A 40,450-nucleotide genomic window follows, 5' to 3' on the forward strand; every position below is an offset into this window, starting at 1 on the left:
GTAAACGGTATGTTTAAAGTACGACTGAGAAGGGGTTTTTGATCGCTTTTGAAGTTCAAAAAGGTAATCTTTGATGTCTTCCGGGTCTAATTCGGTAGGGACTTTACCGAAATGAAGCGCTAAGGCTGCAACGTGACGGGAATAATTGTCGAAGGTACGCTTGCTTCTGCCCAGGATGGAAATATTTCTTTCGAAGCGTTGCAGAAGTTCGGCAAAACCGTTAACTTCGCTCGAGGCACGATTAAGGAATTTGTTTGTTCTTAAATCCTCAGTAGATTTTTTTTTGTAGCCATTTTATATGTTTTTTAAGGGCTAATAAAAACAAAATTACTAAAACGGCGAATGGGAAAAGCTACCGGAGGTTTAGTTCAAAATCGGTTTTGCAAAAGCGGGGTATTAAAGGCTCTTGCGTTGAAGATTTTCGCATTTCTAGTCGCAAAACTTTTCCATTTTTAATTTTTTTTTGTAATTTTAAAAAATGGAAAAAGTTTTTGCTCAGGTTCGTGATTATAGAAAATTTTGAACTTCTTAGCCCAGCCTTCACAAAGCCGTTTTCCGTTACCTGCAAGAAAACCGTCATCAAAAGAAAATTACGAAATAGAACAAACTGAAATTTCTTTTCCGTCTGCGTAAGTTTTTCCCCAATCGCAAAGATTTTCTAAAATAGGAACTAAATCTAATCCTTTGTTGGTTAAAATATATTCTATTCCGAAAGGAATTGTTTCGGGAATTTCTTTCTTGACAATTATTGCGTGAGTTTCCAATTCTTTGAGTTGACGACCTAAAACTTGTTCAGAAATATTAGGCAATTCCTTTTTTAACAAATGAAAACGATTATTTCCCTGCGAAATCGAATAAACAATTTGTGATTTCCAACGTCCGCTAATCATTGCTATTGCTGAATTTAACTCGCAAACCTGAAATAAAAATTGCTCATTTATTGAATTGGTTGAATTTTCTTTTCTCATAACACATAGAATTAGGACTAACAATTTTGTTCGTTGTTGCAGACTTGAAAACGTTTGCAGAACTTTGCCACAAAATTACAAAAATGAAACAACTGATAATCATAGTACTCACATTTATGATGAGCGTATCAATCAAAGCACAGGAAAAATGGATTTTAAAATCGGAACATTTAGCTAAACCCGACACCGTTCTAATTTTCAAACCGAAAACATATAATGCAACTGAAAAATATCCTTTGGTTTATTTGCTTCACGGATATAGCGAAAATTACAAACAATGGTCGCAAACAGCGGACTTACAAAAATTGTCCAACCAATACGGTTTCATCATTGTTACACCAGACGGATTTACTTCATATTATATCAACAGTCCGATAAACAAAGTTTCACGATACGAAGATTTTTTCTTTAACGAATTGGTTCCTAAAGTTCATCAATCTTTCAATATTGACAATAAAAATATTTTCATCAGCGGTTTGAGTATGGGAGGTTATGGAGCTTTAAGGTATTTTATTTTACATTCTGACTATTTCAATACCGCAGGTTCTACAAGCGGAGCTTTGGAAATTGATTATCCGAATTTTCAGAAAGTAAGTCAACAATTTTGGCAGACAAACAGAATGACAAATGACTTGACAAAACATCTTGGAAATCCAAAAACTGAAAATTGGAACAATTACAGCATATCAATACTTTTGGAACAAAATTCTGACTTTAAAAAACAGTTCATTTTTGATTGCGGAACAGAAGACGTTTTATATCCAAACTCTGAAAACTTAAAAAAACTAACTGACAAATTAAAAATTCCAACAACTTTTATAAGTCAGCCAGGCGACCATAACACTGAATATTGGAACAAGTCCATTGAACATCATTTCGTATATTTTCAACAACATTTGACAAAATAGAAATCGAAACACAGCCTGTAGGTAACAAGCAGTTTGGCAAAAGAGCGGGTATCGTCTAAGTTGAACATTTGTGCATTTAATCCGCTCCTTCGCCAAGCTGCCGGCACGTTGTGCGTCACTTTAGAAAGTGCATCGTACCAAAATAGGTTAACAAAAATATAAATATAAATGAGCATTTCAAAATCAGACAGACCAGCACTAATTTTAATCGATATTCAAAAAGGGTTTGACAATGTAGAATATTGGGGTGGACAAAGAAACAATCTTGACGCAGAAAATAACGCAGGAGAACTTTTGAACCTTTGGAGAAAAAATCAACTTCCAATTTTTCACATTCAACATTGTTCTTCAAAGCCGACTTCTTTACTAAACGAGACCAACGAAGGGAACGAATTTAAGGACATTGTAAAACCTGTTGGCGAAGAACCAATTATCAAAAAAAATGTGAATAGTGCATTTATAGGGACAGACCTAAAAGAGCGACTTGACAAAGAGAAAATAACGACACTTGTAATTGTTGGCTTAACAACAGACCATTGTGTTTCAACGACAACAAGAATGGCAGGAAATTTTGGGTTTGACACCTTTTTAGTTTCTGATGCGACTGCGACATTTAACAAAAAAGGACTTGACGGACAAAATTTTTCAGCGGAAATAATTCACGAAACTGCTTTGGCAAGTTTGAATGGTGAGTTTGCAACTGTAGTAACCACAGAGTTTTTAAAACAAAATATTTAGGAAACCATTGAGAAGAAAAGCGAACGCACAATAACTAAGCTTTCGTTTTGTCTGCAAGACAAGAAATGAAAGCCCGTTGAACGGAAGCTTTGGAAGTTTTTCGCGCATTTCTGGTTTCTAGTAAAAAGTTTTTAACGAGATTGAAGAGACTTCGAGAAAGGTCTCTTTTTTATGTGCGTGATCCTTTAGCAATTATTTAATTATCATTAATGTGAATCACTTTATCATGAACAAATTCTTATGGCAGAGAACATTAGAAAAAAGGCTGATTTTCGATGATCAACATTAACGTTATTTAACATCTTTTGTGTTTTTAGATTGGTTAGTAAAACCTATTTTGTTAGAAAGAGTTGAAGAACACTCTTAATAACATTAAATTTTTAAATTATGGAAAAGTTTGCAATATTAGCTAGAGTAGAAGCAAAACCGGGTAAAGAAAATGAAGTATTGGAGTTCCTAAAGTCAGCTTTGCCGCTTGCGGAAGGTGAGCCAGGAACCGTAAGATGGTATGCTTTACAAATTGGCCCTTCTACTTTTGGTATATTCGATACGTTCGAAACTACAGATGCAAGAGATGCTCACTTGAATGGTGAGATTGCAAAGGCTTTAATGGCCAATGCTTCTGAATTACTTGCTAAAGAACCTGTACTTGAAATGGTAGATCTACTAGCAGTAAAGTAAGCAATCGAACACTAATTTTTAATACAATTAAATGGAGCCAGGCATTTCCCCCGGCTCCATTTTTTTATATCATTTTGTGAAAGGTTGAACCTTTGCTATGTATAAAAGTTTTATCTTGATTATTCGAATAAAATTTCAATTGAGCACAAAAAAAAGAGACTGAAAACAGTCTCTTTTGTATTCTTAACTATTAGAGTTTTTTAAGTTCTTCTAAAACAGCTTCGCCAACTGCATGAGCAGATTGAGGATTTTGTCCTGTTACCACTCTTTCGTCTACGGTAACGTGAGTTTGCCATAAACCAGATTTTTCAAACTTGGCTCCGCGTTCTATTAATTTAGATTCTAATCTAAATGGAACCACTTCATCTAATTTCACAGCAGCTTCTTCTTCGTTGGTGAAAGCATTGATTTTTTTGCCATCTACCAAATATTTTCCATTGCTGAGTTTAATATTCACCAATCCAGCAGGACCGTGACAAACCGCACTTACGATTCCATTTTTTTCGTAGATTTTTTGTGCGATTACTGCTAATTCTTCATTATCTGCAAAATCCCACATCGTACCGTGACCTCCAGCATAAAGAATCCCCACATATTCATCAGGATTTACTTCTGAAGGCGTCATGGTGTTCTGAATTTTATTTTGATAATATTCATCTGCCAAAAATCTTTCATTAACCTTATCATCTGGAGTATTTCCATAATACGGCGGGTTTCCACCTTTTGGACTCACGAAATCTATTTCGTAACCAGCATCTACTAATACAGCCCAAGGATGCGTAACTTCACCTAAATAATAACCGGTAGATTCACCAGTGTTTCCTAATTCGCCGTGGCTCGTAACCACGAATAATACTTTTTTGCTCATTTTGTTAGATTTTATTGTTTGTGCATTTATCATATTAATCCCTAAAAAAAGAATACAACCCGTTAAGAAAATAATATTGGATAAAAACTTGTTGTGATTCATATTACTGTTGATTTTTTAATGATTTGATAGTGCAAAGGTAAATGCACCTCCCCACAAACAACAGGACCTACCTCACAACTTTTTTGTGACCTACATCCCATTACACCGAAAGCCGACTCAAGGTTTCTCTGGAAACACCTAAATATGAAGCGATTAATGTTTTGGGCAACCGTTGTAAAAGTGTGGGATATTGAGAAATAAATTGTTCGTAGCGTTCTTTGGCATTGCTATTCAGCAGAGACAAAATCCTTCTTTGGAGCGCGATATAACCATTATTAGACTTTTTCCTGCAAAAATGTTCTATTTTATGCATATCTGCACAGAGTTTCTCTCGGTTATAGAGAGACAAAGTAAGTACTTCGGTAGATTCTAATGCATCAATGGTAAAAGTAGCTTCAGTTTGATTAAAATACGCTTGATAATCGGTAATCCACCAATCTTCCATTGAAAATTGCATGATGTGCTCTTTCCCTTCTTTATTCAGGTATGATGCTTTTAACAAACCATTCATCACAAAATAATCATTTTGTACCGCATCTCCTTCTTGAATTAAAATCTGATGCTTTTTAAATTTTTTCAAGGTAAAATGAGACAGAATATACTCGAACTCTTGGTCAGTTAGTGGCGTAATTTTCTCAATTTGACGTCTTAAAATCTCACTCATATTTTTATCATTCTTAATTGCAAACAAAAGAATTGTTGACTCCAAATGTAAACTATTGAAACCAAAAAATCCATCGCTCTTGATGGATTTTTTAAATAGGGTAGATGGAATTCTTATGGATTGGTAGAGAAAATTAGAAGCTATAGAATCATGTCAATACCGGAAAAGAATGAATTACCAATCAACGACTGCATAAAAAAAAATAAAACGATGAGGTAAATTCCATCGAAAGTAAAATTTCATGATATGCAATTTTTCAGTTGACATTAATCAGTAAAGCAAAGGAAATAAATTTCCTACTTTTGCATCATGAATACTTCTCTCATCAATAAATATAATATTCCCGGGCCACGTTATACTTCTTATCCTACTGTTCCTTTTTGGGACGAAGCGGCTTTTACCGCGGATTTGTGGCAGCAATCGGTCAGCAGATCTTTCAACGAAAGCAACGATGCTGAAGGGATTTCTATCTATATTCACTTGCCGTTTTGCGAGCAACTTTGTACGTTTTGCGCTTGTCATAAACGCATTACCAAGCAACATTCTGTGGAAACACCTTATTTGGAAAGCATATTGAAAGAATGGAAATTGTATCTGCAATTATTTGGTAAAAAACCGAAAATCAAAGAACTTCATTTGGGTGGTGGCACGCCAACATTTTTCTCGCCAGAGAATCTCAAAATTTTATTGGAAGGAATATTCGCGCACGCAGAAATTGCTGAAAATCCAGAATTTTCATTTGAAGGACATCCGAACAATACTACAAAAGCGCATTTGCAAACTTTATACGATTTAGGCTTCAGAAGATGCAGTTTCGGGGTACAGGATTATGATCCACAAGTTCAGAAAGCGATCAACCGAATTCAGCCTTTCGAAAATGTAGAAAGAGTGACCAATTGGGCTAGAGAAATCGGTTATAAAAGCGTTTCCCACGATTTGGTTTTCGGACTTCCTTTTCATAATTGGGAAAAAATGGAATATACGATCCGCAAGACTTTGGAACTGAAACCGGACCGATTGGCTTTCTATTCTTATGCACACGTTCCGTGGATTAAAGGGGTTGGACAAAGAGGTTTTGATGAAAACGATTTGCCAAGTGGTGAAGAGAAAAGAAAACTCTACGAAAACGGAAAAAAACTCTTGGAAGAATTGGGCTATATCGAAGTGGGAATGGATCATTTCGCCTTGGAGCATGATGACCTGTATCAATCCATGATTTCCGGAGATATTCACCGAAATTTCATGGGCTATTCATCCAGCAAAACCCAATTGATGGTTGGTTTGGGAATGAGCGCCATCTCGGATTCGTGGTATGCATTTGCACAAAACGAAAAAACCGTGGAAGCTTATCAAAAAAGGGTAGAAGAGGGAGTAATTCCTGTGTTTAGAGGTCATATTTTAAATCAGGAAGATCTTTTGGTGCGTCAACATATTCTCAATTTGATGTGTCGCCTCGAAACTTCTTGGGATGCAACGACCGATTTTCCGGAACTTCAACATGCACTGGAATCTTTAAAGGAAATGGAAGCTGACGGTTTGGTAGTTCTTTCAAAAAATTCAATAAAAATTACCGAACAAGGTCGCGCTTTTACTAGAAATGTAGCGATGACTTTCGACCTGAGAATGATGCGCAACAAGCCGGAAACCAGAATTTTCTCCATGACCATTTAATCGAGGTTGCGAAATTATTTTTTGAAATTCATCCTTGATTTTCGGTTTTCCATGCACGCCGAAAAGTGCAGCGATGAATTATATTTTTCAAAGAATTTAGTAGCGAGTGATACCCATATTTATTTTTCTTGAATTAAATAAAAATGATAAGATATCGCAATTTGACCACGATGTACGCATGTTTTTTGGGTTTTTTCTATTTAAAAAAATCAAAGCAAATTCTTTTGTTAAAAAATTCTTAATTCTTCTTAAAATCATTATATTTGCCGACTATAATTTTAATATTGTAAACTATTAACAATGCAAGGAAAAGGACTTATTACGCTGGTTGCGGTTATTTTAGGACTTATTTGTCTTAACGAATTGCTGCCAACTTGGTATGCTGGTAAAGTTGAAAAGCAAGCGGCAGAACTTGCTGGAGACAACCCGGCAAAGTATCAAAAAGAAATAGCCAGACTCTCTCAAGACACCCTGAATCTCGGTTTTACTAAGCTTTATTATACCAAAGCCAAGGAAAAGGAAATGAAATTGGGTCTCGATTTGAAAGGAGGGATCAACGTTTTGCTTGAAATCAACCAAAGAGATTTAGTAAATGGCTTAACCAATTATTCACCGAATCCGATTCTTCAGGAAGCGCTAAACAGAACAGATGCAGTGCAGAAAAACTCTACCAAGAATTATATCGAGAATTTCTTCGTACAATTCGATTTGGTGAACAAAGAGAAAAATACCAACCTGAAACTTGCAGATCCTGAAATTTTTGGGAATACCAATTTATCTGAAATCAAATACAACTCTTCCGACGATGAGGTTAAAAATATCATCAGAAGAAAAATTGAAGCAGCGGAAGGTTCTGCTTACGAAGTTATTCGTACCCGTATTGATAAAATGGGTGTTACCCAACCGAACGTACAAAGAGTACCGGGAACGGGAAGAATTTCTGTAGAAATGCCTGGAATTAAAGACATTGATCGGGTTAAGAAAATGTTGCAAACTTCTGCTAAACTTCAGTTTTGGGAAGTACAGCAAGCACAAGAAGTATATCCATATTTCCAACAATTAAATACTGTAATCGCAGCAAGCGGAGATTCTATTGGAGTTGCTAAAAATACCAATCTGATCAACATGCTTCAGTTGAATACCCTTAGAGCCAATGGAGTAGCGAACATTAAAGTTTCGGATACCGCGATTGTTAATAAAATTTTAAATTCTGATATAGCAAAAAATCTTCGTCCGGCAAACATTAAATATACCCAATTTATGTGGGGTTATAAGCCAGAAGCGACAGACCCAAATAACTTGGTATTGTATGCGATCCGCGGAAACATTACCCAAAAAGCTCCGGTTGACGGTGCGGTAGAATCTGCAAGAGTGAACTATGATGAACTTGGAAGAGTGGTGGTGGATATGCAAATGGACTCTAAAGGTTCTAAAGACTGGAAAACACTTACCGGGAAAAACGTAAACAAACCGGTTGCAGTAACTTTGGATAACGTGGTTTATACCGCTCCAAACGTAGTAAACGAAATTCCAAACGGAAGAACTCAGATTTCCGGGAACTTCTCTCAGCAGGAAGCTCAGGATTTGGTAGATGTTTTAGGTGCCGGTAAATTGCCCGCAAGTGCGAAAATCGTGCAGGCAGATGTTGTAGGACCTTCATTAGGTCAGGAGTCGATCAACGCGGGAATGCTTTCGTTTGGTATAGCTTTCTTAATCATCATTGCTTATATTATTTTCTATTACGGTGGAGCCGGTGTTTATGCGGTAATTGCAATGGTTATTAACCTTTTCTACATTTTTGGAATCATGGATTCTGTGGATGCTACACTTACACTTCCTGGGATTGCGGGTATTGTATTGTCAATGGCGATGGCGGTGGATACCAACGTAATTATTTATGAAAGAACCAAAGAAGAACTTTTCGCTGGTAAAAGCATTCTGGAAGCTTATAAAGATGGTTTCAAACATGCACTTTCTGCGATTGTCGATGGTCACCTTACCACGATTCTTACTGCGGTGGTGTTGTACATATTCGGAACAGGACCAATCAAAGGTTTTGCGGTAACCTTAATTATCGGTATCTTGATGACCTTCTTTACTTCGGTATTGCTTTCTAGAGTAATGATTTTCTCAAGACTTAACAAAGGAAAAGGACTTTCAGTTTGGACTGCTCCAACCAAAAATCTCTTCAGAAATGTCTGGATCGATTTCATCGGGAAAAGAAAATATGCTTACATCATTTCAGCTGTTCTTACTGTTGCAAGTTTAATTTCAATCTTCACCAACGGATTTAAATACGGAATCGATTTCACAGGAGGTAGAAATTATGTAGTAAGATTCGAAAAACCGGTTGATGGAAATAAAGTAGAAGAAAACTTATTGAAAATCTTCAAAACTGCTGATAACAAAAACTCTTCTGTAGAAGCGAAAACTTTCGGTAACGATAATCAACTGAAAATTTCAACCGATTATTTGATCGATGATGAATCCTTGAAAGCGGATCAAACGATTGAAGAAAAATTATTTGAAGGTTTGAAATCAGAACTTCCGGCGAACATGACTTTGCAGGATTTCAAATCTGCTGACAAAGACCATGCGGGTATTGTGTCTTCAACTAAAGTTGGTCCTACCGTAGCGGATGATATCAAAACAGGAGGAACTTTTGCACTAATTGCTGCTTTGGCTGGTATTTTCCTTTATATCCTATTGAGATTCCGCAAATGGCAGTTCTCTTTAGGAGCGGTTGTTGGTCTGGCTCACGATGCGATTATTATTTTGGGGGTATATTCATTCCTTCATAAATATATGCCGTTCAATATGGAGATCAACCAGGATTTTATCGCTGCGATTCTTACCGTTTTGGGTTATTCGATTAACGATACGGTAATTGTATTCGACAGAATCCGTGAGTATTTAAGAGAGAAAAAATCGCTTACTTTAGCAGGTCTGTTTGATGATTCAATCTCGAGTACTTTAGGTAGAACGTTTAACACCTCGTTTACTACCATTTTGGTAATTCTTGCCATCTTTATTTTCGGTGGAGATAACCTGAGAGGATTTATGTTTGCCTTGCTATTGGGTATAGCATTCGGTACTTACTCTTCGATCTTTATCGCTTCGGCAATTGCCTACGACTTCCTGAAAGGGAAAGGAAAAGAAGAAGCTGTACACGGAAAATCTTCTATCGATAAAGAAGTAGTAGAGAAAGCAAAAAAAGCTTAATCCGTTTTTAAATTCTATATAATGTCCTTCGAAAGAGGGACATTTTTATTTTAAAGTTTTCAGGAAAAAGCTGTTTCAGTTGAATAATAAGCATTTATAGAGATAATCAAAGAAGTCAGGTAACGATTTAGTAACGGTTCTTATTGCTTTGCTTTTCGACACCTTTCCGTTAGCTCATAGCAAATATACAAAATGATATTGTACCATAAATATCGATGCTTAAATTATTGAAAAATACAAATAGAGATTAACGATTTCTTACATCAACCGTTCTTCCAATTGTCCTTTCCAAATCGTAAACCCATTATTGTCATTAGAATAATCGTGGACAATTCTTGAAAAATTTGATGGATTGGTTTCTAAATAGGCTTGTCTTCCTTTTTCTCTGATGATGTTCAATTCTTTATCAATTTGTTTTATGGTGTCAATCAAAACTGATTTGCTTTTTTCTGTATGCCAGATATAGGTTGCTTCTTCGGTGTCTAAAGTTTCTAAAATGATGTGGTAGTTTTGTTCTCCTTCCAACAGAAAGACGAATGAAAACGGCTGTAAAACAAACCGTAATTTCATTACATTTCGTTCGTGTCTTTCAGCCAAAAACTGAATGTGCCGTGAATGTTTATATTGCTTCCCTTTCAGTAAGTCTTCCAAAACATTTTCGGCATTGGTATAGATATTTTGATTTTTCGGCAATTCATTCGTTGTGAGCATATTTTGTTTTGAAGTCGGAATTTGACCGATAAAACTCTTGTTCAGAAACTGAAACTTTACACTTTCAACGATTTCTTTATTGATGCTTTCAATGTTGGATGATGTTGCTAATTGCGATAAAGTCACTCCATTTTCAATTTCGGCATAAATATCAATCATAACGGATTTTGATTTCAAAACCTTGATGAAATAAGGTTTCAACACTTCAAATTCAGGTCTGAACTCTTCGTTTTCGATTTCAAAATCAAACCGTTGATTACTTTCTTTATCAATGTATTCAAAGCCAACATTGCCGTATCTGAAATCCAAATCTTCAATCGCTATTTTGATTTGCTTTTCGATAACTATACTTTGTCTCTCAGGAGTAAATTCGGTTGGTTCATCAAATAGACTTGCTTGTTTGGCTATTTGACGATAATACGTGTTCCGTTTTAAAAACAACTTGTTCAGGTAGTCAATTTTGATATCCCGATAATCATAAATAGTTGGGTTGATTTCCGAACGTTGTACTCGACCAATGTATTGAATTAGTTTACCCTTAAAAGAAAACGGATATACCAAAAACAGAGAACTAATATTTGACAAATCCGAGCCTTCACCAAAGTATTGTCCTGTGGTAATCAGTATCTGAAAATTACCTTGCTGTAAAGTTTGCCATTTGGATTTTCTGTTGCTTTCAGTGTCATCTCCACTTAACGTAATGACTTCGTAAGATTGTTTCAGAAAAAGGTAAAGTGTATCAATATGTTCTTTTCTTTCTGTAATAATGGTAATTCTTTTTCCTTTGGAAAGTTCGTTTTTGATGTCGTTCAGGATGAGCTTGTTTCGTTCTGAATCGTGAACCAAAATCTTTGAAAGCGTTTCAAAATTATCCGTTTTAGAACTGAAAGGAACATCCAAATCTGTATTCCTTACAATGATTTGGGCGTGTTTGAAATTTTCAATTTCGTTGTTAGCAATCTCCGAAATTATATCTCCAATAAAAGCAAAAATCAGTTTGTCGTCATTGTATTTTCGGAAAGGAGTTGCCGTCAATCCATACAGATAAAAGGTTTCTAATTTCTCAATGGTATTGCGAAATGTTTCGGCAGGAATATGATGACATTCGTCTACCAAGATAGTTCCGAATTGATTTTGGATTTGCTCAATTTGCTTCGGCAGACTTTGAATAGTTGCAATTGTAATCTGCTCTCCAATCTTCACTTTTCCCTGTCCGATGATGCCGATTTCGTGTTTTGAAATTCCAAGAAATGCCTGAACACGTTCCTGCCATTGTTCCAACAATTGTTTGCGATGCACAACGATTAGTGCAGGTTGTTTTTTATCAGCAATAACCTTTAAACCAACAATCGTTTTACCTGAACCTGGCGGAGCAACGATAACTCCAAAATCTTTTTTTGAAATCGCTTCAATAACTTTTTCTTGATGACTTCGTAGATTAGCATTGAACGAATATGAGATTTCTTCTTTTAGTTTTCGGTTGTCTTGAAAATCAAAATCCAAGTTTTGTTCTTTGCAAAATCGCAAAAGTTTACCAATAAAGCCTCGTGGAATGATGACTTCATTTTCCGCTTCTTCCACGAGTTTAAAATAACGTTCTGTCCCAAAAGTATTTTTACCCGATTTCTTCTTGATGAAAAATTCCGAATTGGCAAAGTTCAGTTCTTCTTTCAAAAAATTGACGAGTGGTATTATTAATCCATCTCGTTGAATTCGGATGTTTTGTTGAAGTGTAATGGATAGTTTGCCATTATGGTTTTTAGGAATTGGAAGATTTTGCATTGTTAAAACTTCCGGATGCAAATTGTCCAATACACCAATCGAAACCCTTTCAATTTCATTCAAGAATTGCCATTGGTCGGGATAAGGCTCAAAAGTTTCAGAGTTAATAAAGCAACTGTTTCCATTCTCCATTGCAGGTTTGAAAAACGGCAAAGCAATTAGATTGCCCAAACCTTTTCCCGAAAGAAAATCCTGATTAGGAAACAATCTGTCGAAACTTGAGCTTTTGTCAAACATTGAAAATGCTCCTGATTGTTCCAAAATAGAAATGAAAACTTTTCTGCTTCTGACAGACGGATAAGGTTTGTCAAAAAATATCCAAACGTGTCCGCCATTTCCCGAGCGGGAACGCTCCAAATAAGCAGGAATGTCTTTCTCCTTGCAAGCGTTTAAGAAACTTACGGCTTCTTCTTTCCAATTTTGTTTGTCAAAATCAGCCACCAAAAACCAAGAGGTATTGTCTTTAAATAAGGGATAAATACCAATTTGCTGTACACCGTTTAAGTGTTTTTGAATTTCATTATCAATAAGTGGCAGGTACGTTTTGTGTGGATAATTTGCAAACGTTCCGCCATTCCTCTTATGAACCTGATAATGGTATGGATCATATTGACAGGAAGGCATATATCCCGATTTTCCTGATTTCTCCCAACGAACGGCAAACACGTCTTCTCTGCCTTTGAAGAGGGAGCGGAAAATATCTATGTTATTGGAAGTAAACTCATTCATTTAATCTTAATTCTCTTCTTCGTAATAGATTTTGTAATATTTTCTTCCATTTTCATCAACGCCTTGTTCTATCATTTCTCGGTTTCCGTGAATATAGATATGGAAGTTTTTATCAAGTTTAAGTACATTTTTGAAGACACGTGCCTGTTTTTTTACAGCTTGGGCTGATATTTCAAAGCTGTCAGCAAGCTCCACTTCATTTTCTTGTCGATAAGTCTGGTCAAATTTTCTAAATGACTCTATAACATTACTATCTCCAAAAACTTCTTCTTCAAATTCTTGTTTGTCAAATGTTTCATTCTTTTTGAAATAATCAACAGAACGATTTAAAAAATCTATCTTGTCGGCTTTGCTTACGTCAAAATCCTCATCCAATTGTTTTGTGACAAATTGCTTTGTAATCCCTAAGAATTCGTTTGTTTGATGATATTCATTTCTTTGTGGTTTAACACTTAAAAATTTATCTTTCCAATATTGAGCTTCTATGTTTTTGTTCGTATTATCTACAAGAGCAACTAAATACCCTTTCTCTTTTTCTAAGTTAAAAATAAGACAGCCTTTATCTAACTTATGTATGTTTATTCCGCTCACATCGGACAATCCATAACTTGTTTTTTTATCTTCAATTTTTAAGACCGTTTCTTTATTCTCCGATTTGAAAATTCCAATACAATCCGTTACCTCATCATCAATGGAGCTATCATTCATATAGAACACACATAATTCTCCTGATTTAATTTGAGGATGCGTACTTTTATCATAGAGATATCTACCCACATTTTTAGAGTGCTCTATAAAATTTTCATATTCTGTGTCACTAAAAATCGAGCTAACGAAAGAGTATACAGGATTCAAATCCAGATGAGGAAGAAAGTGAAATTGGTATAGTTCATCGAACTTAAAATTACTGACAATTAGCTTATTGATTATTTCTTCAACACTTTCAAAGTTCGTCATTTCATCAGAAAACCTTACCCCATCAGCACTACCTTTATTACCAATGTTATGGATAATTAATTTATTTAATTTACCTAAGTTAATTTTTTGCATAAATTTTAGTTATTGCCGTATATTTCTTTTGGAATAAGCCCTTTGCCATTTATAAATTCATCGACAGTATGGAAGTGCGACAAGTTATTGTTTATCCAATAATCTTTAGAAGCGTGTTCTACCATAAATATTTGAAAATGATTGTTTTTTTCTTTTACAATGAACTCAATAAATGAGTTTAGTAGCGTAAAAGCATCTATTAGTTTTGACCTATCGTCATTTCCTTGCATTTCATCACTCCCTGCGTAATATGGAATACTTGGTTGGTCAATAAATAGGAATTGAGGTACATGTTCTGGATTTACATTTATTAGATGCTCGTGTAAACCCAAATAAACGCATAGGTGCATAAACATATAGTTGGATTTACTGCCAACATTATCTAAAGGAAACAATTGACCTTCGGGATATAGTTGTAAAATCATTTTGTCAGAATTAAAATCAAGCCTGCTATTTGTGTATGCTGGTAAAGATTTTAATTGATTAAAATTGCGTTGAATACTTTTGTTTAGTTCGGTTTTTAGATTGAACTCTATTTGTTTTGTATCAGTAGGTACTTTAGCCAAGTCCTTACTTTCTTCTGTTAATATATTCAACCTTATATTATCAATAGGTTTTCCTAACTCCAATTTTAAAAGTTGCTCTAATGCGAGTTTTATTTCTCCTAATACAATGAATTTTTGAACTTCTGTCTGACTTTCAGCCAAATAATTCTTCTTTATTTCATTCAGTTTAGAAATTTTATTTTCAATTTCTTTAAATTGTCTATTCAATTCTTTTGCATCGCCAGTAACCTTTATCGGTTCGATAATTTTCTTGGATAGATTTTCTTTGATGCTTTTCAAGGAAGATTCTAAGGACTCTACAAATGCTTTTGTTTCGTATGAATCTACTAATTGGTCAGATAGTTTTTCATTTAGAAATTCTATCGGCTGTAAACTGTCAGCGGATTTATTCAAATTCCTTTTGTATGCTTCATATTCTTTTTGATATTGACTTATAGCATCAATCTGACTGCGTATTGCAATTCTTCTTTTGTTTAGCTCGTCTAATTCTCCAAACAGATTTGAATTTTGTGCTACTTTTTGAGTATTTGTTATTACGTCCTGAATGATTGGAATTGCGGTATCAACCGTTTCAAAGGGTTCAGAATATTCTATAAAGTTATACTTCTTACATTTTTCAAACAAAACCTGAATCTCATTCTCAAAATTTTTGACTTTTCCTTGATTGTCCTTTTCTTGATTTTGTATCTTTCTTATTTCTCTTTTAACTTCTTTTAGTCGTTCAGAAGCCTTGATTTTTGCCATATCATTAACACCGATTACCAAGTTGAAAATATGATTGAGTGCTTTATCATATTCTTCTTTTCCGTAAAAAGTTGTATCGAAGTATGTTTCCTGTGCTCCAATGATGTTTTCGGTTAAAGAGTTGAAAATCAAAAAATGGCGATAAGAAAGATTGAGAGAAGTCCCACCTAACTCTTTGCCATAAGGAAATCTTAATGTATCTGTAATGCCAAATTCACTATCTAATATTGATTTAATTTCTGCAATTTCTTTGTTGCTTTCAGGATAATCAGGGAAAGAACCTAAATTAAAAAACACTTCCGAAGATACCGCACCTTTATCAGGTGTTTTTCGCACAATGGATATTTGTTTGTCATTGATAGAAAAACGTATCCCAAACCATAAAACTTTGTCGTTTATTGTATTTGCGATATTTACTTTTCCCGATAAAAGGCAATAATCTATAATATTCCAAAAACTGGTTTTTCCAGTGTTTGAGCCACCTGTAATAACATTGACTTTATCAGGTAAAAACTGGTAATTTTTAAGTTCGGCATCAGCATCTTTGAACCATAGCTTTATTTCGTGAAGTACAAATTTCATAGTTGAATTTTTAAAACTTTATACAGTTTTGACGTTGTGTATTTTTCAAGCATATCTATAAAATCAGGGATAACACTTTCTATTTTAGAAAATCGACCTCCTAAATTCGCATTGTCAAATGTGAATGTTTCGGTTCTTACAATCTCACTTCCGATAATGATTTGATTGCTTTTACTTAAAATCATCAAGGCATTAATGGTTATTGGTAATAATGACACATATCGCTTATTGAAAGAAACAAATAATCGAGGTTGGTCTTTGACGAGTTGTTCTATGCTCAAATTTTGCCCTTGAGTTTTTGCTAAATAATTTACTGTTCGGTCGTCTAATAGAAATGGTAAAATCAGACACGAACGAGCAACATCCAATTTATCAACCTTGTTCAGTACAGATAAAAGAATGCAACTCGCAATAGCTTCATTGTTATATGTGTAATAAATTTCTTTCATTATTCTTTATACTTGTTTTGCCAATCAAAGTGCCAACCAATTTCTAACTTGTTTGACAGTAAATAGTAATGTCCATTTGTAAAATCTACACCCAATGGTAAATAATCTCCAATTGATAAATCAAGCCTGCGGATATATTCAACAAGTCCAATACTTAAATCTTTTATTTCACTTTCCAAACTTTCTATTGTTGTTCCCGAACTTATTTTTCGTTCAATTTGCCGATACTTTCCTTTAAATTCATTATCCCATCTACTTATACTATCTTTCTTAAAATCCTCCGCTTCTGAAAACAGTATAAAATTCTCTTCATCAGACCAATATGTATAATGTCGAAGAAATTTAAGCATCAATGTTGTGTATTTTATCACGTCTTGTGAACCTGCTTGAATCTCGCCAACATCAAGTAATTGTTTTATGAAAATTTGCTCTTCTGGATTTTCGGGAAGAAGAATAGGGAAATTTCGAGTAGGAAGTTTTTGTACTCCCGTAGATACTTTAAAACATTTTCCAAATTTTTTATTGAAATCATCAAAGGTAATTTCAAACTTCTGTCCTGACTTTATTTCCAAATATTTTGACAATTGTAAGTTTGAGTATAGACTATCATATATTGTTTCAACAATATGATTTTCTCTGTAAAGTTCAAGTAGCTTATTTTTAATGCGTTTTATTATTTCATCAACACCTGTTTCAATTGAAATTTTTGAAAGAAAAGATGACAATTTTGTCTTATCAAGAGAAATTAAGTTTTCAATGTATTTTTGTAAAGTTTCATCTTTTGTTTTCGTCTTTATATCGTTTAGTTTTGCCAATATATTATCAATATCTTCGTCAATCTTAAATTGATGAAGGGCGTTAATGAATTGATTGCTATTTTCATTTTTGTTAGTTGCCAGTACAAAAGAGTGTTTATTGAGATAATTCTCTTTGCCTTTTTTGATGAAATTAGTCCAATTACTTAATGTTTTCCAAAGGTCACTATCCAATGTTGTCAAATTTTGGATAGCCCCATTACTACTTGTTAAAACACTATGTTTTGTTTGGAATAAAATGGTTGTTCCATCTGCTTTATCAATATGTACGTCATCTTTCACTTCAAAACCGACTTTCTGTCCGTGTCGGAGTTCAAGAGCTAATAACATAAAATAATAGAATTGATAATCAAATCCTATTGCTTGTGCTCCAGCCGTATGTTGTTCCTGTATGGATTTTGTTTCGTCCATATTAATCTATTTATATCCTTAAACTATTTCAAACTCTTATACCAATAGAAAAATGCTTCCGGATTGGTCTTTTTTAACTTGTTCAATTTGTTGTACGTCTGGTCTTCAATCAGCCAATCCTTAATCTCCAATGGATTTTTAAACCGTTCTATTTCCTGATTTTCTTTATTCAGTAATGAAGTCAGATAGGCAACTTTAGATGAAGCTGTTATGGCTTCTTCGATTGAAAAACGGTCAATAATGAAATTCGTGAAGTTCTTAATACCCAACTGCAAGTGTTTGAACTCATCAGACTTCATATCTCTTTCTGCTAAGGTATAACAAGCATTCCAAGTGTCTTTCAATACCTCGCCAGCATCAATACTTAACTTTCGATAGCCGATTTCCTCCTGTACCACTCTCGAATAACTTTCTTTTACTACGTTAAGGTCTGATATTTGGTCAAACAAAAAACCAATATCATATAACTGTTTAATGATTTCGACAGGACGATTTTTTGAGTATAATATGCCTGTGGTTTTTGGAGCAAATGCAGTAAGCTTATCTCCTAAAATAGCCTCAAACGTTGGCAGTACAACCGTAGTATCTTTGCCCGATGTTGCCAACCAACTGTGATTTATCAGATATTTTTTTGTTTCAGGGTATGGATTGGGAGTGTATAATAAATCTAATAGTATCGGTTCTTCATGACCATCTACCACACTTTTGTAAAACATCTTGAAATGTCCAATGGGTGCGTCAGGCGTATGTTTTCGGTCGTTATCATCTTCCCAACGGATAAACATTTCCAATTGGCTTATCTTCGCTAAAATCTCCTTGATTTTATCCTCTGATTCTTCTGTAATGATGTCAATATCTATCGAAAACCTCTTAGGCGTTTCCGTTGCTAAAAGCAGAGCCGTTCCGCCTTTAAACACAAAATTTAGATTATTCAATTGCAATTGCTCCAAAAGTGTTAAAGCATATATTACTTTTTCAATAAGTTTTGGGTCAATGCGTTTCCCCAACTTATTTCGTAAGTCGGTGATCCATTCAATAATATATGACTTTGTGTCTATCATAATTTATATATCATTGGCATAAATAAATTTATTTTGCCAAACTTATATTTATCAGTTCGTCAATTTCTTCCTCTCTGTTTCTTCGGACAGCGTACCTACGCATCTTTAACTCATTTAAAGTATATTTCTCCATTACACTCCGCATAATAAATTCCTTTTCATTTTGCTGTGCTGAAAAAAGTGATGTGTCAATCAACATATCCACCAATAACTTTTCCAATGCAGGAATAATAATTTTGTCTTTTTCTATCAAAGGAGGTTCTGAAACCATATTCTTCACAATAAGGACTTCATCTTGGTTGTGAATGTAGCGGTCAAATATTTCCTCATCAGGATTAAAGAAAACGCTTTTAATAGTGTCCGTTAAAAACGTGAATACAGATTCGGAAGCATCTTTTTCAACTTCCACGACGGTATAATGCTTAAAAGGTTGATGACGCATAAAATCATTCAACCACACGGTATCCCAAACACAAAAACTGATATAGGGAAATTCCCGCTTGACCTTATTGAATATTCTTTTTAGCGTGGTTGAAATATTGGGCTGAAAAGGCTTTTGTCCATCAACTTCATAAATCCCTCTGGAGGGAGCATTTATAACCCCTTCTTTTTTCAGCTTGGACAGATACATATTAATGGTGTTGTCAGACCAAGTAGGGAAATCCTTTTTTATTGATTCCACAAGCTTCTGCTTGGAAAGTCTTTCACTTTCCTTAAAATAGCGACCGATATGTTTTTCTAACGTTTCTGCCAAAACAGTTTTTTATGGTAAATGTAACACTAATTTATATAAGTTCGGCATAAAAAATATATTTTATCAAAGTTATATTTTAATTAAGTTTTGTTTTTCAAGGTTTTAAGTCTGGATTTTGCTGTAAATTAACGTCTAAAATAAGATGTTATGAAAAAGGGTAAAACGCCAGAACAGAACCTTGAGGATATAAACAAGTTTTATGAACAGATGGAGAAAGAAAAAGAAGACCGTCTGATAGACCTTATTGTGGAGATAATTGTGGATGCAACGCTAAGGGAATATTATGGGCAGATTGATGCCAGAGATAACCCGACATCTGGTAAAGAAAGAGATGAATAATTCTTAAAATTCACTCCAAAAGAAAAACAGAAAAAAAAGAAAGCCATTCTGCCAACGGATATAAGATAACGAAGCACTATAAGTCCCGAAGGGTGGCGAAGCCATTATGCGTGCTTCGTTATCTTTGCTTCCCTTTTTGTTTGTTTTTGACACCTCTATAAATCTTTGTCCATATATTCTTCCAAAGAAGATTTCAGTTGGTCTAAAAATGCGGTTCGGGAACCTGCACGATATTTCATTCGATGGAAAGAATTGTGTAAATCCCCTAAGGTAATCTGAAACAGTTTTTCCAACACCAAACTGATTTTTCGAATTCCTATTTTACCGTAGGAAAGGGAGCCATTCGCATACAGCGCATAAATCAGTTCTATCAGGGCGTTTTTGGTATCCGTCCAACGGATACCATCAGATGAAATATCCCTTGCAGAAAGAGAGCCTGCCATTTCATCATCGTTGATTTTTTGGAGTATGTAGGTGTAGAGTAACTCGTTGGCTATTATCCGAGCCACCTTGTAATCATAGTAGGTTGAAAACAACGGGTCAATTTCAAAGACAAAACTGTTCAGACCATCGTGAAAATTGATGTTACCTAACCTAAAGTAGGTTTCATCACGGTCGGTTCTTCCTGAACGATAATATCTGTGAAAATCTGAATTGTAGATATGCCCCCTGTATTCCTCTTTTAATTCCCGTAATTGTTCTGAAAAATAACTTGCGTGCATTTTCCCTCCGTCAACAGGGCAAGCTGTCTGCATACGAAATATCTTATTGTGGTAAATGAGTTTGGAGAGGATGTATGGCTTAATGTTGCGAAAGAAATTGATTTCCTCCCAATGATTTTTAAAGCCTTGCTTTGTAATATCCTCTTTTATCGACCCCAAGAATTCTTGCAGGTATATTGTCATTTGGTAAGCTTCATCAATTATATTAGGTGCAGACAGCGAAATTGCATTTTCTTTTCGCTGTATCTCCGAGATAATATGATTTAATGAAGATGCCATTCCGATTAGTTTTTTTATTGCTTATTAAACAGAAATATCTAAAGGTCATTCATCGGAATAACCTTTAGATTTCTTTAGTTTATATGATTTGTACAGAATATATTTCTTACTTTCCCTGCTCCACACGTTTTAGTGCTTCGTTGTCTTTGGTTTCAAAATTGAATTGCTGAAAATCTTTGTCTGTCGGTATTTCTAATTCAAAACTTTTCAGTTCGGCAATTTCGATTTTCAAATCTTTTCCCGTAAAATCCAAAACGTGTCCGCCCTGTGTTTTGTCGGTTGAAAGGAAGTGAAAATGAAAGCCTTTGCTATTGATGCCGTTCAGGTATTCTGGAAGATGATAACCGATTAACGTGCCTTGCGTGTTTGAAAACTCAAAGAACTTTTGCGTATCGAAAATTGAAGTGATAAGAGGGAACGGTTCATTCTTTACAGGTGGAAATGCCCTTGTTTTTATATGGTCGAATTGTCCTGTTATTTTAATGGCATACATCGTATTCTTATTATTCAGTGCCTTGCCTATCTGCTCCCAAAGGGCTTTTTCGCCAATTGTGTTTTCAACATTGATAACCGTGTCGGCTTTAAAGAATGTTACGAACGACATTGAGGTTTTAAAATCGGTTTCAGGTTCAACGGTTTCGCCTTTGGCTTTGGTCTGATATACTTTTCCGTCAAGCATCGTCAATTCACCATCTAACATATCGGGTGCTCCCAAACCGAAATCGCCTCTTAGCTTCAAATCTTTAACAGGTAAAGTTCCCTTGTACAGACCGCCCACAAAAGCATCCGCCACACCGTATTGATATAATTTGTTGTATTTCTCTTTATTTACCATTTCCAGTTCTTTTTTATCCGTGATGATTACTTTATTTTTCAGCATTTGGGGCATATATATTTTTTGTGAGGAATGGTCATAATAAATATCTGCAACGCTTTCTTCAGTCAGTAGCATTTCGGGTTGTTGGTTTACCAAATCGTAAATCCAAAGTTTACCATAGCCTTTGGTCGGAAACGTTACCCAATCCGAAATCAGCAAATGATTGTCGTCTAACCATTCCACGCCGTCAAAAAATCCGTTGGCAATGTTGGGGAGCTTCTGAAAATCTCCATTGCCTGTTTTGATATAGACCGCTCCCTCGCCCAGAGTTTCCCCATTGGTACAAACGGCAAGCTGATTGGTGTTCCTATTGAACGAAATGCCGTTTATTGTCGGGATATTTCCGATTATTTCAAACGACTTTGTTCGGGTATTTACTTTGTAGATATTCCCCGAATAAGTATCTGTAACACCTATAAAGCCATTTTCCAAACGGCAAATATCATTCAGTACGGTAGCCTGCGGAATGGCAAGTTCAAAAACGGTTGTTCGGCTGTTTATGTCAAATCCTACGATGCGTTCAAGGTCTGCCACGTACAAAATACTGTTTTCAACAGCCATACCTTTGGGAGCGTGCAAAACACCTTTGGTCGGCGCAAATTTCAGTTCTATCAGTTTGCCGTCTGCGGAAATTTCACTGATAAATCCATCACCATCCCGACTGCTGAAATCCTGCCCTTGATTGGAAACAAAAAAGCGTTTGCCGTCCGATGTAACACTTTCGGGTGTTGCAAAGCCGTTGATGACCTGTTGCGAAAAACTGTTTAAACCAATGCAGATAAGGACTGCGGTTGATATGCTTCTTATTTTCATAGTTCCCGTTGCTTTAAAATTTGATGACTACTTTTCCGAAAGCATTGCCCGATTTCAGCTTTAGAAATGCTTCCTGCGTTTGGTCTATGGTGTAAACGCTGTCTATAATAGGTTTAAGATTGTTCTTTTCAATGGCATTAACCAAATCGCCCAATTCCTGTGCATTGCCTACGGAATAACCCTGCAAGCGGATATAGTTCATAATGAGCGGAAACACGTCAAAAGATAGTCTGCTACCGGACATAAAACCGACCAAACCCACAAAACCGTGTTCTTTTACGGATAGGATGCTTTGCTCAATGGTTTCCTGTCCTGCCACATCCAGCGTTATATCTACGCCTATGCCGTTGTTCAGCCGTTTTGCTTCATTGCTCCATTCGGGAAAGTCTCTATAATTGATAACTTCGTCTGCACCCAAGTCTTTCAGTTTTTGCTCTTTCTCCCTGCTACCTGTGGTTGCAATTACTTTCAGACCCGAAATCTTTGCGATTTGCAGGGCGGACAAAGAAACGCCACCGCTTCCCTGTACCAAAATCGTCTGTCCTGCCTTGATGCCTGCCTGCATAAGCATTGCCCAAGCTGTCAGACCTGCAACCGAAAGTGATGTGGCTTCTTCATCGGTAAGGTTTTGAGGGGAACGGACAAGCGTATTTTCCGGCTGTAGGGTAAACTCCGCCAAAGTTCCCGAAGTTTGCAGACCTGTCCTTAGCGCATTGTGATAAGGCGTTGTCTTTCCTGCTTCCCAACTCCTGATGAACGGTATCAATACACGGTCGCCTTTTTTCCACCGTGTTACGTTTTTTCCTACCTTTTCTATTATACCAACTCCCTCTGAAACAGGAATGAACGGAAGCGGGATATTTAACCCTGCCGTATTTTCTACTGCAATAAGGTCAAGGTATTGCAATGAAACGGCTGTGGTTCTTACCAATACTTGGTTTTCTCCAACTTCGGGCGTTGGCACTTCGGCTAATTTCAGATTTTCTATACCGTAGTTCTCTAATTGTATTGCTTGCATAATCTTTGGAATGGAATTTGAAATTAATAACGTTGTCCTCCGATAGTCAATCCGCCGTCTACCAAAATACTTTCTCCTGTAACAAAGGATGCTGACGGACTACTCAACCAGACCACCAATTCGGCAACTTCTTCAGGGTTTCCAAAACGACCCATTGGAGCGTGCTTTTTTGTTGGTTCTTTTAGTCTATCAGCTTCTTCTTTAGGAAAAGGATAAAAACGGTCAAACATAGGGGTTTGAATATAGCCAGGCTGAATGCTGTTTACCCTTATTCCGGCTTCTGCAGCTTCAACAGCCAAAACACGAACCAATCCGTCCACAGCGGCTTTACTTGCTGAATACACTCCTGAACCTCCAAAAGCCCCTCTTGAAAGCCAAGATGAAGTGTTTACGATTGTACCGCCTGTGCCTTGTTTTTTGAATTGTTCAATTTCGTATTTGCAAGATAGCCAAGTACCTTTCAGATTAATACCAACAACAGTATCAAATTCGTCTTCATTTGTTTCGTCAATCGGTGCAAAATGCCCCTCAATACCAGCATTATTAAAAGCAATATCAAGTCTGCCAAAAATGCGAATAGTTTCTGCGATAAGATGTTTCACTTCCTCGCTTTTGGAAACATCGGTTTTTACAAAATGAATATCAGAACTTATTTTTTGCAATTCTGCAAGAGCTTCTTTGCCAATCTCTGACCTCCTGCCTCCTATGACAACTTTTGTCCCTCTTTGTAAAAATAGCTTTGCAGATGCCAACCCAATCCCAGTAGTACCACCAGTGATTAGAGCAACTTTTCCTTTTAAATTTTCCTGAACCATAATTCTTAATTTTTATTACGGTACAAAGTTCGCTCCGATGCTTTTTAAAAAGTTATGCAAATCAAACAAATGGTTATGAGATAAGTATAGACAATCAGAACTCTTGCACTGTTATAAAGAATTTAAAAAATCCAAATAAGGAGATACACTTTTCTCAATCCATTCCTCTGTGCTGTTCAGCTCAATTCCATAATAGGCAAAGAACGGTTTGTAATCGGCTTTTACATACTCAAAAGTCAGTTCAAAAGGTCGGGTCAGTTCAGCCATAGTATATTTGTATTTCCCCGTTGTGTTATACTCGTGGTCATCTATTCCAACAGACATCGCCAAAGCGATTTTCTTGCCCGAAACCTTATAACCGCTCTTACTTCCATACGCCCACCCATAGGTAAGCACATCATCCAGCCATTTCTTTAAGAATGGCGGGCAATTGAACCAATAAAAAGGAAACTGAAATACAATTTTATCGTATTGCTCTATCAGTTTTTGTTCTGCCAATACATCAATTTGATCATCGGGATAAACCTTGTGCAATTGATGAACATCATATTTATCGGGATGCTTGCTTAATTCTTCAATCCACCTCTTATTAATTACCGAACGCTCTATATCGGGGTGAACAATGATTATCAATGTTTTCATATTGTAATGATTTTCAACTATCTGTTTTTTTAATAAAAGTCGGATGTATCCATATTTGCATACACCACATTTTTATACAATGTACCCAAATCATTATGATTGGGGCGGAAATACTCCTGTGTAAAGACCAATCCAATGATATTTTCTTTGGGATCTGCCCAGTAGTGTGTACTGAAAGCTCCACTCCAAGAAAAAGTACCGATACTTGGGGATTTAGAAAATTTGTTTTCTTCAGTAACCAATTCAAAACCTAATCCGAAACGGAAATCGGGGTCGCCTTTTAAAATTACTTGATTTGAAAGTTGGTTGGTAGTCATCAGTTCAACGGTTTTTGCACCTAAAATCCGTTTTCCATTGTAAGTGCCTTTGTTCAACAGCATCTGTAAGAATTTTGCATAGTCGGCAGTCGTAGAAGACAAACCTGCTCCACCAGACAAGTATATTCCGTCTTCCAGTGGATAATCAGGGCTACTATTTTCATAAATCGTATGATTAACTTTTGCAAAATCTTTATCCGTTTTCTCCGAGACGGAAACCAAACGGTCAGCCTTATCCTGTGGGATTTTAAACTGTGTATCGGTCATCTGTAACGGTTCAAATATGTAAGTTTGGAAAAATTTGTCTAATGGAACTCCGCTGACAACTTCTACCAAATACCCTAAAACGTCTGTATTCAGACCGTAAGTGAAAGCTGTATTAGGGTGGTGTCGCAATGGCTGTTTGGCAAGCAATTCCATTTTTTCTTTCAACGTACCTTTGCTTCCAATACCCGTTACCGCTCCTGCCTTGGCGTATATTGCCTGCATTCTTGTATCATCGGAAATTAGCGGATAATCAATACCCGAAGTATGGCGTAACAAATCTCTAATAGTAACTTCCCTTTGTGCAGGAACAGTTGTATAACTGCTGTCGGCAGGATTAAATTTGTCAAGCACCTGCGGATTTTTGAATTGAGGAATATATTTTGAAATCGGGTCGTCCAACAGGATTTTTCCTTTTTCGTAAAGCATCATAACCGCTATGCTCGTTATCGCTTTGGTCTGAGAAGCAATGCGAAAAATGTTATCGGTTTTTAAAGGTTGTTTTGTGCTAACATCGGCATAGCCAAAGGCTTTGTTATAAATCACTTCGCCGTCTTTGAGCAATAATACATTCACTCCCGAAACTTCTTTTGCGTTTACCAATCGGGCAGATAAATCATCAATACTCTTTTCAAGTTTAGTATTTTGTGCGAGGCTGTTTAACGCTATTACGCAAGCTATAGTTGATAAGATTTGTTTTAACATTTTTTATTTGATTTTAAAATTACACCACAAAATTACATAGGCTACATTCGATTTCGTGCCTTTGCAACCTATTGTATGGTACTAACAAAAATGTAAGTATTGATTTGGATGTTTCCTGGTGTATGTTTTAATTTGTTTATTTCATTTCCTCGTTCAATCGGTAGCTGTCTTCCATAAAATGGTATTTTACGATTTTACCGTTGCGGATTTTAAAAATATTGACAAATTGAGCATTAAATACTTTATTGTATTTTAGAATAACCGATGATAATTGACCGACTGCTACTGCATTTTCGCCATTTATGGCGATATACTCCACATCAAATTTTAAGGATTTGATGTTTTGATATAAAACTTTGAAATAATCCTCAACTTCTTTTTTGGTTTGTCGTTTTCCAGTCCACGGAAACTTTTCTTTATTTCCTGGCAAATCAAAATCTACCATATCGGCAAACAAATCTGCTAAACTTCCCTGTTTTTTACCCGATTGAATTTCGTAAAATTCATCAACAACTTTTTTGGTTTCGGCTTCAATTGTTTTATGCTCTATTTCTATTAAATTTTTGTTTTCACTTTTCAACAAATCCACAACTTCTTTATCCTGTCCTGCGTGGTCTGGGTCAACGTAGCAATACATTCTTTTAATACGGTTTCCCTCAAATTCAAAGACCGTGCAAAATTTTCCAAATGAAATCTCATTGTCGGGAAAAACCGCTCCTGTGTGGATTGCACCTATCTCTACGCCCTCCACTACAATAGTGTTATCGGTTACGATAAAGTTGAATTTGTCCAACTCAAAAGTCAAGTTATTGAACAGATTTCGCACCTGTTGTCCGAATTTCTTAACTCCCAATTTTCCCTCCACAAAACCAAATTTCGGATAGAAAATTTTCACATCTTCCGTAAAAAGGTCAAAATAACTGTCGTCATTAAAATCTCCGCTATTGATTTTCTCGTAATAAGATTTTGCAACCCGAAGTTGCTCGTTTTGCTCTGAATTATTTGTCATAATTTTTTCTTTATTGTTGCTTATTTTTTGTGCAAAGACTTCTCCGCTTGTCATCAAGATCGCAAAAGCTAAAATCGTTCTTGCTTGTTTTCTCATATTGTTTTTGTATTTAATTTATTTTAAACCAATCGTTCCAAAATAGAACAAAAAAAATTTTTACCGTTTTATTTGTTCCGTCAAAAAGTCCACCATTTCCAATACTTCCTGCTTATTTTGGTTCAAAATATAATGGCTCCAATAACTACTGAACGAAGCGAGAATATATCGGGCAATCACTAAGGCAGAAGTTTGGCTTTTAATATCTCCGTCTTTTTTTGCTTGTGTAATCAGGTTTTCCAAAATGGATTGCAAGGCATTTCCGCTTTTTTGGAGGAGGTTTTTCACTTCCTTGTCCGCAGGAGCAACCTCAAAAATGGTGTTCACAATCAGACACGCCTTGTCATCTGCCAAAGTCTGATTAACTACATCTCGGATAACGTATTCCAATGCTTCAATGGCTTTTCCCTTTACTTTTGAGGCTTCCAAATATTGCCTTTCTTTGAAAGAAGCGTAATTGGATAGGCATTTCAGAAACAAATCGTGTTTGTTGCCGTAAGTATCGTAAATACTACTTCTGTTCAAATTCATCGTAGCGACTATATCGTGCATAGAAGTAGCATTGTATCCCTTTTTCCAAAAAAGGTTACGCACAGTTTCTAATTTTTCGTTATAGTCAAACTCTTTATTTCTCGGCATATCGGATGCAAAGATATAATATTAAACCGAATGTTCCAAAATAGATTTATGTTTTCTGCATATTATCTGTATTGAAATTTTACAGTGTTAATCCACATACGCAACTGTCGATTTTGTATCTTTGCAACAAATTGTATAGTACTAACAAAAATGTAAGTATGAGTAAAGTAAAAGAGAGTTCTGTCAACTATGAGAACAGGCAACAGTTAGGTTCAGAATGTTCTCAAATTTATGCTACGAACCTTATTGGCGGACAATGGACATTGGCTATCTGTTGCCTTTTGGCAAAGGGAAAACTACGTTTTGGTGAACTGAAAAAACGTATCCCTAATATAACCGAACGTATGCTAACGTTACAGCTCCGAAAAATGGAAGAAAATAAATTGATAACCCGAACAGTTTATGCGGAAGTTCCGCCACGTGTGGAATACGAACTAACCAAAAGTGCAATTCAACTTATACCGATATTGGAACAGTTGGAAGTATGGGGAGAGAAACATAAGAAGATGATTTAAAGTTTGCTGCATTACAGGAACTTTATCCAAGTTCTTGTAATGCTTCAATCAGTCTTTTTGTGTGGTCTTTTGCCCTGTTCTTTACTTCTTCCTCTGTATAACCTGCAACCAAAGAAGTTCCGTGAAAATAAATCGGGTCGATATAATTCATCTGTGTATGGTAAGCGGTCTGTTCCAAATGTTTGCAAAATTCATATACTCTGAAATGCTGAAAGCCCAATGTTTTATAACTGCTTTCCGATGAACCCACGGTAAAACTCGGTACAAAATTTTTGTCTTTCAACTTGTCGCCTTTCGAGCCGTAAGCAAACTGATGTAAAAACACTTCGTCAAACCAATGTTTCAAAATGGCAGGCATACTATACCAATAAAAGGGATATTGGAAAACGATTGTCTGATGTCGCAATAACGCTTCCTGTTCAGCTTCCACATCGATTTTATAATCGGGATAGAGGTCGTGAATGTTTCGGATTTCCAATTCCAAATCACTTTTTTGTAGTTCTTCAATAATCGTTTTGTTAGCAAAAGACTTATCGAAATTCGGGTGTGCTAAAATAACTAATACCATACTATAATAATTTTAGTTGCAAAACTAATTTTAGTAAATTACATTTGCAATAACTATCGAAATGGATAGACTGAAAAAAAAATAGTAAAATGAAAACAGAATGTATAGGCGATTTCGTGAAATTGAATGGTAAAACTTATCCTTGCACGGTAAGCCTGACAATGGATTTAGTAGGTGGTAAATGGAAAGCTGTAATCCTTTATCATTTAAAAGATGAAGCAAAGAGATATAACGAACTTCGAAAAGAAATACCGTCTGTTACCGAAATGACTTTAAGTTTACAGTTGAAACAATTAGAAAAAGATGGTCTTGTTTTAAGAAAAGTTCACGGCAAAAAACCGCCTGTAAAAGTCATTTACAGTTTAACCGATTTCGGCAAAAGTATTGTTCCTGTTTTGGAAGCAATCACAAAATGGGGTAATAAAGCTGTCATCGAAAAGGGCGAATTTATATCTGCCGGACAGACTGTATAACAAAGTCCATTATTTTAAGCAATGCCAGTTCCGATTTCTTTCCTGAATTGCAGGGGAGTAATATCGGTTTGCTTCCTGAAGAAAATGATAAAGTTGGAAGAATGCTCAAATCCCAAACTATAAGCTATTTCGGCTATATCCCAATTACTGAACTGCAACAATGCTTTCGCTTCTTTAATCATTCTTTCGGCAATCCATTCCGTTGTGGTTTTGCCCGTGCTTTCTTTCAAAGCCCTGTTTAATGTATTGGTATGAACGTTGAGCTGTCCGGCAAACTCGTTTGCTGTTTTAAGTTGCAGCGTTTGGCTTGGGGCATCAATGGGAAATTGTCGCTCCAACAATTCTAAAAACAATGTGGTGATACGCTCCGAAGCATTGACGGGCTGATAAAAAGTTTCGGGCGGTTGCATCTTCATAGCTTCGTGCATAATGATTTGCACATAGCTTCTCAATAAGTCGTACTTATTGGCGTATTCCGAGCGTATTTCACGCATCATATTTTCAAAAACACTTTCCAAAAGTTTTAAACTTTCTTTACCGGGGAAAAATATGTGATTGCCCCCAACTTTGAACAATGCCGATTGCGAAAGATTTTCATTTTTCAGGGTCGGACTTACAAAGTCTTCTGTAAAAAGACAGAAATAACCAGCTTGGTCTTCCGAGTTCGGTTCCCACGAATAAGGGATTAGGGGATTAAGAAAAGTAATGGAAGGTCTGTCAATCTTTATGGCTTTGTCGGCATAACTCAAAACACCTGTTCCTTTTGTAGTCATTGAGATTTTATAAAAATCCCTACGGTTAGGCGGTAATGAGGTGCTGTCACACGCAAATTCCTCTCTACGGTATATATTGAATTGTCCCGTTTTTGGATATTCCTGTCCGTGATTGGTGTAAAACTCTTTTATTGTTTCCTTACGTTTCATATTGCAAAGTTATGAAATTCAAACAACCGTTTTCACAATCTCCTCCCTTTCTGCTTCTTTTTCTTAATCCGATTGGCAAACTGGTCTTCTTCATAATTCTCTCCCTGTGCATCAGGCAACAGGCTGAACAATCCCAAATCGGAACTATGCGAATGTTCCTGTGAGATAAACTCAAAAAGGTCTTTTGGTTGGTTGTCTATTGTATTCGGTTTAGAAACAGGGCTGTGCTGTGTTTTCAGTTCGGGTTTGTTACCGTTGTTCCACCAATCGTTAAATACATTTGCCGACAGGTTTCTATCCAAAGCTGAACCATTCCAAACGCTACGGCTCTCGTGGTCAATAAAGGTCATACCGTAAATTCGTCCTTCAATATTACATCTTATAACCGTATTGATGCCTTGCTCGGTCAATTGCTTTCTAAAATCCGTTTCATTGCTTGTAGTATGTATGGCAAGCTCCACCGCATTTTTGAGAACAGACCTTACAGGCGTGGTTTTCATTTTCTCTTTGGACTGTTCAAAGTGTTTTTGCAGTTGTGCAATTCCTGCATCTTTCCCGAATAGCGATGCTTTGAACGGATTGCTTGCCTTGTTTCCGTTCTTGTCCAATGCCACATACACCAATCCGTTTACGGTCTGACCGTTCCGCTCGCCTTTGACTTCTTCTGCTGTGATGTTGAACAGCGACAATAAAGCATTATAGCTTCCCATAGTCGGAAAGCTGTAATACTTTGGCAAGTGTCGCACTACCGAAGCAATCTGACTTTTGATGTCGCCTTTGTGGTAATCCACAGGTTTGAAAACTTTGTCGGCTTGTTTCTGTTCTTGTTCAGTTGCCTTTTTCATATTATATTTCTGTTCCAAATCCCGACAGATTGCCATTGAGCGTGGATGGTCGTAATCATCGGGTATTTTCTTTCCGTCAATACCTACACAAGTAGAAACAATGTGTATATGCGTTCGGTCAATATCCGTATGCTTGAAAACAATATAGGGCTGATTGCCGTAACCCATACGTTCCATATATAACTGTGCCATTTCGGTAAACTGTTCATCGCTGACTTTATCTGAAGGATCTGGATTCAGCGAAATATGCCGTACCGTCTTTTCCGTTTTGATGTTTGCCGACAGGTACGGCTCAAAACACTTATTAAAATAGGCTACAGAATACCTGCCGTCCACCGTGTCGGGTATCTTGTTCAGTAATAAAACCACTCCGTTTTCCTTGTCCATTTTCTGCTGATTGTACAAAATTGCTCCATACATATTGCTTCCTTTTCCGATTTTTGCAATCATATTTTTATTCTTTTTTCAGATAATTTGCTTCAAATTCCTGTGTCAAACGGATGACTTCCTTAGTGACTTTTACCAATTCTATGGTTTCTTTTTCCAATTTAAAAAGGTACGTTCCTGCTTTTTTCTCTGAAAAATTGCGATACAATATCTTCACAATCTGATTATAATTTGTTCCGATCGATCGAAACTGACTAAAAAATCGGGTCAGTTTTTCGTGATAATCTATTGCATCCATATCAATTTTTACTGTCTTTACCGTCTTCTGAAAGATACAAGCTGTAATAAAATGGGCGATTACTTTCATTTCTGATTGGTCAAAAAGTGCAAGAAACTTTGCATTATCTTCTGCATTTAGGTTAATGGAATACCGATTGACCGCAGGGTCGTTCTTTGGTTTCCTTCCTGTTTTTCTAATCTTTTTTCTGTTTTTCTCTTCCATAATAATCCATTTTTAATTTTTAATAAACGTGCGACTTCGGAGCCGTTTCCAGCCCCCTGCAAGGGCAAGTGCTTTTGAGGTGCCGAAATTCATTTCGAGGACCTCAAGAGATAACTTGCTCTGAACAAGGGTTCAGAAAAATCCGTTTTGCAAACGGATTGTAGTTAGCAGGGAAAACCCATAGCTTCCATTACAAATTTCGGTAAGACTATTTGAATAACAGCTATTTACAACAATGACAATGAACGCCAAATGATGCCACTGAATACCACCTTAAAGCAGATTGGGACTGCTTTTATTTCCTTTGTATATGGCTAGCTAGCTGATTGGTTATATCCTTAATGAAGTAACTAAACAGCATAAATCCCGACAGTAAATCTGCGTGATTGAATGCATACGAATTGCAGATTTTTGAGTTAATGAACTAACCAATTAAGGGTCTGCAGGTGCTTAGGTAGATAGGTAGTTACATAGATTCAACAGTATATACAGCTGATTGCTTAGTTAACCAAACAGCTAATTGGATATAATATTAAAAATGATAGATATGATACACGAAGAAAACAAAAATCAGCAACCCGAAAAAGAGGATTTCTCTATTGAAAATTTCATAACTGATGAAAATAAACAATCTTTCACGGAACAACAGGTAGTAGCACATCGGGAAGATTTTGTCAAACCCAAAGTAGATGAGGAAGCTATTATGCGTGTAATGGCAGGCGAAGAACCTTCGGAAACTGAAACGGAAAATACAAAAACACCTGAGAGTAATACAAGAAGGATGACTTACAAGCCAAAGAAGCTGACCAAAGTGGACTACTGCGGACGGTTCTTCAAAATTCCCACGACAACGGCAAGCAGGGGGAAATCAGTGTATGTACGGCAGGAACACCACGAGACATTTAACAGACTTACAAACATTATGGGCATCGACAAACTGACGATTTATGCGTATCTGGACAACATTATCGAATACCACTTTCAGGAGTTCGGGGAATTGATTAGGGAAATCTATAACGAGAAACACAAACCGTTGTTTTGATAACTATACGTGGTGGGAGGTACGTTTCTACCTCTTAAAATTATTTTCCAAAAGAAAAAAACAAAAAAAAAGAAAGCCATTTTAACAAGGGGGACAGGCGGAAAAACCAAAAGGAAACGGAATAAGTCCCGAAGGGTGGCAGGGCAACAGATTAACCAGGCGAAGCCACCATATTTGCCCTGCCATTATGCCGTAAGCTTTTGGTTGGGTGGTGCGGTGGCTGTCCGCCTTATCTTTGCTACCTTTTTTATTCTTTTTTTAATCAATTCCAATCAAAGAAAGGGTACAAAAAACACGTAAGGGCTAAGGATAGGGTGTTTTTGGTATGCTTTCCTTTATCCTTACAAAACTCTTTAAATGTGTGAGGGCTTTGCGAGGAAAATTTAAAGTGTTTTGAGGATTATTTTTTCATATTGTGCCAACATAAGCCAAATACTGCCACATAACGCCAAATGAAAACAATACATTCCCTCGTGTTCTATATTGGGGGAAAATTTTGAACCTATGGCGCAAAAAGTAACAACCGACAAAGAACGTAAAGAGAAAGAACAATCCGAGCAAAAAAAGCCCCCCCTTTTATGCAGGTCGATAAGAACAGCGACCCGATTTCCAATTTCATCGCCAACTTTAAACGCCAATTCAAAGACACAAAGGGTTTAGGTCTGGGCAGGCTGTTCGGGGGCAAGCGTGTTGAACCGCCAAAGCAGACTGCCGAACCTGAAAGCATCATAGGCGCTACCAAAACGGTTATGCGTTCGGATTATAAAAATGCCGAAAACAATCAGACCGTACACACCAATAAAAAGCCTGCTTTAAAAATGGACAATACAAACAAAATACAACAGGCTCGCCCTAAAAGTAAGAAACCAAAGTTAGGATTATAGCCTAGTATTTGGCAACTGTACGCCAAATACCGCCATCGGATGCAACATTAAAATGACCTATTTGAATAGCTTTTATTTTAGAGGTTTAAATGATGCAGATATGGAAATAACAGTTTTAGACATTCAGATTTTGAAAGCATTGCATAGGGAAGTTAAGGAAGTTTCCAATTTGATAGCGGAAATGACTACACCCTACAAAGCACTGCAACAGGCAACTAAATGGCTCGACCAACAGGAAGCGTGCCAATTGCTCAACATCAGCAAAAGAACGTTGCAGACGTATAGGGCAAAAGGCATTCTTGGAGCAACGCAAATTAATCGGAAAACGTATTTCAGATTATCCGAAGTGGAGTTACTTATGCAGGGAGAGCGACCATTAAAAAAGCAAAAGAAATGAAACAGATTGGAAATTCAAACGAAGATATGCTTGCCTTGCTCGAAGCTGTGGTAGGCATCAAAAATGAACTGTTGTATATCAGAGAATATTTCCACCCATTACTAAAGGGGGAAATCTACCTGTCAGGTGAACAGGTTTGCGAGATGTTACACATAAGCAAACGGACATTGCTACAGTACAGGGATGACGGACTGATACCTTTTATCAAGCTCGAACGGAAAATCCTTTTCCGTGAAAGCGATATTATCAAGGTATTGGAAGATAACTACCAGCGGTAGCTGATTGTGTGAAACTGTAACCGTATCTGTCAATTAAAGAAACAGCCCACTGCTTGAAGCGGTGGGCTGTGGGGTTTTACGATTGTACTCTTAATTGATGAAAATATAATCCCGCTTAATTTTCTTTGAATTGTCAAGTTGTAGAAAATTCATTCCTTTCAACGCAATGTTTCCATCGGGTGTTTTCATCTGCCAAGTTACTCTTAATGTGTCGTTATTTTCGGAATAGCTTGTTAGTTCAGTAATAAGTCTGTTTCCAACAACAAGCCTTTCATTTACTTGTGTGATGTTTCCATATATTTTTTCTAAACCGTGATGTTCGACAGCTTCATCTCCTGGCTCATTTGCATAAAATTTTGCGGAAGTAGAATAAACTTCTTCAATGAGTTGTCTTCTTTCGTCTGTATTTGTTGTACTCCAAGCGTCAATGTAGTTTTTTACAAATTGTTCTATTGCCATTTTTTAAGTTTTAATGTTTGACAAAGTTGAAAAATACTCGCTTAAATTTACTGACACATTTGTGCCAAAATTAGTTGGCTTGGGAAAGTTTTTTGCGAATTCTTGTTAGTGTTTGTCTTTCTACGCCAAGATAACTACAAAGTTGTGATATGCTTATTCGGTTAAATAGTTGCGGATATTGACTTATGAATTCAATATATCGTTGTTCTGCATTTTGAAAAAGAAAACCTTCTAATCTTTCTTGTTGTATTTTGAGTTTTACTTCAACAATTAATCGTCCGTATTTTTCAAACTTCGGAATTTCATTGTAGGCATTTTGCAAATGTTCAGAATGGAAATTTACGATTGTTGATGTTTCTAAACATTGAAAAGAAAGCGGACTTGGTTTATTGTCCATAAAAGAAGCGTAATGAAATGTATATTCATTTTCAGGAACGAAGTAAATGTTCTTTTCGTTTCCTAAATCATCTGTATGAAATGCACGAATAAGCCCTTTTACTAAAAATCCGCCTTGTTTCTGAATTTGTCCTGCTTTAACGTAGAAATCGTTTTTCTCAATTTTTGTTATGGTTAGTTTTCGGCTAAATCCTTCAAGTTCTTTTTCTGTTATTTCGGGGCAAACATTCTTTATATGTTTCAAATAGATTTCAATTTCTTCTATCATTTGGATTGGGTGTCAGAACAATTATATACTGCTTTTTCAAACCCTAAAATTACAAAAAAGCCAACGTAAAATAACATTGGCTTTCGATAATTAATTTATTGGCTTCAGAGCTGTGCCACAAAAGACCGTTCCAATCCTTTAAATTTGTGCGATACCTTTTGCATATCCTTACCGACTTTCTCGTTAAGTATTTTGGCATAAATCTGTGTGGTGGCAATATTTTTATGCCCTAACATTTTGCTCAAACTCTCCAACGGAACACCCTCGCTTAAAAACAACGTAGCAAACGTGTGACGTGCCAAATGAAAGGTTACTTTCTTTTCTTTTAGGCAGTCAATCAGTTGAGATATTCGCTTTAGGCTGTCATTACAAATCGTATTTGATGGTACAGGAAATACCTTTCCGTCTTTTGCGAATCCTGCATATTTCTCAATAATCATTTTCGGAATATCCAAGAGCATCACGTTTGATGATGTAGCCGTTTTCTTTCTCCGTACAATAATCCACTGGTTACCGTCAAAGAAATCTTGAAGATTGCTGTTTTTAAGCCCTTTCATATCTGAATAGGAAAGCCCTGTAAAGCAACTGAAAACAAACAAATCTTTAACCAATTCATCTTTCTTTTTCTCGCAGTTGAACGTTACGAGCTGTTCTAATTCGTTTCGTAAAAGATAGCCACGGTCTTTGTCTTTTTTGGTATTCTTGTATTCGCTGAATGGATTAAAAGCAAGATGCTTTCTGCTCATTGCCAATCGGCAAAGCGTGGTAAATCCAATCATATACAGCCAAATGGTGTTGTGGGTCAAACTTTGGTCGTCACGCAGGTAGTAATCAAAGTCCTGTACAAAATCAGGTGTAAGGTCGTTAAAGGACACATCGGAATAGCCGTATTTTGTAAGTGCAAAATTTCGAAGATGTTTCAAAAGTATTTTGTATTTACTGCGTGTGCCATTTACCCGAAGTCCACTATTAACCTTTTTCTCATAGTCCAATAGGAACTGTTCATAGAATTTGAAAAAGGTCAGTTCTCCGCTTTCCATCCCAAGAACGGCATTTTTAAGTTTAGCACTGTTTACAGCCCCCTCGTTCTTCAGGATTTTGGAATAGCATTCCTCAATACCCGAACGAATTTTGTCAAGTTTGCTGTTTGTGTCTTGGGCTTCTCGGCTTTTACCTAAAACCCTGCCGTACTTCAAATCCCAATTTGTTGCGGAAATATCCAGCTTTGTACTGAATGCAGACTGTTTGCCGTTTACGGTAATCCTGCACATAACCGTGACTTTTCCGTTTTTCTTTGGGGCGTTCTTTTTAAGGTAGAACAATACCTTAAATGTTGATTTTTTTGTCGTTTCCATACTCACAATTCTTAATGATAAAATTAAACCTATGTGAGCTACGGAACAATATGAAAAACTATGCAGAAAGCTGAAATACAGTATTTTAAACGATTGTTTCTAATGTTTAAAAGTAACGTTTTAGTAACCTTCCTTTTGCCAAACCTCGCTTTTTACTGCTTTTTAACTCATTACCAAAAAATCATAAAACGGCTGTAAAGTCTTTATTTACAACCGTTTTGCCTGTTATTAATCTTTGATGTATTTTTACTGAAACTTTATTTTAAAAAAATAAGAAACTTATTTTCACATCAACTATCTTTGTAATACATGAAAAAAAATCAGAAATCCGCAGCGATAGGTTTTATTTTTATTACCCTCCTTATTGATATTACAGGCTGGGGAATTGTAATTCCGGTGGTTCCTAAACTTATCCAGGAGCTTATTCACAATCCCGATCTCAGCGTTGCCTCTCAATATGGTGGCTGGCTGAGTTTTGTATATGCTGCGATGCAGTTTGTCTTCGCTTCCGTTTTAGGAGGTTTAAGTGATCGCTATGGCCGGCGACCGATTATTTTGTTTTCGCTTTTGGGATTTTCTATTAATTTCATGATTCAAGCGCTTGCGCCAACAATCTTTTGGCTTTTTGTAGGTAGAATTTTTTCAGGAATTACTGGCGCGAGTATTACTACCGCAAGTGCATACATTGCTGATATTTCTACGGATGAAGATCGCGCAAAGAACTTCGGGATGATCGGGGCTGCTTTCGGTTTAGGTTTTATCATCGGACCGGTCATCGGAGGAATTTTAGGGCAATATGGTCCGAGAGTTCCTTTCTATGCAGCTTCTGTATTGTGTTTGGTGAATTTTCTTTATGGCTTGTTTATCCTTCCAGAAAGTTTGGACAAAGCAAATCGCCGTCCGTTCAATTGGAAGCGCGCAAATCCCGTAGGATCTCTGCTTCAGTTGCGAAAGTATCCTCAGATTTTGGGGCTCATCGCATCTTTGATTTTCGTTTATATTGCAGGTCATGCGGTACAAACCAACTGGACTTTCTTCACCATGTACAAGTTCAATTGGACCGAGAAATTGGTCGGAATTTCGCTGGGTGTTTCGGGGTTTATGGCAGCTTTGGTTCAAGGGTATTTAATTCGATTTATTCAGCCCAAATTAGGCAATGAAAAAAGCATTTTCTACGGTCTGTCGCTTTATGCCGTTGGTATGATTCTTTTTGCTTTTGCAAGCGAAAGTTGGATGATGTTTGCTTTCCTCATTCCTTACGGATTGGGAGGAATTGCCGGCCCGGCTTTGCAATCGGTAATTTCCTCCGAGGTTCCGAAAAATGAGCAAGGAGAATTGCAAGGAGCTCTAGCGAGTTTGGTGAGCTTAACAGCGATTGTTGGACCACCGCTGATGACCAATATTTTTTATTATTTCACGCACGATGCTGCCCCATTCAAATTTCCGGGAGCACCTTTTTTTCTCGGCTTTATACTGATGGCCATCAGTGCGGTAATTGTTTATTTTACCTTTAGGAAAAAGCGACTTTAGTTTTTAAAGTTCAAAACGCGTTACGAATTTATTTTTATTTAAATTTTAAGGTAAGACAATTTTATTTCCCGAACTTTGCAGCAGTTTTATTATTCTAAATTACGTAGTATTTTTATGCATAAAGATTTCTTTAATTATCAAGCGCAAACCACTCCATTTGCGTCAGGTTTCGAAGTAGAAAAAGCCGAAGGAAGCTATATTTATGGCAAAAACGGAAAAAAATATCTCGATTTCGTTGCAGGAGTATCAGCCAATACTTTGGGACATTCCCACCCGAAAATTGTAGACGCCATAAAAACCCAAGCTGAAAAATATTTGCACGTAATGGTTTATGGCGAATATGCGCAGGAAATGCCTGTTGCGCTTTGTAAACTGCTTGCTGACGCAACTCCTGAACCTTTGGAGATGACCTATCTCGTTAATTCTGGTGCGGAAGCGATTGATGGAAGCTTGAAATTGGCCAAAAGATATACCGGAAGAGAAGAAATCATTTCCTTTAAAGACGCGTATCATGGCAATACCCACGGTGCTTTATCGGTTGCCGGCAATGAATATCACAAACGTGAATTTCGTCCGCTTTTGCCGATGGTGAGTTTTATTGAATTTAATAATGAAAAAGATTTAGAAAAGATCACTGAAAAAACCGCAGGCGTCATCCTGGAAACCATTCAAGGTGCTGCGGGTTTTCTGCTTCCTAAAGAAGATTATTTAAAAAAACTAAAAGCCCGATGCGAAGAAGTGGGCGCATTGCTCATTCTCGATGAAATTCAGCCTGGTTTCGGGCGCACAGGAAAACTTTTTGCCTTCGAACATTACGGTATTGTTCCCGATATTTTGGCGATGGGAAAAGGAATGGGCGGCGGCGTTCCCGTAGGTGCGTTTATGAGTTCCCGTGAAATCATGGAAAGCTTATCTCATTCCCCTAAACTCGGACATATCACAACTTTTGGTGGTAATCCGCTGATTGCTGCGTCGAGCTATGCTACTTTAAAAGAGGTTTTAGAAAGTGGTTTGATGAATGAAGTGCACGAAAAAGAAAAATTGTTCCGTGAACTTTTGGTTCATCCTAAAATTAAAAATATTAACGGTCGTGGATTGATGTTGGCCGTGAATTTGGGTTCGCCGGAATACACGATCGATGTTGCTAAAAGATGCATGGATAAAGGTTTAATTGTTTTTTGGCAGTTGTACCGAAATGAATATTTGAGGATTTCTCCACCGTTAACTTTGTCATTAGAAGAGATTAAGGAAGGTTGCAAGATCATCCTCGAAGTCCTCGATGAATATTAAGAGCCTGTTTAAATTTTATTCAATAAATTTTTTATGGCGGATAATTTTACCATATTTTCAGAATTTTCCATTAGTAATTCGTAATTCCTGCATAATCTCCTGTCGTTATCAAACCAGGAAAATGTCCGTTCAATAATCCATCTTTTAGAAAAGGGCTTAAAATCTGTTTTCTTTTCATCATTTCTCATCACCACATTGATTAGATAAGCAAACTTATTTTTCACCTGTTCTATGATTTCTCCTCTGTAACCTCCATCAGCAAGAATAATCTTCACAGGACTTAAGAAATATGCCAAAGTTCTCATGAGAAAATCAACAGCTTTACTG

The 40,450-nt window shown here is 36.4% G+C and carries 41 protein-coding genes; 14 read left to right on the forward strand and 27 right to left on the reverse strand.

The features are described 5' to 3' along the window. Both AP75_RS10225 and AP75_RS10235 read right to left on the reverse strand, forming a co-directional pair. Nucleotides 1-204 (reverse strand): phage integrase N-terminal SAM-like domain-containing protein (locus AP75_RS10225; protein WP_185116482.1); only part of this gene is annotated, 204 nt, incomplete at its 3' end. A gap of 386 nt (nucleotides 205-590) precedes the next feature. Then, a complete protein-coding gene (locus AP75_RS10235; protein ID WP_031503607.1) occupies nucleotides 591-968 on the reverse strand; it encodes a winged helix-turn-helix transcriptional regulator in 378 nt (125 codons plus the stop codon). Between the two features lie 83 nt (nucleotides 969-1,051). Here AP75_RS10235 and AP75_RS10240 point away from each other — a divergent pair, with 83 nt between their 5' ends. The 3 genes from AP75_RS10240 (at nucleotide 1,052) to AP75_RS10250 (ending at nucleotide 3,295) form a co-directional block, all read left to right on the forward strand. After that, a complete protein-coding gene (locus AP75_RS10240) occupies nucleotides 1,052-1,876 on the forward strand; it encodes an alpha/beta hydrolase (protein WP_031503609.1) in 825 nt (274 codons plus the stop codon). 168 nt (nucleotides 1,877-2,044) lie between these two features. Further along, complete coding sequence (locus AP75_RS10245) at nucleotides 2,045-2,614, forward strand: cysteine hydrolase family protein (RefSeq protein ID WP_088264561.1); 570 nt, start codon at nucleotides 2,045-2,047, stop codon at nucleotides 2,612-2,614. A gap of 387 nt (nucleotides 2,615-3,001) precedes the next feature. Next, nucleotides 3,002-3,295 (forward strand): putative quinol monooxygenase, encoded by a 294-nt coding sequence (locus AP75_RS10250; RefSeq protein WP_031503611.1) that lies wholly within the window; start codon nucleotides 3,002-3,004, stop codon nucleotides 3,293-3,295. 190 nt (nucleotides 3,296-3,485) lie between these two features. Here AP75_RS10250 and AP75_RS10255 read toward each other — a convergent pair whose 3' ends face one another. Beyond that, on the reverse strand, nucleotides 3,486-4,163 hold the full coding sequence (locus AP75_RS10255) for a type 1 glutamine amidotransferase domain-containing protein (protein WP_031503614.1): 678 nt from the start codon (nucleotides 4,161-4,163) through the stop codon (nucleotides 3,486-3,488). A 202-nt stretch (nucleotides 4,164-4,365) separates the two neighbouring features. Beyond that, nucleotides 4,366-4,929 (reverse strand): Crp/Fnr family transcriptional regulator, encoded by a 564-nt coding sequence (locus AP75_RS10260; RefSeq protein WP_031503616.1) that lies wholly within the window; start codon nucleotides 4,927-4,929, stop codon nucleotides 4,366-4,368. Nucleotides 4,930-5,238: 309 nt separating this feature from the next. On the opposite strand from AP75_RS10260, the gene hemN reads away from it, so the two are divergent. Further along, nucleotides 5,239-6,600: an oxygen-independent coproporphyrinogen III oxidase gene (gene hemN, locus AP75_RS10265; protein WP_031503618.1), complete on the forward strand. Its 1,362-nt coding sequence runs from the start codon at nucleotides 5,239-5,241 to the stop codon at nucleotides 6,598-6,600. Between the two features lie 300 nt (nucleotides 6,601-6,900). Next, entirely contained in the window at nucleotides 6,901-9,822 is a 2,922-nt protein-coding gene (gene secD, locus AP75_RS10275; RefSeq protein ID WP_088264563.1) for a protein translocase subunit SecD, read from the forward strand. Between the two features lie 258 nt (nucleotides 9,823-10,080). On the opposite strand, the gene AP75_RS10280 is transcribed toward secD, so the two are convergent. From AP75_RS10280 to AP75_RS10310, 7 genes are read right to left on the reverse strand one after another with little or no spacing between them, the layout of a single operon-like run. Next, entirely contained in the window at nucleotides 10,081-13,044 is a 2,964-nt protein-coding gene (locus tag AP75_RS10280; protein WP_242589803.1) for a DEAD/DEAH box helicase, read from the reverse strand. Nucleotides 13,045-13,050: 6 nt separating this feature from the next. Next, nucleotides 13,051-14,094 carry a nucleoid-associated protein gene (locus tag AP75_RS10285; protein WP_088264564.1) on the reverse strand — a complete coding sequence of 348 codons (1,044 nt, stop codon included), beginning with the start codon at nucleotides 14,092-14,094 and terminating at the stop codon, nucleotides 13,051-13,053. Between the two features lie 5 nt (nucleotides 14,095-14,099). Further along, on the reverse strand, nucleotides 14,100-15,986 hold the full coding sequence (locus AP75_RS10290) for a DUF3732 domain-containing protein (protein ID WP_088264566.1): 1,887 nt from the start codon (nucleotides 15,984-15,986) through the stop codon (nucleotides 14,100-14,102). Next, complete coding sequence (locus AP75_RS10295; RefSeq protein WP_034978724.1) at nucleotides 15,983-16,435, reverse strand: three component ABC system middle component; 453 nt, start codon at nucleotides 16,433-16,435, stop codon at nucleotides 15,983-15,985. The genes AP75_RS10290 and AP75_RS10295 overlap by 4 nt, the downstream gene beginning before the upstream one ends. Next, nucleotides 16,435-17,661 carry a hypothetical protein gene (locus AP75_RS10300; protein WP_031502543.1) on the reverse strand — a complete coding sequence of 409 codons (1,227 nt, stop codon included), beginning with the start codon at nucleotides 17,659-17,661 and terminating at the stop codon, nucleotides 16,435-16,437. The genes AP75_RS10295 and AP75_RS10300 overlap by 1 nt, the downstream gene beginning before the upstream one ends. A 23-nt stretch (nucleotides 17,662-17,684) precedes the next feature. Beyond that, complete coding sequence (locus AP75_RS10305; protein WP_031502545.1) at nucleotides 17,685-18,722, reverse strand: nucleotidyl transferase AbiEii/AbiGii toxin family protein; 1,038 nt, start codon at nucleotides 18,720-18,722, stop codon at nucleotides 17,685-17,687. A gap of 28 nt (nucleotides 18,723-18,750) precedes the next feature. After that, entirely contained in the window at nucleotides 18,751-19,476 is a 726-nt protein-coding gene (locus AP75_RS10310; RefSeq protein ID WP_088264567.1) for a DUF6577 family protein, read from the reverse strand. 147 nt (nucleotides 19,477-19,623) lie between these two features. Between AP75_RS10310 and AP75_RS10315 the strand changes: the two genes are divergently transcribed. Beyond that, complete coding sequence (locus AP75_RS10315; protein ID WP_034979470.1) at nucleotides 19,624-19,815, forward strand: hypothetical protein; 192 nt, start codon at nucleotides 19,624-19,626, stop codon at nucleotides 19,813-19,815. Nucleotides 19,816-19,970: 155 nt separating this feature from the next. Here the strand turns inward: AP75_RS10315 and AP75_RS10320 are convergent, their stop codons facing one another. From AP75_RS10320 to AP75_RS10355, 8 genes are all read right to left on the reverse strand, one after another. Next, on the reverse strand, nucleotides 19,971-20,816 hold the full coding sequence (locus AP75_RS10320) for an RteC domain-containing protein (protein ID WP_088264569.1): 846 nt from the start codon (nucleotides 20,814-20,816) through the stop codon (nucleotides 19,971-19,973). 106 nt (nucleotides 20,817-20,922) lie between these two features. Next, nucleotides 20,923-22,506, reverse strand: a complete 1,584-nt coding sequence (gene budA / locus AP75_RS14695) for an acetolactate decarboxylase (protein ID WP_232527513.1) — start codon at nucleotides 22,504-22,506, stop codon at nucleotides 20,923-20,925. A gap of 13 nt (nucleotides 22,507-22,519) precedes the next feature. Next, nucleotides 22,520-23,524, reverse strand: a complete 1,005-nt coding sequence (locus AP75_RS10330; RefSeq protein ID WP_031503789.1) for a zinc-dependent alcohol dehydrogenase family protein — start codon at nucleotides 23,522-23,524, stop codon at nucleotides 22,520-22,522. A 23-nt stretch (nucleotides 23,525-23,547) separates the two neighbouring features. Continuing rightward, complete coding sequence (locus tag AP75_RS10335; protein ID WP_031503793.1) at nucleotides 23,548-24,339, reverse strand: SDR family NAD(P)-dependent oxidoreductase; 792 nt, start codon at nucleotides 24,337-24,339, stop codon at nucleotides 23,548-23,550. Between the two features lie 111 nt (nucleotides 24,340-24,450). Next, complete coding sequence (locus AP75_RS10340; protein WP_031503795.1) at nucleotides 24,451-24,981, reverse strand: NAD(P)H-dependent oxidoreductase; 531 nt, start codon at nucleotides 24,979-24,981, stop codon at nucleotides 24,451-24,453. 29 nt (nucleotides 24,982-25,010) lie between these two features. Beyond that, the gene (locus AP75_RS10345; RefSeq protein WP_034767462.1) at nucleotides 25,011-26,267 is read right to left on the reverse strand and encodes a serine hydrolase domain-containing protein; all 1,257 of its coding nucleotides are present in this window, start codon (nucleotides 26,265-26,267) and stop codon (nucleotides 25,011-25,013) included. A gap of 136 nt (nucleotides 26,268-26,403) precedes the next feature. After that, nucleotides 26,404-27,372 (reverse strand): nuclear transport factor 2 family protein, encoded by a 969-nt coding sequence (locus AP75_RS10350; protein WP_034979484.1) that lies wholly within the window; start codon nucleotides 27,370-27,372, stop codon nucleotides 26,404-26,406. Nucleotides 27,373-27,432: 60 nt separating this feature from the next. Continuing rightward, nucleotides 27,433-28,011 carry a TetR/AcrR family transcriptional regulator gene (locus AP75_RS10355; RefSeq protein WP_088264571.1) on the reverse strand — a complete coding sequence of 193 codons (579 nt, stop codon included), beginning with the start codon at nucleotides 28,009-28,011 and terminating at the stop codon, nucleotides 27,433-27,435. Between the two features lie 158 nt (nucleotides 28,012-28,169). On the opposite strand from AP75_RS10355, the gene AP75_RS10360 reads away from it, so the two are divergent. Continuing rightward, nucleotides 28,170-28,526, forward strand: a complete 357-nt coding sequence (locus tag AP75_RS10360; RefSeq protein ID WP_088264573.1) for a winged helix-turn-helix transcriptional regulator — start codon at nucleotides 28,170-28,172, stop codon at nucleotides 28,524-28,526. A 22-nt stretch (nucleotides 28,527-28,548) separates the two neighbouring features. Here AP75_RS10360 and AP75_RS10365 read toward each other — a convergent pair whose 3' ends face one another. After that, nucleotides 28,549-29,094 carry an NAD(P)H-dependent oxidoreductase gene (locus AP75_RS10365; RefSeq protein ID WP_031503799.1) on the reverse strand — a complete coding sequence of 182 codons (546 nt, stop codon included), beginning with the start codon at nucleotides 29,092-29,094 and terminating at the stop codon, nucleotides 28,549-28,551. 89 nt (nucleotides 29,095-29,183) lie between these two features. Here AP75_RS10365 and AP75_RS10370 point away from each other — a divergent pair, with 89 nt between their 5' ends. Further along, on the forward strand, nucleotides 29,184-29,567 hold the full coding sequence (locus tag AP75_RS10370) for a winged helix-turn-helix transcriptional regulator (RefSeq protein WP_031503801.1): 384 nt from the start codon (nucleotides 29,184-29,186) through the stop codon (nucleotides 29,565-29,567). Nucleotides 29,568-29,581: 14 nt separating this feature from the next. On the opposite strand, the gene AP75_RS10375 is transcribed toward AP75_RS10370, so the two are convergent. From AP75_RS10375 to mobA, 3 genes are read right to left on the reverse strand one after another with little or no spacing between them, the layout of a single operon-like run. After that, entirely contained in the window at nucleotides 29,582-30,490 is a 909-nt protein-coding gene (locus AP75_RS10375; protein ID WP_088264575.1) for an AraC family transcriptional regulator, read from the reverse strand. 32 nt (nucleotides 30,491-30,522) lie between these two features. Continuing rightward, nucleotides 30,523-31,785, reverse strand: coding sequence for a conjugal transfer protein MobB (gene mobB / locus AP75_RS10380; protein ID WP_088264577.1), 1,263 nt, complete (start codon nucleotides 31,783-31,785; stop codon nucleotides 30,523-30,525). A gap of 4 nt (nucleotides 31,786-31,789) precedes the next feature. Further along, nucleotides 31,790-32,224 carry a conjugal transfer protein MobA gene (mobA, locus tag AP75_RS10385; RefSeq protein ID WP_031503805.1) on the reverse strand — a complete coding sequence of 145 codons (435 nt, stop codon included), beginning with the start codon at nucleotides 32,222-32,224 and terminating at the stop codon, nucleotides 31,790-31,792. A 547-nt stretch (nucleotides 32,225-32,771) separates the two neighbouring features. Here mobA and AP75_RS10390 point away from each other — a divergent pair. The 4 genes from AP75_RS10390 to AP75_RS10410 all read left to right on the forward strand — a co-directional run bounded on the left by AP75_RS10390 (nucleotide 32,772) and on the right by AP75_RS10410 (nucleotide 34,825). Next, the gene (locus AP75_RS10390) at nucleotides 32,772-33,266 is read left to right on the forward strand and encodes a DUF3408 domain-containing protein (RefSeq protein ID WP_031504889.1); all 495 of its coding nucleotides are present in this window, start codon (nucleotides 32,772-32,774) and stop codon (nucleotides 33,264-33,266) included. A 578-nt stretch (nucleotides 33,267-33,844) separates the two neighbouring features. Beyond that, nucleotides 33,845-34,150: a hypothetical protein gene (locus AP75_RS10400; protein WP_232527514.1), complete on the forward strand. Its 306-nt coding sequence runs from the start codon at nucleotides 33,845-33,847 to the stop codon at nucleotides 34,148-34,150. Nucleotides 34,151-34,250: 100 nt separating this feature from the next. After that, nucleotides 34,251-34,547 (forward strand): helix-turn-helix domain-containing protein, encoded by a 297-nt coding sequence (locus AP75_RS10405; protein ID WP_031504736.1) that lies wholly within the window; start codon nucleotides 34,251-34,253, stop codon nucleotides 34,545-34,547. Continuing rightward, nucleotides 34,544-34,825 carry a helix-turn-helix domain-containing protein gene (locus AP75_RS10410; RefSeq protein ID WP_088264579.1) on the forward strand — a complete coding sequence of 94 codons (282 nt, stop codon included), beginning with the start codon at nucleotides 34,544-34,546 and terminating at the stop codon, nucleotides 34,823-34,825. Before AP75_RS10405 ends, AP75_RS10410 begins: the two co-directional genes overlap by 4 nt. Nucleotides 34,826-34,915: 90 nt before the next feature. Here AP75_RS10410 and AP75_RS10415 read toward each other — a convergent pair whose 3' ends face one another. The 3 genes from AP75_RS10415 to AP75_RS10425 all read right to left on the reverse strand — a co-directional run bounded on the left by AP75_RS10415 (nucleotide 34,916) and on the right by AP75_RS10425 (nucleotide 37,303). After that, nucleotides 34,916-35,284 (reverse strand): hypothetical protein, encoded by a 369-nt coding sequence (locus tag AP75_RS10415; RefSeq protein ID WP_031502579.1) that lies wholly within the window; start codon nucleotides 35,282-35,284, stop codon nucleotides 34,916-34,918. Nucleotides 35,285-35,354: 70 nt separating this feature from the next. After that, a complete protein-coding gene (locus AP75_RS10420; RefSeq protein WP_031502577.1) occupies nucleotides 35,355-35,948 on the reverse strand; it encodes a Crp/Fnr family transcriptional regulator in 594 nt (197 codons plus the stop codon). A gap of 104 nt (nucleotides 35,949-36,052) precedes the next feature. Next, a complete protein-coding gene (locus AP75_RS10425; RefSeq protein WP_088264581.1) occupies nucleotides 36,053-37,303 on the reverse strand; it encodes a site-specific integrase in 1,251 nt (416 codons plus the stop codon). A 309-nt stretch (nucleotides 37,304-37,612) separates the two neighbouring features. Between AP75_RS10425 and AP75_RS10430 the strand changes: the two genes are divergently transcribed. Further along, nucleotides 37,613-38,833 carry a TCR/Tet family MFS transporter gene (locus tag AP75_RS10430; protein ID WP_031502575.1) on the forward strand — a complete coding sequence of 407 codons (1,221 nt, stop codon included), beginning with the start codon at nucleotides 37,613-37,615 and terminating at the stop codon, nucleotides 38,831-38,833. 114 nt (nucleotides 38,834-38,947) lie between these two features. Further along, complete coding sequence (locus AP75_RS10435) at nucleotides 38,948-40,123, forward strand: aspartate aminotransferase family protein (RefSeq protein WP_031502573.1); 1,176 nt, start codon at nucleotides 38,948-38,950, stop codon at nucleotides 40,121-40,123. An 8-nt stretch (nucleotides 40,124-40,131) separates the two neighbouring features. Here the strand turns inward: AP75_RS10435 and AP75_RS10440 are convergent. Next, the coding region (locus tag AP75_RS10440; protein WP_088264589.1) for a transposase at nucleotides 40,132-40,450 on the reverse strand (319 nt) is incomplete at its 5' end.

This window comes from Kaistella haifensis DSM 19056 (genome assembly GCF_000735695.2).
Classification (GTDB): Bacteria; Bacteroidota; Bacteroidia; order Flavobacteriales; family Weeksellaceae; genus Kaistella; species Kaistella haifensis.

Excerpts from the sequence above, each read along its gene's own strand:
- secD (WP_088264563.1), top strand. The coding sequence starts at position 6,901 with ATGCAAGGAAAAGGACTTATTACGCTGGTTGCGGTTATTTTAGGACTT.
- AP75_RS10290 (WP_088264566.1), bottom strand. The coding sequence starts at position 15,986 with ATGAAATTTGTACTTCACGAAATAAAGCTATGGTTCAAAGATGCTGAT.
- AP75_RS10420 (WP_031502577.1), bottom strand. The coding sequence starts at position 35,948 with ATGATAGAAGAAATTGAAATCTATTTGAAACATATAAAGAATGTTTGC.
- hemN (WP_031503618.1), top strand. The coding sequence starts at position 5,239 with ATGAATACTTCTCTCATCAATAAATATAATATTCCCGGGCCACGTTAT.
- AP75_RS10425 (WP_088264581.1), bottom strand. The coding sequence starts at position 37,303 with ATGGAAACGACAAAAAAATCAACATTTAAGGTATTGTTCTACCTTAAA.
- AP75_RS10360 (WP_088264573.1), top strand. The coding sequence starts at position 28,170 with ATGAGTAAAGTAAAAGAGAGTTCTGTCAACTATGAGAACAGGCAACAG.
- AP75_RS10340 (WP_031503795.1), bottom strand. The coding sequence starts at position 24,981 with ATGAAAACATTGATAATCATTGTTCACCCCGATATAGAGCGTTCGGTA.
- AP75_RS10435 (WP_031502573.1), top strand. The coding sequence starts at position 38,948 with ATGCATAAAGATTTCTTTAATTATCAAGCGCAAACCACTCCATTTGCG.
- AP75_RS10255 (WP_031503614.1), bottom strand. The coding sequence starts at position 4,163 with ATGAGCAAAAAAGTATTATTCGTGGTTACGAGCCACGGCGAATTAGGA.
- AP75_RS10235 (WP_031503607.1), bottom strand. The coding sequence starts at position 968 with ATGAGAAAAGAAAATTCAACCAATTCAATAAATGAGCAATTTTTATTT.
- AP75_RS10365 (WP_031503799.1), bottom strand. The coding sequence starts at position 29,094 with ATGGTATTAGTTATTTTAGCACACCCGAATTTCGATAAGTCTTTTGCT.
- AP75_RS10400 (WP_232527514.1), top strand. The coding sequence starts at position 33,845 with ATGCAGGTCGATAAGAACAGCGACCCGATTTCCAATTTCATCGCCAAC.
- AP75_RS10250 (WP_031503611.1), top strand. The coding sequence starts at position 3,002 with ATGGAAAAGTTTGCAATATTAGCTAGAGTAGAAGCAAAACCGGGTAAA.
- mobB (WP_088264577.1), bottom strand. The coding sequence starts at position 31,785 with ATGATTGCAAAAATCGGAAAAGGAAGCAATATGTATGGAGCAATTTTG.
- AP75_RS10430 (WP_031502575.1), top strand. The coding sequence starts at position 37,613 with ATGAAAAAAAATCAGAAATCCGCAGCGATAGGTTTTATTTTTATTACC.
- AP75_RS10315 (WP_034979470.1), top strand. The coding sequence starts at position 19,624 with ATGAAAAAGGGTAAAACGCCAGAACAGAACCTTGAGGATATAAACAAG.
- AP75_RS10240 (WP_031503609.1), top strand. The coding sequence starts at position 1,052 with ATGAAACAACTGATAATCATAGTACTCACATTTATGATGAGCGTATCA.
- AP75_RS10280 (WP_242589803.1), bottom strand. The coding sequence starts at position 13,044 with ATGAATGAGTTTACTTCCAATAACATAGATATTTTCCGCTCCCTCTTC.
- AP75_RS10370 (WP_031503801.1), top strand. The coding sequence starts at position 29,184 with ATGAAAACAGAATGTATAGGCGATTTCGTGAAATTGAATGGTAAAACT.
- AP75_RS10335 (WP_031503793.1), bottom strand. The coding sequence starts at position 24,339 with ATGGTTCAGGAAAATTTAAAAGGAAAAGTTGCTCTAATCACTGGTGGT.
- AP75_RS10415 (WP_031502579.1), bottom strand. The coding sequence starts at position 35,284 with ATGGCAATAGAACAATTTGTAAAAAACTACATTGACGCTTGGAGTACA.
- AP75_RS10245 (WP_088264561.1), top strand. The coding sequence starts at position 2,045 with ATGAGCATTTCAAAATCAGACAGACCAGCACTAATTTTAATCGATATT.
- AP75_RS10390 (WP_031504889.1), top strand. The coding sequence starts at position 32,772 with ATGATACACGAAGAAAACAAAAATCAGCAACCCGAAAAAGAGGATTTC.
- mobA (WP_031503805.1), bottom strand. The coding sequence starts at position 32,224 with ATGGAAGAGAAAAACAGAAAAAAGATTAGAAAAACAGGAAGGAAACCA.
- AP75_RS10375 (WP_088264575.1), bottom strand. The coding sequence starts at position 30,490 with ATGAAACGTAAGGAAACAATAAAAGAGTTTTACACCAATCACGGACAG.
- AP75_RS10260 (WP_031503616.1), bottom strand. The coding sequence starts at position 4,929 with ATGAGTGAGATTTTAAGACGTCAAATTGAGAAAATTACGCCACTAACT.
- AP75_RS10295 (WP_034978724.1), bottom strand. The coding sequence starts at position 16,435 with ATGAAAGAAATTTATTACACATATAACAATGAAGCTATTGCGAGTTGC.
- AP75_RS10300 (WP_031502543.1), bottom strand. The coding sequence starts at position 17,661 with ATGGACGAAACAAAATCCATACAGGAACAACATACGGCTGGAGCACAA.
- AP75_RS10285 (WP_088264564.1), bottom strand. The coding sequence starts at position 14,094 with ATGCAAAAAATTAACTTAGGTAAATTAAATAAATTAATTATCCATAAC.
- AP75_RS10405 (WP_031504736.1), top strand. The coding sequence starts at position 34,251 with ATGGAAATAACAGTTTTAGACATTCAGATTTTGAAAGCATTGCATAGG.
- budA (WP_232527513.1), bottom strand. The coding sequence starts at position 22,506 with ATGAAAATAAGAAGCATATCAACCGCAGTCCTTATCTGCATTGGTTTA.
- AP75_RS10320 (WP_088264569.1), bottom strand. The coding sequence starts at position 20,816 with ATGGCATCTTCATTAAATCATATTATCTCGGAGATACAGCGAAAAGAA.
- AP75_RS10345 (WP_034767462.1), bottom strand. The coding sequence starts at position 26,267 with ATGTTAAAACAAATCTTATCAACTATAGCTTGCGTAATAGCGTTAAAC.
- AP75_RS10355 (WP_088264571.1), bottom strand. The coding sequence starts at position 28,011 with ATGCCGAGAAATAAAGAGTTTGACTATAACGAAAAATTAGAAACTGTG.
- AP75_RS10350 (WP_034979484.1), bottom strand. The coding sequence starts at position 27,372 with ATGAGAAAACAAGCAAGAACGATTTTAGCTTTTGCGATCTTGATGACA.
- AP75_RS10305 (WP_031502545.1), bottom strand. The coding sequence starts at position 18,722 with ATGATAGACACAAAGTCATATATTATTGAATGGATCACCGACTTACGA.
- AP75_RS10330 (WP_031503789.1), bottom strand. The coding sequence starts at position 23,524 with ATGCAAGCAATACAATTAGAGAACTACGGTATAGAAAATCTGAAATTA.
- AP75_RS10410 (WP_088264579.1), top strand. The coding sequence starts at position 34,544 with ATGAAACAGATTGGAAATTCAAACGAAGATATGCTTGCCTTGCTCGAA.